51 protein-coding genes and 1 pseudogene (1 of these 52 running past the window's edge) are annotated in these 57,671 nt (G+C 47.0%); 33 read left to right on the top strand and 19 right to left on the bottom strand.

Annotated elements, in window-relative coordinates; genetic code table 11:
* The first annotated feature begins 206 nt into the window (after positions 1–206).
* The 7 genes and pseudogenes from LJ740_RS19055 (at position 207) to arfB (ending at position 4,027) form a co-directional block, all read left to right on the top strand.
* Positions 207–467 (top strand): DUF5062 family protein, encoded by a 261-nt coding sequence (locus LJ740_RS19055; RefSeq protein ID WP_229530720.1) that lies wholly within the window; start codon positions 207–209, stop codon positions 465–467.
* Positions 468–471: 4 nt separating this feature from the next.
* The gene (locus LJ740_RS19060) at positions 472–963 is read left to right on the top strand and encodes a LabA-like NYN domain-containing protein (RefSeq protein ID WP_229530721.1); all 492 of its coding nucleotides are present in this window, start codon (positions 472–474) and stop codon (positions 961–963) included.
* 405 nt (positions 964–1,368) lie between these two features.
* Positions 1,369–1,578 (top strand): annotated as a pseudogene (locus LJ740_RS19065) (pirin family protein); the annotation flags it as partial.
* Between the two features lie 261 nt (positions 1,579–1,839).
* The gene (locus LJ740_RS19070; RefSeq protein ID WP_229530722.1) at positions 1,840–2,349 is read left to right on the top strand and encodes a pirin family protein; all 510 of its coding nucleotides are present in this window, start codon (positions 1,840–1,842) and stop codon (positions 2,347–2,349) included.
* A 155-nt stretch (positions 2,350–2,504) separates the two neighbouring features.
* Entirely contained in the window at positions 2,505–2,678 is a 174-nt protein-coding gene (locus tag LJ740_RS23185; protein WP_324255638.1) for a pirin-like C-terminal cupin domain-containing protein, read from the top strand.
* A 147-nt stretch (positions 2,679–2,825) separates the two neighbouring features.
* Complete coding sequence (locus LJ740_RS19080; RefSeq protein ID WP_229530723.1) at positions 2,826–3,587, top strand: hypothetical protein; 762 nt, start codon at positions 2,826–2,828, stop codon at positions 3,585–3,587.
* 2 nt (positions 3,588–3,589) lie between these two features.
* Entirely contained in the window at positions 3,590–4,027 is a 438-nt protein-coding gene (gene arfB, locus LJ740_RS19085) for an alternative ribosome rescue aminoacyl-tRNA hydrolase ArfB (protein ID WP_229530724.1), read from the top strand.
* Between the two features lie 149 nt (positions 4,028–4,176).
* Here the strand turns inward: arfB and LJ740_RS19090 are convergent, their stop codons facing one another.
* Entirely contained in the window at positions 4,177–4,515 is a 339-nt protein-coding gene (locus tag LJ740_RS19090; protein ID WP_229530725.1) for a hypothetical protein, read from the bottom strand.
* Between the two features lie 88 nt (positions 4,516–4,603).
* On the opposite strand from LJ740_RS19090, the gene LJ740_RS19095 reads away from it, so the two are divergent.
* From LJ740_RS19095 to LJ740_RS19110, 4 genes are all read left to right on the top strand, one after another.
* Positions 4,604–4,795: a DUF1289 domain-containing protein gene (locus LJ740_RS19095; RefSeq protein WP_229530726.1), complete on the top strand. Its 192-nt coding sequence runs from the start codon at positions 4,604–4,606 to the stop codon at positions 4,793–4,795.
* Between the two features lie 97 nt (positions 4,796–4,892).
* A complete protein-coding gene (locus LJ740_RS19100; protein WP_229530799.1) occupies positions 4,893–5,858 on the top strand; it encodes a tRNA-dihydrouridine synthase in 966 nt (321 codons plus the stop codon).
* Between the two features lie 208 nt (positions 5,859–6,066).
* The gene (locus LJ740_RS19105) at positions 6,067–7,506 is read left to right on the top strand and encodes an amidohydrolase (protein WP_229530727.1); all 1,440 of its coding nucleotides are present in this window, start codon (positions 6,067–6,069) and stop codon (positions 7,504–7,506) included.
* Positions 7,507–7,612: 106 nt separating this feature from the next.
* On the top strand, positions 7,613–8,794 hold the full coding sequence (locus LJ740_RS19110) for an amidohydrolase family protein (protein ID WP_229530728.1): 1,182 nt from the start codon (positions 7,613–7,615) through the stop codon (positions 8,792–8,794).
* A 62-nt stretch (positions 8,795–8,856) separates the two neighbouring features.
* On the opposite strand, the gene LJ740_RS19115 is transcribed toward LJ740_RS19110, so the two are convergent.
* Positions 8,857–9,108 (bottom strand): hypothetical protein, encoded by a 252-nt coding sequence (locus LJ740_RS19115; protein ID WP_229530729.1) that lies wholly within the window; start codon positions 9,106–9,108, stop codon positions 8,857–8,859.
* Between the two features lie 108 nt (positions 9,109–9,216).
* The gene (locus LJ740_RS19120; protein ID WP_229530730.1) at positions 9,217–9,774 is read right to left on the bottom strand and encodes an arylesterase; all 558 of its coding nucleotides are present in this window, start codon (positions 9,772–9,774) and stop codon (positions 9,217–9,219) included.
* Between the two features lie 82 nt (positions 9,775–9,856).
* Here LJ740_RS19120 and LJ740_RS19125 point away from each other — a divergent pair, with 82 nt between their 5' ends.
* The 9 genes from LJ740_RS19125 to LJ740_RS19165 all read left to right on the top strand — a co-directional run bounded on the left by LJ740_RS19125 (position 9,857) and on the right by LJ740_RS19165 (position 25,654).
* The gene (locus LJ740_RS19125; protein ID WP_229530800.1) at positions 9,857–10,570 is read left to right on the top strand and encodes an ABC transporter ATP-binding protein; all 714 of its coding nucleotides are present in this window, start codon (positions 9,857–9,859) and stop codon (positions 10,568–10,570) included.
* 13 nt (positions 10,571–10,583) lie between these two features.
* Positions 10,584–13,100 (top strand): ABC transporter permease, encoded by a 2,517-nt coding sequence (locus LJ740_RS19130; RefSeq protein WP_229530731.1) that lies wholly within the window; start codon positions 10,584–10,586, stop codon positions 13,098–13,100.
* 206 nt (positions 13,101–13,306) lie between these two features.
* On the top strand, positions 13,307–16,645 hold the full coding sequence (locus LJ740_RS19135; RefSeq protein WP_229530732.1) for a transglutaminase family protein: 3,339 nt from the start codon (positions 13,307–13,309) through the stop codon (positions 16,643–16,645).
* A 29-nt stretch (positions 16,646–16,674) separates the two neighbouring features.
* On the top strand, positions 16,675–19,230 hold the full coding sequence (locus LJ740_RS19140) for a circularly permuted type 2 ATP-grasp protein (protein WP_229530733.1): 2,556 nt from the start codon (positions 16,675–16,677) through the stop codon (positions 19,228–19,230).
* The gene (locus LJ740_RS19145) at positions 19,227–20,102 is read left to right on the top strand and encodes a transglutaminase family protein (RefSeq protein WP_229530734.1); all 876 of its coding nucleotides are present in this window, start codon (positions 19,227–19,229) and stop codon (positions 20,100–20,102) included. The genes LJ740_RS19140 and LJ740_RS19145 overlap by 4 nt, the downstream gene beginning before the upstream one ends.
* Positions 20,103–20,189: 87 nt before the next feature.
* A complete protein-coding gene (locus LJ740_RS19150; RefSeq protein ID WP_229530735.1) occupies positions 20,190–21,635 on the top strand; it encodes a circularly permuted type 2 ATP-grasp protein in 1,446 nt (481 codons plus the stop codon).
* 3 nt (positions 21,636–21,638) lie between these two features.
* Positions 21,639–22,598, top strand: a complete 960-nt coding sequence (locus LJ740_RS19155) for an alpha-E domain-containing protein (protein WP_229530736.1) — start codon at positions 21,639–21,641, stop codon at positions 22,596–22,598.
* Positions 22,599–23,006: 408 nt separating this feature from the next.
* Complete coding sequence (locus tag LJ740_RS19160; protein ID WP_229530737.1) at positions 23,007–23,474, top strand: (2Fe-2S)-binding protein; 468 nt, start codon at positions 23,007–23,009, stop codon at positions 23,472–23,474.
* Positions 23,474–25,654: a xanthine dehydrogenase family protein molybdopterin-binding subunit gene (locus LJ740_RS19165; RefSeq protein ID WP_229530738.1), complete on the top strand. Its 2,181-nt coding sequence runs from the start codon at positions 23,474–23,476 to the stop codon at positions 25,652–25,654. Before LJ740_RS19160 ends, LJ740_RS19165 begins: the two co-directional genes overlap by 1 nt.
* A 54-nt stretch (positions 25,655–25,708) precedes the next feature.
* Here LJ740_RS19165 and LJ740_RS19170 read toward each other — a convergent pair whose 3' ends face one another.
* The 3 genes from LJ740_RS19170 to LJ740_RS19180 form a co-directional block, all read right to left on the bottom strand.
* Entirely contained in the window at positions 25,709–26,806 is a 1,098-nt protein-coding gene (locus LJ740_RS19170; protein ID WP_229530739.1) for a GGDEF domain-containing protein, read from the bottom strand.
* Positions 26,807–26,976: 170 nt separating this feature from the next.
* The gene (locus LJ740_RS19175; RefSeq protein WP_229530740.1) at positions 26,977–27,273 is read right to left on the bottom strand and encodes an antibiotic biosynthesis monooxygenase family protein; all 297 of its coding nucleotides are present in this window, start codon (positions 27,271–27,273) and stop codon (positions 26,977–26,979) included.
* A 168-nt stretch (positions 27,274–27,441) separates the two neighbouring features.
* Complete coding sequence (locus LJ740_RS19180; RefSeq protein WP_229530741.1) at positions 27,442–27,585, bottom strand: hypothetical protein; 144 nt, start codon at positions 27,583–27,585, stop codon at positions 27,442–27,444.
* A 438-nt stretch (positions 27,586–28,023) separates the two neighbouring features.
* On the opposite strand from LJ740_RS19180, the gene LJ740_RS19185 reads away from it, so the two are divergent.
* Both LJ740_RS19185 and LJ740_RS19190 read left to right on the top strand, forming a co-directional pair.
* A complete protein-coding gene (locus LJ740_RS19185; protein ID WP_229530742.1) occupies positions 28,024–28,965 on the top strand; it encodes a hypothetical protein in 942 nt (313 codons plus the stop codon).
* Between the two features lie 134 nt (positions 28,966–29,099).
* Entirely contained in the window at positions 29,100–29,672 is a 573-nt protein-coding gene (locus tag LJ740_RS19190) for a hypothetical protein (protein WP_229530743.1), read from the top strand.
* A gap of 122 nt (positions 29,673–29,794) precedes the next feature.
* Here the strand turns inward: LJ740_RS19190 and LJ740_RS19195 are convergent, their stop codons facing one another.
* From LJ740_RS19195 to LJ740_RS19215, 5 genes are all read right to left on the bottom strand, one after another.
* A complete protein-coding gene (locus tag LJ740_RS19195) occupies positions 29,795–30,679 on the bottom strand; it encodes a universal stress protein (RefSeq protein ID WP_229530744.1) in 885 nt (294 codons plus the stop codon).
* 60 nt (positions 30,680–30,739) lie between these two features.
* A complete protein-coding gene (locus LJ740_RS19200) occupies positions 30,740–31,189 on the bottom strand; it encodes an ATP-dependent zinc protease family protein (protein ID WP_229530745.1) in 450 nt (149 codons plus the stop codon).
* Entirely contained in the window at positions 31,186–32,223 is a 1,038-nt protein-coding gene (locus LJ740_RS19205) for a succinylglutamate desuccinylase/aspartoacylase family protein (protein WP_229530746.1), read from the bottom strand. The genes LJ740_RS19200 and LJ740_RS19205 overlap by 4 nt, the downstream gene beginning before the upstream one ends.
* A 1-nt stretch (position 32,224) precedes the next feature.
* Positions 32,225–33,130, bottom strand: coding sequence for a 30S ribosomal protein S6--L-glutamate ligase (gene rimK / locus LJ740_RS19210; RefSeq protein WP_229530747.1), 906 nt, complete (start codon positions 33,128–33,130; stop codon positions 32,225–32,227).
* An 84-nt stretch (positions 33,131–33,214) separates the two neighbouring features.
* Positions 33,215–33,997 (bottom strand): RMD1 family protein, encoded by a 783-nt coding sequence (locus tag LJ740_RS19215; RefSeq protein WP_229530748.1) that lies wholly within the window; start codon positions 33,995–33,997, stop codon positions 33,215–33,217.
* Positions 33,998–34,393: 396 nt separating this feature from the next.
* Here LJ740_RS19215 and LJ740_RS19220 point away from each other — a divergent pair, with 396 nt between their 5' ends.
* The 5 genes from LJ740_RS19220 to LJ740_RS19240 are packed head-to-tail and all read left to right on the top strand — an operon-like array spanning position 34,394 to position 42,478.
* Positions 34,394–35,731: a magnesium transporter gene (locus tag LJ740_RS19220; RefSeq protein ID WP_229530749.1), complete on the top strand. Its 1,338-nt coding sequence runs from the start codon at positions 34,394–34,396 to the stop codon at positions 35,729–35,731.
* Between the two features lie 29 nt (positions 35,732–35,760).
* Positions 35,761–37,503, top strand: a complete 1,743-nt coding sequence (locus tag LJ740_RS19225; protein ID WP_229530750.1) for an autotransporter assembly complex protein TamA — start codon at positions 35,761–35,763, stop codon at positions 37,501–37,503.
* Positions 37,500–41,297, top strand: a complete 3,798-nt coding sequence (locus LJ740_RS19230) for a translocation/assembly module TamB domain-containing protein (RefSeq protein WP_229530751.1) — start codon at positions 37,500–37,502, stop codon at positions 41,295–41,297. Before LJ740_RS19225 ends, LJ740_RS19230 begins: the two co-directional genes overlap by 4 nt.
* Positions 41,298–41,341: 44 nt before the next feature.
* Positions 41,342–41,812 (top strand): hypothetical protein, encoded by a 471-nt coding sequence (locus LJ740_RS19235; RefSeq protein WP_229530752.1) that lies wholly within the window; start codon positions 41,342–41,344, stop codon positions 41,810–41,812.
* 30 nt (positions 41,813–41,842) lie between these two features.
* Positions 41,843–42,478 (top strand): MlaC/ttg2D family ABC transporter substrate-binding protein, encoded by a 636-nt coding sequence (locus LJ740_RS19240; protein WP_229530753.1) that lies wholly within the window; start codon positions 41,843–41,845, stop codon positions 42,476–42,478.
* Positions 42,479–42,579: 101 nt separating this feature from the next.
* Here LJ740_RS19240 and LJ740_RS19245 read toward each other — a convergent pair whose 3' ends face one another.
* Entirely contained in the window at positions 42,580–43,359 is a 780-nt protein-coding gene (locus LJ740_RS19245) for a glucosaminidase domain-containing protein (protein ID WP_229530754.1), read from the bottom strand.
* A 415-nt stretch (positions 43,360–43,774) separates the two neighbouring features.
* Here LJ740_RS19245 and LJ740_RS19250 point away from each other — a divergent pair, with 415 nt between their 5' ends.
* The 6 genes from LJ740_RS19250 (at position 43,775) to htpX (ending at position 51,619) form a co-directional block, all read left to right on the top strand.
* On the top strand, positions 43,775–47,221 hold the full coding sequence (locus LJ740_RS19250; RefSeq protein WP_229530755.1) for a PAS domain-containing hybrid sensor histidine kinase/response regulator: 3,447 nt from the start codon (positions 43,775–43,777) through the stop codon (positions 47,219–47,221).
* A 118-nt stretch (positions 47,222–47,339) separates the two neighbouring features.
* On the top strand, positions 47,340–48,269 hold the full coding sequence (locus tag LJ740_RS19255) for a GGDEF domain-containing response regulator (RefSeq protein ID WP_229530756.1): 930 nt from the start codon (positions 47,340–47,342) through the stop codon (positions 48,267–48,269).
* Complete coding sequence (locus LJ740_RS19260) at positions 48,266–48,658, top strand: response regulator (RefSeq protein WP_229530757.1); 393 nt, start codon at positions 48,266–48,268, stop codon at positions 48,656–48,658. Before LJ740_RS19255 ends, LJ740_RS19260 begins: the two co-directional genes overlap by 4 nt.
* A gap of 157 nt (positions 48,659–48,815) precedes the next feature.
* Complete coding sequence (locus LJ740_RS19265; protein ID WP_229530758.1) at positions 48,816–49,583, top strand: TerC family protein; 768 nt, start codon at positions 48,816–48,818, stop codon at positions 49,581–49,583.
* An 83-nt stretch (positions 49,584–49,666) separates the two neighbouring features.
* Positions 49,667–50,746 carry a DUF21 domain-containing protein gene (locus tag LJ740_RS19270; protein ID WP_267498369.1) on the top strand — a complete coding sequence of 360 codons (1,080 nt, stop codon included), beginning with the start codon at positions 49,667–49,669 and terminating at the stop codon, positions 50,744–50,746.
* A 6-nt stretch (positions 50,747–50,752) separates the two neighbouring features.
* Positions 50,753–51,619 (top strand): protease HtpX, encoded by an 867-nt coding sequence (gene htpX, locus LJ740_RS19275; protein ID WP_229530759.1) that lies wholly within the window; start codon positions 50,753–50,755, stop codon positions 51,617–51,619.
* 62 nt (positions 51,620–51,681) lie between these two features.
* On the opposite strand, the gene LJ740_RS19280 is transcribed toward htpX, so the two are convergent.
* The 7 genes from LJ740_RS19280 to rpoH all read right to left on the bottom strand — a co-directional run.
* Positions 51,682–52,308 (bottom strand): mechanosensitive ion channel domain-containing protein, encoded by a 627-nt coding sequence (locus LJ740_RS19280; RefSeq protein ID WP_229530760.1) that lies wholly within the window; start codon positions 52,306–52,308, stop codon positions 51,682–51,684.
* A 161-nt stretch (positions 52,309–52,469) separates the two neighbouring features.
* The gene (locus LJ740_RS19285) at positions 52,470–52,661 is read right to left on the bottom strand and encodes a hypothetical protein (protein WP_229530761.1); all 192 of its coding nucleotides are present in this window, start codon (positions 52,659–52,661) and stop codon (positions 52,470–52,472) included.
* A gap of 29 nt (positions 52,662–52,690) precedes the next feature.
* Entirely contained in the window at positions 52,691–53,236 is a 546-nt protein-coding gene (locus tag LJ740_RS19290; RefSeq protein ID WP_229530762.1) for an RNA polymerase sigma factor, read from the bottom strand.
* Positions 53,237–53,294: 58 nt separating this feature from the next.
* Positions 53,295–54,884, bottom strand: coding sequence for an ATP-binding response regulator (locus tag LJ740_RS19295; RefSeq protein WP_229530763.1), 1,590 nt, complete (start codon positions 54,882–54,884; stop codon positions 53,295–53,297).
* 71 nt (positions 54,885–54,955) lie between these two features.
* Positions 54,956–55,969, bottom strand: coding sequence for a sensor histidine kinase (locus LJ740_RS19300; RefSeq protein WP_229530764.1), 1,014 nt, complete (start codon positions 55,967–55,969; stop codon positions 54,956–54,958).
* Positions 55,966–56,619 carry a response regulator gene (locus tag LJ740_RS19305; RefSeq protein WP_229530765.1) on the bottom strand — a complete coding sequence of 218 codons (654 nt, stop codon included), beginning with the start codon at positions 56,617–56,619 and terminating at the stop codon, positions 55,966–55,968. The genes LJ740_RS19300 and LJ740_RS19305 overlap by 4 nt, the downstream gene beginning before the upstream one ends.
* 163 nt (positions 56,620–56,782) lie before the next feature.
* Positions 56,783–57,671: the 3' portion of an RNA polymerase sigma factor RpoH gene (rpoH, locus tag LJ740_RS19310; RefSeq protein WP_229530766.1), read on the bottom strand. The gene runs 2 nt beyond the window's last position; the window shows 889 of its 891 coding nt (coding positions 3–891); its start codon straddles the right edge of the window (only 1 of its three bases is visible, at position 57,671); the stop codon is at positions 56,783–56,785.

Below are 57,671 nucleotides of genomic sequence, written 5' to 3' on the forward strand. Positions count from 1 at the left end.
TGCAGCCAGAAACAAGTTGATTCTGCTGGAGCCAAAGTTACAGACCACGTTATTCGAATCCTCAGTCACCCGCGTTCAGTGATCTGCAGTTATTGGTGTATCTGACTAGCTATCAAGGTCTGCTTTTGGTAGGTGTATGGCGAGTCATTTTACTGGCAATATGTGATGGATTATTTTAGTGTGAATAAAAAAGCGCGCTGAGCATTATGAAAAAAGTCAAAAACGAAAAAGAATTACTAAAAAAAGCCGTGGCCGTTGGTGAAACCTATGCCAAAAAAAGAGGCTATAATACCTTCACCAACACCACATCAGCAGATGCCAAAATTGAAGCGATATATCGACTGCTGGTTAATGATAAGTTGATCATTCCGCTGTCGGAAGACAAAGAAAATGGGGTCAACATGAAGCACCGGTTAGTAATGTGGATTGCTAACCAGTTACCTAAAGATCACCCCTTATTAGGTTGATTAAATGTCAGAAAAAATTGGCATATTTGTCGATGTGCAAAACATCTATTACACCACCAGACAAACCTTTCATCAGCATTTTGATTACAACGAGTTATGGCGGCTGATCACGACAGATAAGCAAGTGGTCATCGCCAATGCCTATGCGATAGCCAGCCATCAGGACAAACAAAAACAATTTCACAATATCCTTCGCGGTATCGGTTTTATGGTTAAACTGAAACCCTTTATCACCCGGGCTGACGGTTCGGCAAAAGGCGACTGGGATGTGGGTATGACCATTGATGTGATGGAACATGCGCGTTCCTGCGACAGAGTTTTTTTGCTTACCGGCGATGGTGATTTTGAATTACTGGTTCGCAAACTGCAGGATGACTATCAGGTGCCGGTCACGGTCATTTCCGTTGCAAAACTCACCGCAAATAATCTGATTCAGGCAGCAGACAGCCACATTGAAATTGATCAAACATTGCTCATTCAGAAGAAGAAATACTGATCGCTGGCAAATCAGCTAAATACTGCTAGGTTTTATAACAAACCAAACGACTATCAGAGTAGCCATGGCATTTGTCATTAATTCTGCCCGTAAAGACCTTGGTGGCTTTTCGGTTTCTCGTATTATCCCTATATAGTATACCCACGCTACCCCAAGATGCCGTTTCAGAGCTCTCACAGCACTTTCAGTACAAGGCGTATGTGTAAAGGAATGAGGTCACCTTTCAAACACATACAACGCAGTAATGGAAGTGCTGTGAAGCTCCCGAAGGGCGTGGCTAAAAAGCGTTTATTCTGCGCTAAAATGCCTTGACGTGAGAACAACCATGCCTGTGTCATTTTTGCTTGTTTAAACGCTTTTTCTCTCACGCTGAAATCGAGCATCTTGGGGTAGTTTGGGTATCTTCAGCGTTCGGTGGGGCCATTTGTGTTTGTGGATCACATGGGGCCCGCAGAATTCCCAGCAGGACAAGGCATTAATGTGCGGCCACATCCTCATATCGGGCTGGCGACCATCAGTTATCTGATGGAGGGCAGTATGTTGCACCGGGATAGTCTGGGTAGCATTCAGGAGATTCATCCCGGTGATGTTAACTGGATGACGGCGGGGAAGGGCTGAATACCCAAGCACCCCCAAGATACTGTTTCAGAGCTATCACAGCACTTTCAGTACAAGGCGTATGTGTGAAGGAATGTAGGTCACCTTTCAAACACATACAACGCAGTAATGGAAGTGCTGTGAAGCTCCCGAAGGGCGTGGCTAAAAAGCGTTTATTCTGCGCTAAAATGCCTTGACGTGAGAACAGCCATGCCCGCGTCATTTTTGCTTGTCTAAACGCTTTTTCTCTCACGCTGAAATCGAGCATCTTGGTGGTGTTTGGGTATTCTAATCTCCGAGCGTGAAACCATCGAAACGCGGGGTAAAGATCACGTACTTAATGGATTACAGTGCTGGGTAGCCTTACCGGAAGATAAAACAGAAATGGAGCCAAGCTTTTTACATATCAATCGCTCTGCATTGCCCTATATTCACCGTGAAAATATATTGATGCGTTTAATTGCAGGCGAAGCCTATAACTATACTTCGCCGGTAAAAACCTATTCTCCGATGTTTTATCTGGATGCCATAACCGAAGTCGGCGCCGTTGTAGAACGCCCTTGTGCTGAGTCAGAGACCGCCTGTTACGTCATTTCAGGTACAGTCAAAATTGGCGATGAAGCATTTGAAGCCGGTCAGTTTGTCATGTTAGAAAATGAAGAGTCCATTGAAACCCCAGGGCCTGTTGACCTTTGGTGTATCGATTTTGTTCTAAATAAACGCGTTTTAATCGAGAAACAGCTCTACAGGCATAGTGGGCCTACGTCAAAGAGCTGTGACAACGAGTGAGACGCGTTTATGACGAACCCGTAGGGCTGCGCCTGTTTATCATTTATGCTTTGTTGGATGTTTTCGATTTAGCCCGCTAGACCATTCAAACATCCGCCGTGCCTAAATGATAAACAGACTGCAGCAAACACATACAACAAAGGCCAACAGGCCCTATTAACAGTCGTTATTTTCTGTTGGGGGGCAAAAAGCTGCCAAAACAACCTATTTTACGTTGGAATTTTTTGGCTTATTCAGAAGATAAGATTAAACAGGCTGAACAACGTTGGAAGGAAGGCAAGTTTCCCACAATTCCAGGTGATGATGTGGAGCATATTCCTTTGCCCTGAGCGAGGTTAGGGCAAATTTACCCTGGTTTTGTTGCTTCTTAAACTGGCGTTTAATGTCAGGCTTGCTATTATCTGAGCAAAGGAAAATCGCTGATTATCAGGTGGCTAAGTTACTTACCGAATTCTGCGGAGAAGCTAAACTCATTCATGCATAATTGTCTTAAAATCTTCACTAAGCTCTGCATTGTCATCTGGTTCACTTCGGGCTCATTGATGGTGTCTGCAGAAGAGGTTTTGCGCATATCTGTTGCCGAATTGCCGGATGTAGACAAACATCCAAAAGAAGAGTTGCATATTAATCTACTACAGGCTCTCGATGAACAATTGCCTGACATTCGCTTCGAAATTATCAAAATGCCATTTGCCCGCTCAATTGTGGAATTGGCCCGGGATCATGTCGATGCGCAATTGCCGATTCTCTATGATCCTCAGGATGCACTGGGCGCAACTGATTATATGATGCAAATGGGGGTTAAGCTCAGTGATCTAGCGTACACCGATGAGAACATTTACAGAGCCAGATTTGTGATTGTTTCTCGTGAAGAAATCGAGATAACCCCTTCAAACTACGCGCAACACAGCATAGAAACTGACATTTCGCACGTGGCTTTTTTCAGCAATCGGTTTGTGGGAAGCCACAGCATGAAGGAAAGTATTGCCAAGGTACAAAGAGGAGAGTTGTCCGGCTACTTGTTTGAAGAGCACAAAGTGAAACAGGTTATCAGAGAGCTTGATTTCGTGGATCACCGCTTAAACACCTGGGCCTTTTATGACATTCGCTTTATGGTGCGCAACAGTCCGCAAGGGGCAAAAGTTAAATCTCTTCTGGGTAAGGGAATTGCACAACTTAAGCAAAGTGGCGAATTCCAGGCTATCATGCACGACCTGATAAGCGAGCACGGTTACTGATTTTGATTACAGATACGACCAACAGTATAAAAATATCCAACACCGTTTATCTGGTGTTAGATGAGATAGAAATTAGCGCGATTCGCGCGCAGGGTAGCGGTGGTCAAAACGTTAACAAAGTATCCAGTGCTATCCATCTGAGGTTTGATATTTTAGCCTCATCCTTACCACAACGTATCAAAGATAATTTACTGCAACGCAGCGACAGCCGCCTCACATCTGATGGTGTACTGGTGATTAAAGCGCAGCAATTCAGAACCCAGGAAAAAAACAAAGCGGATGCCATCGAACGCCTGGTGGAACTGATCCAAAAGGCAAATCATATTCCCAAAACCAGGAAAGCCACTAAACCCACGAAAGCCTCACAAAAAAGGCGGGTGGATGCCAAAAAACAAGTGGGTAAAAACAAAATCCTGAGAAAAAAGGTCACGGACTACTGATAAATACCCGCTGCATTAAATATTTTCTCTCTCAGCGCAGCTTCAGGAACACTGGTTCCAGGCGTGTGAATAACAAATACTGATGGTCTGGAGCCGGTGCAGTTGATACAGCAAGCTAAGCCAGCGAGCTACAAGTCGCAATAACCGGACTATTCGCGATACTTCAGTTTGAGACGTTCAATATCTTGCAATATTAATCTGAACTCCTGGCCAACTGGTGTCAGAAACCACGCAGGCCCCGCACTAACACTGCTTTTGTTGAGTGGTTGCACAATGGCAAATTTTATCATTTTATCCAGGCATTCATGTAATGTCGCCGCTGGCAAATGAGACAGGGCACTATCGAGTTTTTCCCGGGTGTTTTTACCTTCGTGTAACAGTGTCATAATAGGCAAAATGGCGGTGGAACCAATACACTCCTTTACCAGTTCGATAAAGGCTTGATCATCCAATTGATTGCTGGTTACTGTGCTACTCAGGTTTTCCATGTGGGCTTGGTGTCTGTAATTAGTGTCATAAAAATATAGTTCATATGTTGAAAGAAACCAGCCACAGCAGAGATTAACAGACCATACTATGAGTAAACCAAAGGACATAGAAAGCCCATGTAACAGACAATGTTGTCTGGATTTGCAGGACATCTGTGTCGGCTGTAAACGCTCTATTCAGGAGATAATGGAATGGTCTGCAGCAACACCACAAAGAAAGCGTGAAATACTGTCTAACTGTTGCCAGCGACGACAGGAAAAGGGTAGCGACCTGGGATGAAACTGGTATCATGCTGCACTTTTAATATTCCTCCCTGGTGCCAAACTCATTGTCTCTGAATTCTGAACCTCATGTTGGTAAAATCTATCTCGCTCCGATGGAAGGCGTTGTGGATCATTTAATGCGCGACATGTTAACCCGAATCGGTGGCTATGATATTTGTGTCACTGAATTTGTCAGGGTCGTAGATGCTTTGTTACCCGCCAAAGTCTTTACCCGACTTTGTCCGGAACTGCACAATGGTGGTTTAACACCCGCCGGCACACCTGTGCGGGTACAGTTATTAGGACAAAATCCCGAAGCCCTGGCGGCCAATGCCTGCCGTGCCGTAGAGCTGGGATCCCACGGTGTCGATTTGAATTTCGGCTGTCCCGCTAAAACCGTCAATAAACACCGCGGCGGAGCGGTTTTACTGAAAGATACTGAGTCCTTATATCAGATATTAAAGGCGGTGCGCCAGGCCGTGCCGGCGCATCAGATCGTCAGCGCAAAAATGCGTCTGGGCTTTGATGATAAGTCTTTAGCTGTCGACAATGCGCTGGCCCTGCAGGAAGGCGGAGCGGATATGTTAGTGATCCATGCCCGCACCAAACGGGAAGGTTACAATCCGCCGGCCTATTGGGACTGGATTGCCCGTATCAAAGAAAAGATTGATATTCCGATTGTGGCGAATGGCGAGATCTGGACCGTGGCAGATGCGAAACGTTGTGCACAGCAATCAGGTTGTCAGGATCTCATGCTGGGTCGCGGCGCTTTGGCCCATCCGGGTCTGGCTCTGAGTATCAGGCAAGGCCAACCTGAAATGCATTGGCAGGCCATGCTGCAATTACTCATCCAATACAGTGGCTATGAACTGTATGGTGCTAAGGGTAAATATTATCCCAACCGCGTCAAACAATGGTTGCGCTATCTGCAGATACAGTTTCCTGAAGCCCGCGTATTATTTGAAGCGGTGCGCCGCCTGCAAACGGCAAAAGACATCGTGGCTCTACTCAAAGCGCAATCTGATTTTACCGCTAATCATGCCATCCCAGACAGATCCGATTTGCCCATAAATTTGTGATCTGATTTGTCAAAATTCGTTTATCCGTTATATCTTTAGGTTCTGCTAATGAGTTAAATGCGCTCGTAAGAGAAAGTCATTAGTCGTAAAAATTATAAATGGAGTATCTCAGTAAACCGCTGTTACAAGGCCGTTGCGGGTTAATGGTAACGCTGCTGTGACGGTGTACTCACTGAGGTTTAATCTGAAAATAAACGTAGAGCAACCGATGAAAATACCCAACAATAACCGGCTCGTTAAGGGCGGGCTGAGACATCTCTCTGTGCTTGCACTGTCTGTGGGTTTAGCAAGTAACGCTATTGCTGATGACCATGAAGAGAAAACCGAGCAACAAGACCCTTACGTAGAAGTTAACCCCAATCCATTTCCCAGCACCTATCAACCGGCAGACAGTGGCACTGTGCTAATCACCAATGTCACCTTGCTGGATGGTATAGGCGGGCGTTTAGATAATGCCTCTGTACTGATTGAAAACGGTGACATCAAACAAGTGGGCAGCAACATCAGCGCGGTTGAGGCGACCGTGATTGATGGCACCGGAAAATGGTTAACGCCCGGGATTATCGATAACCACAGCCACCTGGGGGTTTATCCTACACCAGATGTAGATAGTCATGCCGATGGTAACGAAATGACAACGCCGGTTACCGCTGAAGTCTGGTCAGAACATTCAGTATGGCCGCAGGACCCAGGATTTTCTGCCGCTCTGGCGGGGGGAGTCACCACCTTGCAGATACTGCCAGGTTCCGCAAATTTGGTTGGGGGGCGGGCAGTAACCCTCAAAAATGTACCCGACCGCACCGTGCAGGATATGAAGTTCCCCGATGCCCCTTATGGCATGAAGATGGCCTGTGGTGAAAACCCAAAACGGGTTTATGGCGGCAAAGGTGGCCCCATGACTCGCATGGGTAATGTGGCCGGATATCGCAAGGAGTGGATAGCCGCGACAGAATACAAACAAAAATGGGACAAATACAAAAAAGAATATGCCGAAGGCAAGAATCCTGCCGCACCCACTCGCGACTTAAAACTGGAAACCCTGATGGGCGTGCTGGAAGGGGAAATTCTGGTGCATATGCATTGTTATCGCGCCGATGAGATGGCGGTGATGATGGATGTAATGAAAGAGTTCGATTATCAAATTACCAGCTTCCACCACGCAGTCGAAGGTTACAAAATTGCTGATAAACTGGCTGAGAACAATGTTTGTGCCTCCATGTGGGCCGACTGGTGGGGCTTTAAAATGGAAGCCTATGACGGCATTCTGGAAAATATTCCTTTGGTAGCTAATGCCGGTGGCTGTGCCATTGTGCACTCTGATTCCGATTTGGGGATTCAGCGACTCAATCAGGAAGCCGCAAAAGCGCTGGCCAATGGTAAAAAAGCGGGCATCGAATTTACTAAAGCGCAGGCCTGGGAATGGTTATCCGCCAATCCGGCTCGTTCGTTGGGCGTATTTGATCAGACTGGTTCTGTTGAACCCGGTAAAGATGCTGATTTAGTGTTGTGGAGTGGCGACCCGTTTTCCACCTACACGCAAGCTGAGCAGGTATTTATTGACGGGGTAAAGGTTTACGAAAAAGGCAATGATGCTCTGTGGCCGGTTACAGACTTCGAGTTAGATCAACCAGGCGAGGGAGAACTATAATGAAACATTTCAACAAAACCGCGCTGGCCATTGCCGCTTCGGCGGTCATTTTTTCTGCTCAGTCAATTGCCGAAAATATTGCTATCGTGGGGGCACGGCGTTCACCATGACCGGACAGGGCAAAGTGGAAAATGCCACCATTCTTATAGAAGATGAGGTAATTAAATCCGTAAAATCTGGCGGCTCAGTGCCTTCGGGTTATAAAACCATTGATGCCGCAGGCAAATGGGTAACACCGGGTATTATTGGTGCCTATACGTCACTGGGTCTGGTGGACGTGGAATACTCCGCTGGCATCGCAGATTATTCCGCAAAACTGGAGGATTCAGGGTATCTGGGTACCCAGATAGAGACTAAATATGCGGTTAATCCCGACTCCAGCCTGATAAATATTGCCCGAATAGAAGGTATCACCAGCGCTGCCAGTGTCATGGCCGATACCGATACCTTTTTTCAGGGGCAGGGGGCATTTATCAGCCTTGGCGATAAGGTTAATCCTATTGTTAAAGGCAATGCGGTTATGCTACTGGATATGACCGGTGGGAAAATAGACGGTAGTTCCGGCTCACGAGCGGTGGCCTGGCCAAAACTCCTGTCGGTGTTGCAGGAAGCAGCCAGTTTAAAAGGCAAAACGCTGCGCAAGAAGGACGACTGGGATGGCGATCTGACTAAAACTGAAGTCAATGCGTTGGTGCCGGTCATGAAAGGTGATATGCCGTTGCTGATTACAGTTAACCGCACAATGGATATTCGTCATATTATCCACATCAAGCAAAAATTTGAGGACCTGAAAATTGTGCTGGTGCACGCAACGGAAGCGTGGCGAGTCGCAGACGAGTTAGCAGCCCATGACATTGCAGTTATTCTCAGACCTGAATCCAACCTGCCTTACGATTTTGATGAATTGGGCGCTACCCTGAGTAATGCCGCGAGGCTGGATGCGGCTGGAGTCAAAGTGGCCATTGGCATGGACACCCATAACGCGCGATTGGTGATGCAACATGCCGGTAATGCTGTGGCCAATGGCTTACCCTGGGAAAAAGGCCTGGCGTCTATTACTTCTGTTGCGGCAGAAGTGTTGGGCGTTGCTGACAGCCACGGTAGCCTGGAAAAAGGCAAGAGTGCTGATGTGGTGGTGTGGTCTGGCGATCCACTGGAAGTGATGAGTTATGCGGAAACGGTTGTGATTGATGGTGAGCAAATCCCCATGACTTCAAGACAGTCCAAACTGCGTGACCGCTATCTGCAAATGCAATCCGACAAGGCTTATCGCTATATAAAACCTTAAACACATGGCAATTAAAAAAGGCGCTTCAATGATTGAAGCGCCTTTTTTGTGATTCTTAGCGGTCAGACACTGACGTCTACATTACCGCCAACTCGCTGGTTGGGGTTTGCTTGTCGGGCTTCGTTTTGAGCCTGCTCAGCAGAGCGTGAACTGGCCTCCTGAGCTTCATTACTTTCCTGGGATTGCTCCTGACGCTCTGCACGCAATGTTTCCTGCGCTTCGCGGCGTTGCTCGACTTCTGCCTGGTTTTGTAGTTCAGTTTGCTGAATACTGGCCTGAAAGGTTGCAGGCGAACCACCTGAAATTGCACCCATAATAATACCTCGTTTCGTTTTACCTACTCTTACGAGTTTAGCTTAAAAAAAGAACAATTTCCCGTAAAAAATGTAACTTGCTGGCCGATACAGTAAGTTGGCTCTGTATTATTGAAACAGCAAAGGCCCCAGGCGTTGTGCCATCCAGTCGGCCAGCTGGGGCTGTGCATCCTTGTTGGGGTGTAGTCCGTCCCGTTGCATCAATTCCGGCTTTAGGGCAATGTCTTCCAGAAAAAAGCTGATTAGTGGCAGTTCAAATTCATCTGACAGTTCGCTGTAGCTTTCAGTGAACATGCGGGTATAGCGAGGGCCATAATTGGTCGGAATACGCATTTCCTGCAAAATAACCTTAATGTCCTGCTCCTGAGCGGTAGTAATTATTTTCGCTAAATTTTGTTTCATTTTGTTAATGGGGTAGCCGCGTAGCCCATCGTTGGCCCCTAACTCAAGGTAAAGGTGACTGGGTTGGTGTTGTGTCAACAGCCGGTTGAGCCGTTGCAAACCACCGTCTGAGGTCTCGCCGCTGATAGCAGCATTAACGATTTCGATGTTTTTATCTGTCCAGCTTTTTTGTAACAATGCAACCCAGCCGTCCTCTTGTTTTAGGTTATAGGCTGCGCTTAAGCTATCCCCTAATACCAATAACTTGACCTCGCGGGCTTGCAAGTGATCTGAAAAGACCCATAACGGTATAAGCAAAAGAAGAAATTTGAGACGAAATAGCACGATGAATACAGCTCCTGAATATATGATTTCTACCGACAGTATCACCAAAAAAGTGACAACTTCTGAAGGACCTTTGCAGATCCTTCAACCAATTAGCTTTGATGTCAAGGCAGGAGAAACGATCGCAATCGTGGGGGCATCGGGTTCCGGTAAGTCCACATTGCTGGGTTTATTAGCCGGGCTGGACGAAGTCAGCTCAGGTAAAATTCATCTGGATGGTGCAGCACTGCACACCATGGATGAAGAACAGCGGGCCCGATTGCGGGGTGAAAAAGTGGGCTTTATCTTTCAGTCGTTTATGTTAGTGCAAAGTCTGACTGCGCTGGAAAATGTCATGTTGCCGGCAGAAATCGCCGGGCTGTACAATCCTGAGGCCCTGGCCAACGAATTGTTGGAAAAGGTCGGTCTTAGCCATCGTGCAAGCCATTTCCCCAATCAGTTGTCTGGTGGTGAGCAACAGCGTGTGGCCATTGCCCGTGCTTTTATTACCCAGCCGAAAATTTTATTCGCCGATGAACCCACCGGTAATCTGGATGCGGCAAATGGCGAGAAGGTGGAAAAACTTTTGTTCGAACTTAATGAGTCAGCGCACACGACGTTGGTATTAGTCACTCACGATACAGAGCTGGCGGATAAATGTGAAAGACAACTGTTGATGCATGCCGGAGAACTAACCGAAAAACAATCGGATTCGCCTCAGGCAAAAGGTGATGAACCGCAGTTAAAAGCAATCTGAAGGGAGCCGACTGATGTGGTTTAATTTAGCCTGGCGATTGTTTCGCCACGAAATGCGACGTGGTGAGCTCACCATAATTTTGGCAGCCATTGTGCTGTCGGTGGCGGCGGTGCTATCACTGTCGCTATTCAGCGAACGCCTGCAGTCTGCTCTTACAGAACGTACCTCACAGTTTATGGCATCGGATCGATTGATAGGTGGTCGTAATCCGTTGCCTGAAGAATGGCTGTTAAAGGCACAAGAAGCGGGTTTCAATACGGCACAAAGTACTTATATGCGCTCAATGGTGTTTGCCAACGATACCATGATGTTGGCGGACATCAGGGCGGTAAATGAGAATTACCCGCTTAAGGGCGATATAAAGGTTACTGATACGCCATTTGGCATCGGTGTGGCAATCGACGCTATACCGATGCCGGGGGAAACCTGGGTGGAATCTCAAATGTTTCAGACTCTTGGGTTGTCTGTCGGAGATACCATTGAAGTGGGGGACAAGCCCTTTGTGATTACAAGAGTTTTGTCCGAAGTGCCCGATGCCGGTTTTTCAATATTTAACTCCAATCCCAAGGTGTTGATCCGCAAAGATGATTTACCCGGAACAGGTATTGTTGGCCCGGGAAGCAGAGCCGGGCATTATTTATTCCTGACAGGGGAACACGCAGACCTTGAAGAGTATACCGACTGGTTGCGCCCTCAGATGGACAGCGATGTTCACTTTATCATGTCTGTAGAGGATGACGACTCCTGGGTGGGGAATTCTGTACGCAGAGCGGAACAGTATTTCCTGCTGGCCAGTTTGCTGGCAATTGTGTTGGCATCGGTGGCTATTGCCGTGGCGGCGCAGCGTTATTCGCAACGTCATTATGATCCGGTTGCAATTATGAAAACCCTGGGGGCCAGTCGTAAGATGGTGCAAAGGGTGTTTTTGTTGCAGATTATCTTTATCACCATTTTGGGGATAGCAATTGGTGGCGCACTGGGTTATGGCATTCAGGCTGCTGTGGCGTCGGCAATACAGGAACGGGTTGCTGTTTCACTGCAATCCTGGTACTGGGGACCGGTACTCATTGCCGTTTTTACCGGCGTGATCTGTGCAATTTTGTTTTCCCTGTATCCACTGTTAAAACTGTTTTCGGTTCCACCGCTTCGGGTGCTGCGCAAAGACCTCGGAGCCAAGATGAGCTCGCGAATCATTCAGTTTCTGGCGGCCGGTGGTGCTATTTTCCTGTTGATGTGGACCTACAGCAAAAATCTTAAAATCTCAGCTATATTATTTAGTTCCGGGATTGTTTTGGTACTGGCCTTACTGGCAGTTACCTATGGTCTTATCTGGCTGGGACGCCGCTTAGGAAAAGGGCGGATGGGGGCATGGCAACTTGCCTGGGCCAGAATTCAGCGCCGTTCTATGGACAACAGTGTGCAACTGATCAGTTTTGCGGTGACCATAATGTTGTTACTGGTGGTGCTGGTGATGCGCAACGACATGATCCAGCAATGGCGCGATCAACTGCCTCAAGGCACTCCCAATTATTTCATGGCGAATATTACTGAAACTCAGAAACCTCAAATGGAGCAGCACTTTGCTGAAAGTGGGGTACAGGTCGAAGAGTTTTACCCTGTGGTTCGTGCCCGTTTTGTTGCGGTTAACGGGGAGCGCGTGAATACCGAAATCACCAAAGAAGATGAAGAGAACGAAGTTCAGTCCAACCGCCGTGATGCCTTTGGCCGAGAAGCCAATTTAACCTGGAGTTACCGTCTGCAACGAGAAAACAAGATTGTTGCCGGGCAGTGGTTTTCAGATTACCAGGAAGGCGAACCCTACGGCATGTCGGTAGAGTCCAAAACTGCAGAGCGATTAGCACTTAAACTGGGCGACGTTGTAACCTTCAATATTGGTAGTGAGGTGGTAGACGTCACCATCACCAGTCTGAGGGAGGTCAACTGGCAAACTATGCAGCCAAATTTCTTCTTTGTACTGCAACCCGAGGTTATGCAAGGCTTTTTGCCCACCTATATCACCAGTTTTAATCTGGACACTGAACGAAAAGATGAGATTGCCCGGTTGATGGCACCGTTTTCTACGGTAACCCTGTTCGATGTTGATGCCCGAATTAACCAACTGCGGGAGATTGTGGATCAGGTGTCGATGGCGGTGGAATTTATTCTGGTGTTGGTACTGATCGCCGGAGCGCTGGTATTAATTGCACAGGTTCAGGCCAGTATGGATGAACGTCAGCAGGAACTGGCCATACTTAGAACTCTGGGAGCCAAAGGTTGGTTGATCAGAGCCAGTGTGGTGTTCGAGTTTGTGATTATTGGTGTTGTGGCTGGGATAATGGCGGCATTAGCCAATGAACTCACGCTGTATTTATTACAGTCACAGGTATTCCAGATGCCAGGCAGTTTACACTTCGAGTACTGGGTTATTGCACCGGTGGTGGGAGCTGCAGTGGTTGGTATCCTGGGTGCCATCAGTTGCTGGCGTCTGTTGTCACTGAATACCAGCCAGCTGTTGCGTAATATGGTTTAAGTGGCACAAGTAAATTGCATTGATTAAGCGGGGCGAGCCCCGCTTTTTTGTATCTGAATGTCACATTAACCTCATGTGCTTAGCTACATAGTCCTTGAATTTCAGTACGTTGCAAAAAAATTATAGGCACAATGTGTGACTTTACTGGTAGTTAATTTGTCAGGGTATACACTAGAACTACTGCAACCCATTTTACCCAGGCATCCATGACTATAACTGTAGCTATCAGGCACCATACCCGCTATAACTTTGACAGGTTGGTGAATATTGCACCTCATACCTTCAGATTAAAACCGGCGCCGCATTGTCGCACGCCAATCCAGGCTTATTCGCTGAAAGTTAATCCTGAAGAACATTTTATCAACTGGCAACAGGACCCGTTTGGTAACTATCAGGCCAGAGTGGTGTTTCCTGAGCGCAGCAAGTATCTGGATGTGACAGTAGAAGTCATCGCCAAAATGACGGTGATCAATCCGTTTGATTTCTTTATCGAAGAATACGCAGAAAAAGCCCCTTTTGATTACACAGCAGAGTTGCAACAGGAACTTTCTCCCTACCTTAAGGTGACGGAGAACGGGCCGCTGTTCAAGAAATGGATAGATACTCTGGACCTGAGCAAAAAAGCCACCGTGGATTTTCTGGTGGGTTTAAATCAGGAAGTGTATCAGCATCTGGACTATCTGGTGCGCATGGAGCCTGGGGTTCAGACCTGTGAGGAAACCTTAGAAAAAGGGTCTGGATCTTGTCGGGATTTCGCCTGGTTACTGGTGCAGTTGCTCAGACATCTGGGACTGGCCGCGCGTTTTGTGTCAGGTTATCTGGTGCAACTGGCACCCGACCAGAAGAGCCTGGATGGCCCCAGTGGACCCGAACAAGACTTCACCGATTTGCATGCCTGGGCTGAAGTCTTCGTGCCGGGAGCGGGTTGGATAGGTCTGGATGCTACCTCAGGGTTGTTTGCCGGAGAAGGTCATATTCCATTATCGGCGAGTCCTGAGCCAGCCAGTGCTGCCCCTATTACCGGCGCGACTGATAAGTGTGAAGTAGAATTTGAGTTCAGTAACAGCGTCACCCGTATCCACGAAGCTCCGCGGGTGACTAAGCCCTATTCAGAATCTCAATGGCAGGCAATTCAGGCGCTGGGTGAGCAGGTGGATGAAGAGCTGCAAACCCAGGATATTCGCCTGACCATGGGGGGGGAACCCACCTTTGTATCCATTGACGATATGGAAGGGCCGGAGTGGAATACCACTGCCGACAGTCCGGTGAAGCGCAAACTGGCCTGTGAGTTGTTTAAAAAGATGCAGCATATCTTTTCACCAGGGGCATTGCGTCATTTTGGTCAGGGGAAATGGTATCCCGGCGAGCCGCTGCCGCGCTGGCAATACGCCAGTTACTGGCGTGAAGATGGTCATCCGGTGTGGAAAAATGATCGTCTGGCAGGTGATCCTGTTAGCGATACAAAGTTGTCGGCGGATGCCGCTAAACAGTTTGCCGAAGCGCTGAGTCAGGAGCTGGGCATTGCCACCAAAAACTTATTGCCAGCATATGAAGATGCGTTGTATCTCATCTGGCAGGAAGGGCAATTACCCGACAATATTGATTTAAACAAAATCAAGCTTAAGGAATATTCGGAGCGCGCCAAATTGCGGGCGGTATTAAACGGTGATCCTGATTCCCCCAGTGGCTATGTCTTACCTATGGGCTGGGATTATGCCAATAATCGCTGGCATAGCTGCCAGTGGACTTTTCGCACTCAGCGTCTGACGCTGGTGCCCGGTGATTCTCCGCTTGGATTGCGCTTGCCATTGAACTCTATTCCCTGGCAACCGGTTAATCAGGGCGATGAGTACCAACCCCATAGTTATTTTCAACCCTATGACGAATTGCCGGCAGATCTAATCGGCCATTTTAATCTGCGGGACAAAGCCGCTACGGAGCGTTTTGCAAAAACGGCACTGTGTGTGGAGGTCAGAGACGGACGTTTATATGTCTTTATGCCGCCAATGGTGTATTTAGAACACTATCTTTTGTTAGTACAACACATCGAAGTGGTGGCCGCGTCGTTAAAAATCCCGGTTATCTTTGAAGGCTATTCACCGCCGGCGGATTTGCGACTGAAAAAGTTTGCAGTTACGCCGGACCCGGGTGTCATTGAAGTCAATATCCACCCGGCAAACTCGTGGCATGAACTGGTTTCCAACACCGAGACCTTGTATCAACTGGCGCGGGAAAGCCGTCTGGGTACAGAAAAGTTTATGCTGGATGGTCGTCATACCGGTACCGGTGGCGGCAATCATGTCACCATGGGGGCCAGTTCGCCGCTGGATAGTCCGTTTTTGCGCAAGCCAGGTGTGCTGCGCAGTTTACTGACTTTCTGGCAACACCACCCTGGATTGTCCTACTTGTTTTCCGGTTTGTTTATCGGACCCACCAGTCAGGCCCCAAGGGTCGATGAAGGGCGGGATGAATATCTGTACGAACTGGAAATTGCATTTTCTCAGTTACCGGACGGCGAAACGCAACAACCCTGGTTGGTGGACAGATTGCTTAGACATCTGTTGGTGGATATTTCCGGCAACACTCATCGCTCGGAGTTCTGTATTGATAAGATGTATTCGCCTGATTCGGCAACCGGACGTCTCGGAATATTAGAGTTCCGCGGTTTTGAAATGCCGCCGCATTATCAGATGAGTCTGGTTCAAAACCTGTTACTTCGAACTCTATTGGTGAACTTCTGGCAAAATCCTTATCACCACAAACTGGTGCGTTGGGGCACCGAGCTGCACGACCGATTCCTGTTGCCCTATTTTGTCGCCCGTGACATGCAGGAAGTCTGTGCCACCTTGCAACAAAACGGTTATCAGTTTGAAACAGAATGGCTGAACGCCTTCCACGAGTTTCGCTTTCCGGTGATTGGCAAGGTCAACATCAATGATATTGCACTGGAGCTGCGTACCGCCATAGAACCCTGGCATGTGCTGGGTGAGGAAATGGGCAGTGGTGGTACGTCCCGCTTTGTGGATTCGTCGCTGGAACGCTTGCAGGTACATGTCAAAGGCTTAACGTCTGACCGCTATATTATTTCCTGCAACGGTCGCCGATTACCCTTGCATCGTTGTCCCACTCATGGTGAGTATGTGGCTGGCGTGCGCTATCGGGCATGGCAGCCGCCTTCCGCTTTGCATCCCACCATTGGCGTACATTCGCCGTTGGTTTTTGATATTTACGATACCTGGAACAATTGTTCTGTAGGTGGCTGTACCTATCATGTTGTGCACCCTGGCGGGCGCAATTTTGAAGCCTTCCCGGTGAACAGTTTTGAAGCCGAGGGGCGACGTATTGCGCGTTTTGATGATGAAGGTCATACACAAACGCAGGCGCAGATCAGCCAAAACTGGCGCGGAACTACGCACTCGAAAGGTCAGTTTACGGCAAATCATAAAAATCGACCTGCGCAGGCACCGGTTGCAGAGAGCCCCAATGATGAATATCCATTTACCCTGGATTTACGTAGACCAATAGGGCAAAACTCTGGTAAATAAAGGCGGGAACAGAATAAAGAGAAAGCGATATGACCAGTAAATCCCGCCCGGAGGAATCTTTGTTATCCCGGCACATGGAAGATTATCATGCCGATACCAAAGGTTATGATGAATTTTGGGATGCCGAGACGAATCAGCCAAGAGCACACTGGCAAAATCTGGTTCAGCAATTAGAGAAGTTGCCGGAGTCAGATTTCCGGGCCAGGCAGCAATTGATCCACCGACAGTTGCAGGAAATTGGTGTTACTTACAGCTTTGGCAAAGAGGATAAATCTCGTCGTGCCTGGGAGCTGGATGCCATTCCTTATGTTTTGGATCAACACTCCTGGCAGCAACTCAACGCGGGAATGCAGCAACGGGCGAAAGTACTCAATGCGGTGTTTAAAGATCTCTACGGCCGTCGTGAACTGTTGACATCGGGCATTATCCCGGCAGAAGTGGTGCTTAATTCTGAACAGTACATTCGTCCTGCACACGGGCTTTACAATCATATCGAAACCCCCCTGATGTTTTATTCTGCGGATATTACCCGTAACCCTGATGGGCAACTGGTGGTGATCCGCGATAAAACCCAGATGCCTACCGGCGTAGGTTACTGTTTAGAAAATCGTGTGGCTATGTCGCGGGTCATGAGTAGCGAATTCAGTAGTGCCGAGATTGCGCGACTGTCCGGCTTCTTTAAGGCCTGGCATGGTACTTTTACTGCAATGGTACCGCACAATCGCACTCCCAATATTGTTATGCTGTCAGCCGGTGCTTCAGATGAAACCTACTTTGAACACGCTTATCTGGCGGCCTATCTGGGTTACAACCTGGTGTTGGGGGCGGACTTAACGGTCCGCGAAGGCAAGGTCTGGCTGAAAACCCTGGATGGGCTGGAACAGGTGGATGTGATTCTGCGTTGGGTGGATGACCAGGCCTGTGACTCACTGGAATTAAAAGAAGATGCGGTTTGTGGCGTGCCCGGCTTACTGCACGCTGTCAGGCAAGGTAATGTCATCGTAATTAATCCGATTGGTGCCGGTATTTTGGAAAGCCCGGGCCTAATGTCTTATCTGCCAGCGGTTTGCGAACACCTGTTTGATGAACCCCTGTTGTTACCTCAGATTGATACCTTTTGGTGTGGTGATAAAAATCGTCGCCACTTTGTTTTAGATAACCTGCAAAACATGGTGATAAAACGAGCGGATTATCATGCCAAAAATCAATATCCCGCCAGTATGGATGACACTAAGCTGGAACAATTGCGCCACAAAATAACGCAGCAACCGGCAAAATATGTCGGGCAGCAATTTTTGGAGTTTTCCAGAGCGCCGGCCTGGAACAATGCTAAGTTTCAGGCCAAGCCCATCAAAATTCGCAGTTTTGCTCTGACTGAACAGGGCAGCTATCGGGTGTTGCCCGGCGCATTGACCCGGCTGGTGTATTATCAGCAACAGGAAAACCCCTTTACCGGCCTGCTAAAAGACACCTGGGTACTGGGAGAAAACGAAGAAAACTACAGTAGTTTGTGGCAGTTGGTGGGAGAGCAGGCGGCTTACCGGGGTCATGAACAGATCACCAGCCGCACCGCTGAAAGCTTATTTTGGGTAGGCCGCAACATCGAACGCTCTGAAAGTCAGGTTCGTTTGGTCAGAGCGATATTGTCGCGTTTAACCGAGTATTCCCCTAACCGCGAAGAAGATGCGCTGGCCCATATTGAGAAGTTAATAACCGGATTGTTACCACATCACCCGCAAATTGCAGATGCTCTGGAAGATATGGCGGAGAAAGGCCGCAGCGCTTACTGGTGGATGATGCGACAATTTGTGTTTGGTACTGACCTTAACGGCGGATTGACTGCCACGTTCGGCTTCTTTCTCAACAGCGCCTTTAATGTCAGAGATTACTGGTCTGGTGATACCTGGCGCATCATTGATGAGATTAATCAGGCGGCGCGACGCATAAAATACAGTAAACCTACCCGCAGTGTCAGCGATATGCAGGAATTACTCAACGAATTGCTGGATTCGGTGAGTGCCTTTTTAGGTCATGCGGCAGAGAGTTTATCTCGCGATGGCGGTTGGCTGATGCTGGAAGCGGGGCGGCGTCTGGAGCGGGCACATCAGATTATCAATTTATCGGAAATTCTGTTGAGCAACGCCGTCGATAACGAAATGGAGTCTCTGGTGCTGGACAGTTTGCTGTACTCGCAGGAAAGTTTAGCTACCCATCGCCGGCGTTATCGGGTAGAGCAAAGAATGGAAACCGTCGTGGAGTTGTTATTGCTCAATGCCGATTACCCCAGGTCCCTGTGCTATCAGTTAAAACGGTTAAAACAACTGGTGGCAGAAATGCCCAATGAGCAGAATGATTCTCGTCTGGAAAGGCATGAGAAAATGATCCTGTCAGCACTGACCAGAATACAACTCTGTGAACTCAGCGACCTGGTGATAGCGAACAAAAAGGGGGAGCGCAATAATCTGCAGGCACTGCTGGATGATGTTAGTTCGGATCTCAATGATTTGGCTGAGGCCATCAGTCAGATTTATTTCTCGCATACTGAAGGTGCAGCACAATTATTACAAGGGCAGGTGCAATCGTGAAGTTTCGCATCAAACACATTACCCGCTACGAATACGCTGAACCGGTGAGTTTGTGCCAGAATTTGGCTCGCCTGACACCATTAACCAACGAACATCAGACCCGGCAATCCTGTAGTTTTACGATATCACCCGCCCCCAGTTATCTGGGGGAGCACAAAGATTACTACGGAAACCTGGTGACCCGTTTTGATATTCCGGAGCAACACAAAGTACTGGAAGTCAGTGTTACCAGTGAAGTTTTGGTGTTGGAAAAGCCGCAGAGTTTGTTGTTTAGCTTTGATGTAGCCTGGGAGCAGGTAAGGGATGAAATTGCCCGGGGACTCACGGCAGATATGTTGTTTGCCAAAGAGTTTACCTATGCTTCCAAGTTTATTGAGTTACTGCCTTCGCTGAAAGAATATGCCTTATTGAGCTTTAAGCCCAATCGCCCCTTATTAGATGCCACCCGACACTTGATGCACCGTATATTCACTGAATTTCAGTATGATCCGGCGTTTACAACCCTGAGTACACCGCTGCAAACGGTGATAGAGCACAAACGCGGGGTTTGCCAGGACTTCGCTCATCTGGCCATTGGTTGCTTGCGCAGCATCGGTTTAGCGGCGCGTTATGTCAGCGGCTACATTGAAACTTTGCCGCCCGAAGGTCAGGAAAAGCTGGAAGGCGCCGATGCCTCTCACGCCTGGTTTGCGGTGTATTTACCGGGAAGTGGCTGGATGGAGTTTGATCCCACCAATGACATTGTACCGGGAAGTCAACATATTCGCCTGGCGATGGGACGGGATTATTTCGACGTTACACCGCTCAAAGGCGTGCTATTTGGCGGTGGTAGCAATGTCCTGACGGTATCCGTAGATGTGGCAAGGGTTTAGCCGGGATGATTATTTGGGCAAAGCGAGAGATTACTGCAATACTTAAATTGTACCTGACAGAAAAACATTAATGTAATAGGTGGTTTGATGGCGATTAATTGGGATAAGTACGACACCCAGAACTTCTATGATGAACTCATGAAGTCTGCGGGGAAGCCACGAAAGTGTGCGAAACAGGTGACTAAGTATTTCGAGTCATTAACGGACGAAGAGTTGGCGCTGGTGGTAAATTCAACGGATCTGGCCATCAAAGAAATGGGTATCACCTTTACGGTCTATCACGAAGGTGGCTCTATTGATCGCGCCTGGCCATTTGATGTGATCCCGCGGGTAATGCCTAAAAAAGAATGGCAAAACATCGAATACGGCCTCAAGCAGCGGGTTAAAGCACTGAATATGTTTATTGATGACATATATCACGAGCAAAAAATCATCAAAGACAAGGTGTTTCCGGCGGAACTACTGGCGAAATCTGTGAATTTTCGCAAGCAGTGTGTAGGTATCCGGCCACCGCTGAATATCTGGGCGCATATTTGTGGATCTGATTTAGTGCGAGACAGTGACGGCACCATGTACGTGCTGGAAGATAACTTGCGGGTGCCTTCAGGGGTATCCTATCTGCTGGAAAACCGCGAAGTCATGAAGCGCGTCTTTCCGGATATGTTTGAGCAAATGTCTATCCTACCGGTGGACGATTACCCTTCACAGCTGTTTGACATGTTGGCGGCCATCTCACCGCGTCCATTGGATTACCCTGAAGTAGTGGTACTTACGCCGGGCATTTATAACTCGGCCTATTTTGAACATGCCTACCTGGCGCAACAAATGGGCTGCGAACTGGTGGAAGGTCGCGATCTGGTGGTTAATGATGACGATTGCGTTTATATGCGCACCGTTGAAGGATTGCAGCGGGTGGATGTCATTTATCGTCGCATTGACGACTTGTTTTTAGATCCCGAAGCTTTTAATCCTGACTCCATGCTGGGCGTGCCGGGAATTATGCGCGCCTGGAAAAAGGGCAATGTGGCATTAGCCAATGCGCCCGGAGCCGGTGTGGCCGATGATAAAGTGGTGTATGCCTGGGTGCCGGAAATCATCAAGTATTATCTGGGTGAAGAAGCGGCCATCCCCAACGTGCCAACCTATCGTTGTATGAATGAGTCTGAGCAAAAATACGTGCTGGAAAACCTCGACAAACTGGTGGTGAAACCGGCCAATGAATCCGGTGGATATGGCATGTTAATTGGACCTATGTCTACCAAAAAAGACCAGGATAAATTTGCGGCGTTGATTAAGGCCGATCCACGCAATTACATTGCACAGCCCACGCTGAATTTATCCACGGTGCCTTCATTAGTGGGTACCAATGCGGAACCGCGACATGTGGATATGCGACCCTTTATTCTCTCCAGTGATGACGTCAAAGTGACCATGGGTGGCCTGACCCGCGTAGCAATGCGCAAAGGTTCATTGATAGTGAATTCCTCGCAAGGCGGTGGAAGTAAAGATACCTGGATTGTGGAGGAGGAGTAAGCCATGTTAGCAAGAGTTGTAGAGACCATTTACTGGATGGCGCGCTATGTGGAGCGTGCTGAGAATATGGCGCGTCTGATTAACGTCAACAACAACCTGTTACTGGACTTGCCCAAAGGGGTTAGTTTAGGTTGGGAGCCGCTGATCGATATCGTTGGTGAGCGCGATGCCTATTGTGCTGTGCACAGTAACTTTAATGAGCGCACCGTGATGAAGTTTTTACTGGAGCGCAATGAAAGCAGTCAGGTTAGCTTAAATTATTGTCTGTGGGCGGCCAGAGAAAATGCCCGCACCGTCAGAGATATATTGCCCAGAGAAGCCTGGGAGCGCCTGAATTCACTGTACCATTTTGGCAAAGAAAATGTCGCTGAAGGGGTCAACAAAAAACGCCGTTTCGCTTATCTCGAGGAAGTGATTTTCCGTATACAGTCTTTTTATGGCTTGATAGAAGGCTCTCTGAATCACGATGAAAGCTATTTGTTTTTCCGGATGGGCTGCGATTTGGAACGGGCAGAAATGACCAGTCGTATCGTGGATGTTCGCTCCGCGAACCTGGTGAATGAAGAAGAAAGTGAACCCTTTCAGAATATTCAGTGGATGAGTGTACTAAAGTCGATGGATGCCTATCAGATGTACCGGCAAAACATGAACGTGAAAGTAAAGCGGGCACAGGTGCTGAGTTTCCTGATGCAAAGCGAGACGTTCCCACGCTCTATTCTGTTTTGCATCAATGACATTGGTGAGCGACTGGCGGATTTACCCCGCAATGATATGCCGCTCAGGCAATTGATGAAGGTAAAACGACGTGTCGCAGAACAGGAAGTGCAGAATTTAAGGCAGCAAGCTTTACATGACGTTATCGATGACATTCAACTGGAACTGAGCAAAGTGCACAATGCTGTTAATGAACACTACTTTTTGTCCGGCATGATCGCTGCACAGCAATCTCAGTCTCAATCCTAAATAACACGATTAATCCGGGTTAAGCCCTGTGGTATAGCTGGCCCGGTGTGTTTTTTCGAAGATTTGGCCGTAAAAGTGTGCAAAGCGCATTGTTGTTTAAAGTAAACACTAATTACAGTGTGTAGACACTTTGCTTAAACATTGTCGTGCAGAGGCAACCGTCTCTGAGAAGCCAGTTAATTTGCCGGGGTAAAGCGGGTATTGATGGTGGACGCCGTTTGCTGACAATAACCGGTCTTTGCTGCGCATGCCTTATTAAATCTGCCTGATGCACAATCCTACAAAACGGTGGAATTTACAGCGTTTTAAGGGGGGCAATACTTGCTAAAAAACTCACCTTTGCAATACTTTTTAAAACTCCTTGCTACTTCATTGTTAAAACACTGAGCCTTGTGCTCCGGAGCTATCATGATTTCATTTGAATTAAATGGTGACAAGGTCACCTATGAGGGTGATCCCAATATGCCACTGTTGTGGTATGTCCGAGATGAATTAAACCTGACCGGCAGTAAGTTTGGTTGTGGTGTAGGTATGTGCGGCGCTTGTACGATGCATCTCAATGGACAGCCAGTGCGGTCTTGCTCAACGCCAATGGCTGCGGCGAACGGTGCCAGGGTGACCACAATCGAGGGATTAAACTCCGAAGCGGCTGTAGCTATTCAGCAGGCATGGCAAAAACTGGACGTAGTGCAGTGTGGCTATTGCCAATCAGGGCAGGTCATGTCAGCGACCGCGCTGTTGGAAAACAATAAACAGCCCAATGACCAAGATATTGATATGGCGATGCAAGGCAATATTTGTCGCTGTGCAACTTATCACCGTATCCGGGCTGCTATCCACGAAGCTTCAGATACCCTGGCGAAGGAGGTTTCATAATGAAAATGGCACAAGCACAAAATGACAACAGTGTTGTTGCGACACCGGAATTATCCAGACGCCAATTTCTTAAAGTCTCTGCTATTTCAGGGGTTGGATTTAGTATTGGGTTGTCTTTTAGTCACGCGGCGAGCGCAGAAGCTCAGCAACCATCTGCAATGGGGCATTTTATCAAGATTGCGAAAGACAACAGTATTACCGTTGTAATTAAGCATCTCGATAAAGGCCAGGGCGTTACAACGGGATTAACGGCAATTGTCGCCGAGGAAATGAACGCGGACTGGGCACAAATGCGTTGGGAGTTCGCTCCGGCCGACGCTCAGCGTTATAACAATTTGTTTTGGGGACCCTATCAGGGCACAGGCGGTTCAACCTCTATTGCAAATTCATGGATGCAACTACGACAGGCGGGCGCTGCTGCGAAGGCAATGTTAATCGCTGCTGCAGCAAAACAATGGGCTGTAGCAGAGTCTGAAGTGGTAGCTGAAAATGGTCAGCTAACGGCGGCTGGCAGGAAGGCCACCTACGGTGATATGGCTGAAGCCGCTGCGTTAATTGCGCCACCGGAAAAACCAACACTTAAGACACCGGAAGAATTTACGCTGGTAGGCAAGTCGGTGCCCCGCATTGACAGCAAAGAGAAAAGTACGGGCAAGGCCAACTATACTATTGATGTGCGTTTGCCGGGTATGTTGGTAGCCGCTATTGCACGTCCTGACAAATTTGGTGCAACGCTTAAAAGTGTTAACAGTGACAAAGCCAGGGCTGTAGCGGGGGTTGAGTCAGTGATCACCACACCTCGGGGTGTCGCTGTTATCGCGAAAAACCACTGGGCAGCAAGACAGGGCAAGCAGGCTTTGACGATTGAATGGGATGACAGTCAGGCGGAGACCCGCAGTTCTACTCAATTGTGGTCTGATTTTAAAGCATTGGCCGAAACTGACGGTGCGGTTGCCAGGAATGACGGAGATTTTGCAAAGGCGATTGCTGAGGCAGCGCAAACAGTAGAGCTGGAATTTGAATTTCCCTATCTGTCTCACGCCACCATGGAACCCATGAACTGTGTGGTGGATTTGCAAAAAGACGCCTGTCACATTTACACCGGTTCGCAGATCCCAGGTATTGATCAATATGTGGCATCGCAGGTAACAGGGCTACCGGTTGAAAAAGTCTTTGTACACACCCAGTTTGCCGGAGGTAGTTTCGGTCGTCGTGCGGTTCCTGATTCTGATTTTGTCATGGACGCGGTAGTTATTGCCAAGGCCATCAATGGCGCTGCACCAATCTGCATGCAGTGGTCACGCGAAGATGACATCAAAGCTGGCCGTTATCGCCCTATGGCTTTCCACAAGTTTCGCGCTGCCATCGACCAACAAAACGGGATAAGTGGTTGGCATCATCGGATTGTGTCGCAATCCATATTACGGGGTACCCCGTTTGAGGGGCTTATTACCGGGCCCTTAGATTTTGCAATCGCCGAGGGTGGGGCAAATTTACCCTACCAGATCCCCAATTTTAAATTTGACGGGCACGAAGCCAAAGCGGGCGTGCCGGTGTTGTGGTGGCGTTCAGTAGGGCACAGTCACAATGCCTATGCCACTGAAGTGTTCTTCGATGAAGTGGCACATGCAGCAGGACAGGATCCGGCGGCATTGCGTCAGCAATTGCTCAAGGAGCATCCAAGGCATTTGGCGGTGTTAAATAAGGTTCTGGCGGAGTCCAACTGGGGCAGCGCACTTCCCGCGGGAACGGGGTTAGGGGTTGCTGTTCACGAATCTTTTGCCAGCTTTGTTGCTCAGGTGGCGCAGGTAAAAGTGAATGACGATAAGTCGTATCAGGTCGAAAAGGTGTGGTGTGCAGTGGATTGTGGAGTTGCAGTAACGCCGGATGTGATCGTTGCACAGATGGAAGGCGGCATAGGCTACGGGCTCAGCGCTATTCTGGGTGAGGCAATTACCCTGGATGGTGGAAAAGTAGTGCAAAACAATTTTTATGACTATACGCCGCTGCGCATTAATCAAATGCCGGATATCAAGGTGTTTATTATGCCATCTGATGTTGCCCCCACGGGAGTGGGTGAACCTGGAACGCCGCCTATTGGACCGGCAGTAGCCAATGCAATTCGCAGTGTGACAGGTAAAGCGGTGACCAAACTGCCAATAGGAAACAGACTGGTCTGAGAATCAATCCAGGCTATCGGTGGCAGCGTGTGTGATGCTCAGTCATGCTCACTGTCACCGGTTGTTTTTTACCTTGTACATTCTGATGTCAGCTACCTTTAATAATGCTTCTTTATCTAAGCCATCTTGAGGGCAATTTGCCCAGCCAATACTGGCGTTGATTTCCAGGTGAACAGTGTCCAGTTGAAATGGTTCGGTGATCGCGCTTTCCAGTTTTTTGATCATGTTGTCTATGTCAGTTTGTTCGGCGATACCCGGCGCAATGATGGCGAATTCATCACCTCCAATACGTGCCACCGTATCTGTTACCCGCATTGAGGTTTTCAGGCGTTGCGCCAGGTCGGTTAACAATAGGTCACCCACATCGTGACCATACATATCATTAACCGGTTTAAAGTTATCTAAATCCACATAAAAAATGCTGAAACTACGTTCGTAGCGTTTAAATCTCTGAAGTTCCACCTGCAATGCATTGTCAAATTGCCGGCGATTTCCCAAGTGAGTCAACGGGTCTTGCATTGCAATGACTTCCAGCGATTTTTTGGTTTTTACATGTTCCTCAATTTCGTGTTTGAGTTTGGCATTCAGGGAAATGGTTTCGCGATTTGCCTGGGAGAGCACGTTGCCCAGATGTACCACTAAAATAATGCTGGTTGGTACTAAAACCAAAAAGGTCAGGTGTAAACTGCTTGGGTAGAGTACAAAAAAGAGTAGTTGTGGCGATACCAGGCTGATCAAAAATACATTTGAAAACATGGGCAGCATGGCATAACGAAACACTGTAATGATGGCGATCATCATTAACATGAAAATAAAAATGGGAGCGCCACTGCTCATGCCTTCCTCGGGTAACAAAAACAATGAGCAGCCAAACATGGCGGCAATTAAAACACCGATAATAATTCGGGCAAAGATGAAGCGAAGCAGTTGCTGATTGTTGATTTTAGGAGAACGATATTGACGCGTCAGCAGGTGTAACACGATACCCAATAGAAATTGCACCGCTAACCAAATCAAGATGCCAGAGGGTGTTGCCTGTTGAAAATAGGCGGCTAAAGCAAACAATACAGCGCCCAGCATTAAAGGACGCGTATTGGTACTGGCCTTGCGGAAAAAATCCTGAGTAAGCTGCCACTCAACATCTTTGGGCAAATTGTGATGTTTGCTACTTCTAAACAAAAAGTCGGTGCGCTTCAAAAAGGGAGGCCAGATTTACATAGATGTAACAAAGTGTAATCAATTGTGGTGAAAATGTGCAGTGTGAGTAATAAAAAAGCGCCGATAATCAAGTCGTTTGGCTGATAATTGAACAATTACACGAGTTAAGCGTCACCAAATTGATATCGGCGTTTGATTTCAACCACCTCAACAATGTAGCTTGTGTACCATTTTTCCCGGCCCAGCTTTTGAGCTACCGCGTGTTGACTGTCTTTGTGCCAGTCTTTGATGTCCTGCTCTGACAACCAATAGGAGATTGCTATTTCCTGTTGACCTTCAGTGACGGCGATAAAGTCCTGACAATTATAATGCGCAAACGCAAGGTCACGCATCAGCGCCACGGTTTCTGAATATTGTGCGTCTTGCGCGCCAGTTTTGGCTTTAAAAATTACGGCGTACATAGATATTAGTTCAGTCTACTTTGAGCAAAGATCAACAGGCTCTAAGCTTAGCATTCGAAAGGTGGTAATGATTATGAGGGCGCAACATGAAAACGTCCAGATGAAACGCGCATGTGTTGCTCATCCGCGCTATTGCCGTTGCATATCAGAAAAGAACAGTAGATAGCGCTACAGCGAATTTAACAGCTCGTCATCGTCATTGTCGCTCAGGCTTTCGCTGTGGCTGTGTTTCAACGCGGCGGTGTATTGTGCCAGTAAGGCTTCAAACCAGTCGTCATTGACACTCTGACGTTGGCAAAGTTGCTCCAGCACCGGGGCGTTGTCAGTACTGATGACTTTTTAAAGCAGAGTTTTTAACAGATCCATATCCATGTTCTCATTGGAAATATGATACTCAGTGCCATCTACATTAAAACTTGCCAGTGACGCCATTGTTGTGTCCTATGTACCGATAGTTAATGGGGCTGTTATCGCAACAAAATGTGCAGATAATATGGATTCTATTTTTTACCATCGAGAATCATTTTTGCTTCATATTCCTTCACAGAACGTTATGCCTGAATAAATTGTTCGGTATTAACATTGCTTTTTGCTTTGCCTCTCGCGGTAAACTCTTTGTCATCTATAGCATGTAGGGTGAATTTAGCCGGAATGTAAAATTGGGGGAGTAATGCCATATTAACTGGGTCAGTTCGTGCGATTATACTCCGGCTGAATGACAAGATTCATTGTTAACAGGTTCAAGATAATATGATTACAAGCCATGCCATACGCTTGATATGGGTGCTGGTTACAGGGATTGGTACGTCTTTTTCGGTATTCTCTGATGATGCGGCGCCGCAAGGCCTGAACGCTCGTTTAGACTTTTCGACTCGTGCCGATTTCCGTTCTGACAAGGTTCCCAGATACCAATACCGCGTGCGTTTTTATCCGCAACTGAGTTTCAATGAAAACTGGTCGGTAAATGCTTTTGCGGTAACTGGCGATGAGTTTTCGTCCAGTTACAATACCTTCGGTGCCGATGAAAATCACCGCTTTTACCTGAGACGCTTTTATCTGCGACATCAGTCCCAATACGGCAAAACTGAATTGGGCTCTATTCCAACTTATAAAGGCCGTGTTTCTTCAACCGGTTTGTCAAAAGACGGATGGATTGCCGGAATTCGGCATGTCAGGGATGTCTCTGCTCACAATAAAGTCGAAATAGTGGTTGGCGAATTAGCCCACACCCAAAGCCCGGATGCCTTTCACGCGATAAACCGCATTGATTATCTGGAGTTTGAGCTAAGCGCCAGAATAACCGACAAGCTGAGTTATGAATTGGGGCTTGAACGTATGCTAAATGAAAACTTCCTCCGGGCAGAGTTGCGCTATCAGGTTGCAGGTGAGCATATTGTGGCTATGGAGCTGGTAGATCGCACAGACAATAACCATCTTAAAGCCGTAATGATCCTGGAAGGTCCAATGCCAATCCCTAATTATCAAATGGATTATTTTCTGTATTACAGCTATGTCGATGCAAGTTTTGGGGCCAGAGCTGAACTGACTGAAGACTTCGTCGACTTCGGCCATGCCCTGACATTCGAACTGGAAGGCGAATTGATAGCACAATGGGGCTGGGATTGGTTCAGCAAGTTGGAACTAAACGAAGGACAAAAACGCCTGCAACTGGGCCTGAAATTTAAAATTTAAGGAAGTGGGGTGTTTTAGTAGGTTGGCATATCGGATTAAACCGAGCTTTATAATTTGAAAAACGTTAATGTATAGTTTAAGCCATTCCATAGATATGGTCAGATGGGAACAACGATATATTGCAAGGAGGTATCATGATAACAGCAAAAGAGTTTTACCTAACATGGTGCGATACTATTCAGCACCGAAATGACGAAGTCGAACAAAATTGGAGTAATACAAAACTCACAAGTTTGGTAATTAAAAATGAAAATTCTATCGTAGTTGATATTTCCGAGCGGTTAGGATTACTTTGCTTTAACGGCGATTTTCATAATATTGATTCAGTTTTTTATCGTGAAGAAGACTTAATACAAGAGTACAGCCCTGGATGCTATCTCACAGATATTCGTATTGCCTTTGAGCATGAAAATGACTTTTATAGTGGTCTTTTTCAAGAAGTATCACATCTATTGCTAATAAATTGTGACCTAAAAGTCGTCGTGTCTTACCCTCCCAGTGAAAAAGCAGAATTCAGTATGTTGGAAAAATTACATTCGATAATTTCTTCAAGCAGGATCAGTCAACATTTAGCTGATACAGATGGTTTTCTTTTCATTATGGGACACGAAGAGGCCAACATATGGAAAGGCTGGGTGTATAAATCTGATAACTGGGAACTGGTTGCTGAAGCAAACACAATATTTTCATCAAAAGAGCAAAATTGAAATTTTTAAGACATCATTGACTCTTGCCACTTCGTTAGTTTAGTAAGCCATGCGTTTTTCATGTCTGGACCAGGCTAAACCTCACCGGTGTTAAGCTGTGAGGTTATGTTGCAGGCGATAAGTTAGTTGTGCCTGGGACTCTTGATGAGCAACATATCGCAGGGGGGATTATTTAACAGTGCCATAGTGGTGCTGCCAACCAGGTGCGATAGCAACATGTTTCGGGTTACATTGCCTATCACCAAAATGTCACTGTCTTGTTTGTTAACCCAGTCTGTCAGGGCTTTTTCCGGTAATCCATTTAGTAGTACTGCGTGTTTCGGAGTCGCCCCAATGCGCTCCATAAAATCATCCAGTCCCTGTCGATGTAATGTGGATATTTTGTGTTTGTACTGAATAAAGGATGCCGGCACATGACAGGCATGGGCAATAACCCACTCAGATTTGAGTAACTTGGCCAGGTTGCGGGTTTTCTTCGAGATAATAAAATCCAAATCGTCGGGACGGGAGTTTTCGTGTAATGGGTCTACCGCGCCAATGAGCCTGGTTTGGCTGTTCCACGCTTTGGGCTGCATGACTAAAACATGGCACTGCAAATTCGCGAGGTCCTGGAAAATCGGGTGACGCTCAGTTATCTGCTCATCCTGGATAAGTAACAGGTTGTCTTTCTTTCCTTGTGTGCAGGCTTCGATCGTCTCCATGTAATTCGGTTTGTCCAACACGATAAAGTTAAATGCCAGGTTTTCCTGTTTCATTCGTTCCCGAATGCGCTGCTGTTTTTCCTCCTGCTCTTTAATCCAGGTCTGTTCCGCCTGTTCCGATTTATCAAACATAAACCAGTAATGGCGTTCCCGGGCCCGTAACCGATTATCAAAGACAATGCTGATGGTGGCATGATGCAGTTTCGCCAGTTTGACAACTTTGTCTTCAACGGCAGGATGAATTGTATGCTTACCATCCACCAACCAAATGATGTTGGCGGTTAAAGAGGAGGGTGTCTGTTCCATAGCCTTACTCGCAATTGAAAATAGTGACGGATATTGATGTTAGGTAAGCTGCGATTGCGTTCATTTCGCGGCTAAATAATCATCGGAAGGATCGATGACAAAATGTTGCTCCAGGGCTTCCCGCCCCAACAACATCAGGTGCTTCATAATAGAGCGATCGGTAAGTGTTAACTCGATATCCCAGGTTAAATTACCCAATTGTGCCGGTGTTTTTATCACGCAACGGCGCTCTTTTTCACCATTGGAGGATTTTATCCAGCGCACGTCATGTAACGGTGCGGCGCATTTAATGGTCTTTTCAACGTCGTGAAAATCAGGATGAAACCAAAATTTAACTTTTTTGGCAGTTTCATCGATTTCGATGTGGTCAACGTGCAATGCTGACGTCTTTGCGCCTGTGTCTATTCGGGTCGCAATGGCAGTTAGGCCAAGTTCTGGCAAGTCGATTTTTTCTGCGACACCAATCACAACTTTGTCGGTAAGAGGTTGGGGGAGTTCGCTATTGCTCATAGGTCCTGACTCACTATGTTGTTATCAGATTGTGGTAATAAATCATCCTGCAACTGCTCGATATGTTCAGCTACCTGACTGGGCGTTTCAAAGTCTGCAATATGATACATGGCGTCACCTTCTTGTACGAGCGGGATATTTTGCTTGCCGATGATAACACCACTATTGGGTGCTTTTAAAATATCGACAGCAGATCCTATCGGACTGCAGATTTCGGCAAGTACATCACCTTTGTTGACATGATCACCCAGGCGTTTTCGGTCTGTTACTGTACCACTACTGGTGGCTCTGACCCAAAAACTGTGGTTGGAAACAAATGGTTCTACCGTTTTCGACGGCTTGCGTTTGCGTATCATACCCAGATGAGACAATACGTTAAGCACGCCTTTTAATCCGGCCCGTATAGACAACTCGTCAAAACGCAACGCCTGTCCGGCTTCGTAAAGCAGAACCTTACAACCTTTTGACGCCGCGGCCTCACGCAATGAACCTTCGCGAATGTCAGCATTCAATACAACCGGTACACCAAAGGTGCGGGCCAATTGCATGGTTTCATCATCATTCAGATTTGCCCTGACCTGAGGAAAATTACTGCGATGAATCGCCCCGGTATGTAAGTCAATACCATACTGGCATTTGCTGACAATCTCCGATAAAAACAAATGCGCCAGTCGCCCTGTCAGTGACCCTTTGGCGGAACCGGGAAAACTCCGGTTCAGGTCACGTCTGTCAGGCATGTAACGGCTTTGATTGAGCATGCCGTAAACATTTACGATTGGTACGGCAATGATAGTCCCTTTAGACAAGCGGAAAGACTTCATTGTGAGCAGGCGCCGGATGATTTCTATGCCGTTGAGTTCATCGCCATGCACTGCCGCGCTGATAAACACCGCGGGGCCGGGTTTGCGGGCATTAATCACTTCCACCGGAATGGAAATTTCTGTGTCCGTGTAAAGCCTGGCAGCTGGTAATTCCAGTTTTACTCTGGAGCCGGGTTTAATCAGGGTCTTACCGATTTCTAAAGGTTCTGTCATGCTAGCCTTTACCTCTTGTTTTATTGTTGTGTGGTTTGGCGTTTTTTTCAATAAACTCAATAACCAGTCCTGCGACATCTTTCCCGGTAGAGGTCTCAATACCTTCCAGACCCGGTGACGAGTTTACCTCCATTACAACAGGGCCGTGAGAAGAGCGCAACAAATCGACACCGCAGACATTTAATCCCATGATCCGGGCAGCCTGAACTGCGGTAGCGCGCTCTTCTTTACTTAATCTGGTTAACTCTGCCGTGCCACCGCGATGCAGATTGGAACGAAACTCGCCTTCTTTGCCCTGGCGTTTCATGGCTGCAACCACTTTACCTCCGACTACAAAACAGCGAACGTCAGCACCGCCTGCTTCCTTGATAAATTCCTGTACCAGGATATCAACTTTAATACCCATAAAAGCTTCAATGATACTCTCTGCGGCTTTTTCCGAGTCAGCGAGTACTACACCGATGCCCTGAGTTCCTTCAAGGATTTTGATGACCACCGGCGCACCACCGACATTTTTAATCAAATCTTTGATGTTATCCGGCGAGTGTGCGAAACCGGTTCGCGGTAAGCCTACACCTTTTCGGGATAAAAGTTGTAATGAACGTAATTTGTCTCTGGAACGACTGATGGCAATTGATTCATTGACACAAAAGCTGCCCATCATTTCAAACTGTCTGACCACCGAGGTACCGTAAAAGGTGATGGATGCCCCAATACGCGGAATAATGGCGTCATATTGAGGCAGGTTTTTCCCTTTGTAGCGCACTTTAGGGCGGCTGGATGTGATATCCATGTAACAGTGTAACGTGTCAATGATATCCACAGTATGGCCGCGCGCCAGTGCGGCCTCTTTCAATCGTTGTGTAGAGTACAGTCGCTCATTGCGCGATAAAATTGCTATTTTCAAGTGGTTGTCCTTGATTATTCTTTTAACAGAGCGTGTTGTTCTTTGCTGCAAAATTGTACCGCAAAATTCAACACGCTCTCGTTCTTAATGACCAAAATATAAAATAATATCTACTGCGATCAGGTAGATAATGATCCATTCCAGAAAAGCGGAGTGTTTGTGATTCTGCTCTGATGCCAGCATTTCCAACAGTTCATTGATGGTACTGAGTTTCAGGTTCAGCAGCTCCACTCTGGGTTGCAGATCCAGATAGCGTGAAATTTGCAGATAGTTGGCTTCCTGTTCAGGGTATTCCCAAAAGAACTCCGGCGTATCCAACAGGTTAAAGCGTAATACGATATCGTTGCGGGTCTGGAAAAGACTTCCTCTGGCTTTTGCAAGAGCCTTGCGGGACAGCGGAATCTTGCCGGTTTTAGCCAGTGTTTCAGACAGGTGAGAATGTTCACGGATGGTTTTTTCCGCTAACACTTCAAATTGTTCCAGCTTTTCAGATTGTGCCAGCCCATGACTGACGGCAAGCAGGGTCAGCAAGTCGTCGTCGGGTAGGCGGATCTCATCGTCTCTTACCATTAAACTGGCGTTCTGCTCCACTTTGAAATGGAAGTTTTCCCAGGCGTGATCGTCTGTGCCGTTCTGGGTACAACTCAGGACTTTGACCAGCAACTGAGTTTTATCTTCTTCTTTCATTTTCCAGGCACAGATCACCCCGTAGTCAAATACAAAGGCAGTGCTGCCGTGATACGCGATGTACAAGGCATCACGGTACTGGTGGATAACAAAACTCTTGTGCAATTTTGCTTTCAGAGCCTGTAAATCAATATTGTGGCCGAGCAGTTTAGTGCTGACCTGGTGTTGTTCTGTATTCATTGCAAACTCTCAACGCTACTAATAGTTAAGTTCTTGATTACTATCTTAATTATTTCTACGCTTTCAGTTTGTTCGCTGCTAGTCGACAGGATTAATCTCAGATAGCCTATAGTTTTAATGTAATGGCAAACAGGGAATTACATTAAATCTAACCCTGTAGACTGAAATACAGGTCACTAAGTCACATCTGGCAGGAGAAATTTGTGACTTTTACTGTAAAATTCTCGTCCTTACATAAAACACTGAGGTACGGGAATTTCCAGCCCGAAGGGGCTTAGTGAGTTTTTCAGGCAGTGCAATTGGCAGAATGTGAACACGCAGTTCTGAATCTCTGGTTGTGGTGCCCTGTACGATTGTTATCATATTGATTAATAATGACATTATAGAGGACTAAGCATGACAGATCCGCTACCTAATTTAATCCAGGAAGTGGTGGCTGCACCCCTGACCGGTGAAACTGACTCTGTAGCCCATATCATGCTTGAGGAAGATGCATCGGATATCGCATTACTACTGGAATCAATACCGGTAGAACAGCGTCTGGCTGTCTGGAATGAAGTTCCGAGACACAAAAAAATAGATGTGCTGGTTGCCATGCGTGGCGATCCGCGGGAAGTACTGATCGATGCCACTGAGAATGACGAGTGGCAGCAGTTGTTTACCGATATGGATGCTGAAATCCTGTTGGAACTGGCCGATTCCCTGCCTGACAGGTTAGTAGAAAGTGCGCTGGCGGTGATGAATAAACAGCAGCGCAAGTATTTTCAGGACGCCAGCTTATTCGCCGACAACCAGATAGGCCATTGGTTAAGCCACGAAGTTTTAGTGTTGCCTATCAGTGCCAAAGTGCGTGACGCATTGCGCCTGATTCGACGCAATGTTCCCGATCTTACCGATTGCATATTTTTAGTGAATCGCGCCGGTCATTTTACCGAGGCCGTAAGGTTGACCAGTGTTTTTGGTGCGCCTGAACACCTGCCATTGGTGGAAATTTCCGAAGAATATATTGATGTCGTAAAAGTGGATGATGACAGTGTAAACGCCTCCCGGCTAGTGCAGCGGGCTGGCTATATGGCACTGCCGGCGGTTGACAGTAACAATGTGCTGCAGGGCCGGGTAGACATGATCACCGCCAGTGAACTGGTTAATGAAAACTATGAGCGGCAGGTGATGTCATCGGCGGGTATGGACGAGGACGAAGATTTGTTTGCGCCGGTGCGAAAAAGCGCAAAAAGCCGTGCTGTATGGTTGGGTATTAATCTGATAACGGCGTTTTTGGCCTCCTGGTTTATCGGTCTGTTTGAGGCGACTTTACAACAGGTTGTCGCGCTGGCGGTGCTGATGCCGGTCGTGGCCAGCATGGGCGGCATTGCCGGTAGTCAAACACTAACTCTGATTGTACGAGGACTGGCACTTGGACAGGTAACCCGTGGCAACCGAAACGCTTTGCTACAAAAAGAATTGCGGGTCGGTGGCTTAAATGGCGTAATCTGGGCCGTTGTTATTGGAATTGTGGCCTTTTTCTGGTTTTCTGATCCCTTGTTGGGTTTGGTTATTGCGTTGGCTATTTTGTTCAATATCATCGCTGCCGCGCTGGCGGGTGTGTCGTTACCCATTATTCTTGATAAACTTAAAATTGATCCGGCGCTTTCCGGCTCCGTAATATTGACCACGGTAACTGACATTGTCGGTTTTGTGGCCTTCCTGGGATTGGGCACATTATTTTTATTGTAGCGACTGAGTATTAGGACGTTTTCAGCGATATGTCATTGAATTTTTCGGGCAAGCCGGTGTTGTTTGCCTTTTTGGTTTTGGTTTGTTGTCAGATCCGTTATAGCAACGCGATTGAAGTAACGTCTGAGCAAAAGCTACCTGATAATGTACTCAGCAACATTAATGCTCACCTGAGTGTCTTTCCGGCACCGGAAAAATGCGTGCTGAGTAATCGCTATCGAAAAAAGGTCTATGCAGCCATCACCAGCGCATTGCAAAGCAAGAGTTATTACCTGGCGCAAATTCAGGATTTACAGCCTGCCAGTGAACAGGATTGTGGGCGCTGGCGACTGACCCTGGAGTTAGGCCCGGCGTTAAAAGTGCGGCACATTGAGCTCAATTCACAACAAGTGCAACAGCAAACAGCCATTTTGACGGACATTTTAGCCCGCTTCCCGTTTAAATCCGGTGACAGATTCGATCATAAACGCTATGAGCAATGGAAGTCAGAAGTAACCAGTACGGCGTTACTGAAAGGCTTTTTTGATTTTGCTTTTGAAAAGCATGAGGTCATTGTTGACAGTAATTTTATCGAGGCTGATATCCGTTTGCAGCTGCACATGGGAACCCGATACCGGTTTGGCGACTTAGTGACAATCGCTAATCAGAACGACGCGGCACTCATCGCCGGGTTAAATCCCATTATCAAAGGTGAAGAATATGATGCGCTGAAGCTGAACCTGTTCAGTCAGCAACTGAAACGATCCGGGTATTTTGAAAGTGTATTCGTGCGGCCATTGGTGCCTCAGTCGGAGGATTTCCAGGTGCCATTGGAAGTGGTTTATGAGTTCAAACCGCTGCACGAGTTTAATGTCGGTGGAGGTATATCCTCTGATACCGGACCACGGGTGAGGTTTGGCTGGCAACGTTCAAGGTTGAACTCAGCCGGGCATAGCATCGAAACAGAACTCTTTGCCTCAATGGTGGAGCAATCCTTAGAAGCGAACTATCGCATTCCTCTGCAGGATCCGGCGAAAAACTTTGTCAGTTTGCAGCTTGGACTCAAACATACCGATGACAACGATACGCAGAGTAACACCTTATCGGTGGCTGCAAAGCGCCATTGGCTGGAGCCGGATTCAGGCTGGCAACGCGTGGCGCAACTGCGCTACGACAGGGAAACCTTCCGTCAGGCAGACGCGGATGAAATTACCACGGCCTTGTTGTTGCCGGGCTATACCTGGAGTCGTTTTCGCAATAAAGGGGAGTTGGACCCCTATTGGGGCGACAGACAGATCCTGTCTGTAGAAGGGGCCAGCAAGGCACTTGCCAGTGACCTTGACCTGGTGCGGGTTGTAGCGCAAACCCGTTGGCTCAGAACTTATCAGCAACATCGTTTTTTTTGGCGAATGGAATTGGGTGCCTTATCCACCAATAATTTTGACGAAGTGCCTTCGTCATTGCGTTTCTTTGCCGGTGGTGACCAAAGTGTGCGTGGTTTTGGTTATCAGTCATTAGCACCGCTCGATGCTGAAGGGCAGTTGTTAGGGGGAAGATACCTGTACACTTCAACACTAGAGTACACGTTTGATGTGTTACCCGAATGGCGACTGGCACTGTTTGCAGACGCCGGTAATGCCGGTATGTCCTGGTTTGATAATGTCGCTACCGGGGTGGGCGCGGGCGTTCATTGGGTAACACCCGTGGGGCCGTTAAGGGTTTACATTGCTCGTGGTAACAATGAGCAAGAGTCCACCTGGCGATTGCACTTTTCTTTAGGGCCAGCACTATGATTAACTGGCAATCTATCCTCAGACACAGCTACCTAAGTGTGCGAATTGTACTGCTGCTCAGTTTGATGCTCGTGGCATTAACTGGCTTTTTAACTTACACCACAGCCGGGGCTAATTTCCTCATCCGGACAGTGCTGCAACAGGTACCGCAGGTGACGGTGTCGGAAATTAATGGCAGTATTTTTGGCGAGCTGACACTTAATGGTGTTGAGTTCGAACAATCCGGCAACAGGCTGGCGCTGGCGCAACTGAGGTTAGATTTGCAACCCGCCTGTCTGTTGCGGTTCGAGGTGTGTATCGACAAGTTAGCGCTGCAACAGCTTGAGGTGGCGATTGCGACCGGGTCCGCCAGTGCACAACCCCCGATTCAGGAAGACCCATCATCTTCACAAGCACTACTGCAGTTACCACTGCCCGTTTCAGTAAAGCAATTCAGCTTAAAAGAGCTGTCGCTTAGTTTAGATGGTCAGCCCAGAGTACAGGTACACTCTGTTGCAGCCGGATTTCGCTTTTACCGGGAATTAGTGGTTCGCCAAATGACCTCAGAGGATCTGAAGTTGTATTTGCCGGAATCTGAACCTGAAACCGTGTTGACACTACAGGCGCAATTGGAGCAATTGGCTGAGCTGCAATATACCCCGCTGACATTGCCTGGGTTATCTGTTCCTGTAAGGGCGACAGTGAACGACTTATCCTTCAAGGATGTACAGCTGTTTCGTGGTGATGTCAGTCAATATCAGCTGACTTCTGTTGCGGCACAACTGAGCATCACACCGCAACAACTGTTGCTAAAGGCGCTGCGCCTGAACACGGCCGGTTATTCCCTGACCGGTACAGTGCAAACCAGTAATAACTGGCAGGTGGATGGCGATTTAAAGTTAACCGGCGCAGCCGGAAAGCTGGCATTAACGATAAGCGGCGCACCGCAGCAATTAAACCTGAAGCTCAATGGCCAGGGAGAGCTGTCAGACATCGCAATCAATGGTGAAGTAGAGCTGCAAACCTCATTAACATCGGCGCAATTGCCGCTGCAATTACAGGCCCACTTCGCCAACCTGAAATTACCGGAAAATACACTGCTTCACGATACCAGTCTGGTGCTGCAAGGTGATTTGCAGCAGTTTTATGTGCGGGCTAACAGTACTCTGGAGCAGGCTTTACTGGAACCTGTGTCCCTGGACTTAGATTTGTCAGGCAACCTCAGTGACATCGCGATCAATCAAATTGCATTGCTGGCCTCAGAAGGACGTGTGCAGGCCACCGGACACGTTCACCTGGCGAATAATCCAAAAATCAATTTGGCCATGGAGGCTAACGACATAGCGTTGAGTGCTTTTTTCCCGATACCGGATACAGCGTTATCTGCACAGAGTCAGCTACAGATAAACGTAACCGGAAACCAATTTGATGTAGATGGCCAGCAATTACAATTAGCTGTGCCATGGCAAGGAGATATAGCAAGGCTGACGGGTGAATATCGCTATGCTTCCGACGGCCACACGGAACTCAACAATCTGGCGTTTCAGTTGGGCGAAAACCACATTGACGGGCAGGCGATATTGAGTGCCGATAAACAACTTCAGCTCAGCGGAAAGCTTAATCTAATCCATCTGCAAAGTTTTCATTCCGATATAGCGGGAAGTGTCGTTGCTGAGGTTCAGATGCAAGGACCATTACAACGACCACAATTGTCGCTTTCAGGAAAGGGAGAACAGCTTCGCTACCTGCAGTATCGCCTGCAAAGTTTTACATCAGAAATGGCGCTTGCCTGGGCTCCGACAAGCCCTTTCCAGTTAACACTTGATGCAAAACAACTGAAACTCAGTGACGAACTGGTACTGGATTTACAGCTGAATTCCACCGGTGATGCTGCCCGGCACGAGATTGAGTTTGCGCTGGACTCTGACTGGCTGCAGGTGGCAGCGAACCTGGAGGGAAGGCTATCTGAAACTCAATGGCAGGGGGCGTTTCTCAACAGTCGGGTATCGCGCAATACCATCACTTTTGCTCTGGAAAACAAGACGGAGTTATTACTTGACTGGCAAAATCAGCAATATCGTCTGGGTGCCGGTTGCTGGCTACACAAACAGGATGCCGCTGTTTGTATCAGGCAATTAAACTGGTTTGAGAATACGGCAAAGCTTGATATTGACGGAAAGGCATTGCCACTTATTCACTGGTTGCAAGGCAATCACCGATTGTTGCGCAAGCTAAAAAGTGACAGTTTGCTGAATTTTAATTTTCAGGCGCAGTTGTCAAATAATCAGTTAACGGCACTGGATTATGAAGCACATTTTACTCCTGAACAGTGGCAATTGTTCGATGAGGAACAGCTGTTTTTCATTCAGACCCTGAATCTCAAGGCGGCATTAAAAGACCAACGTATCATTGCTGAATCTACATTACTCAGTGATGGCTTAGGCACTTTTAGATTTAACGGGCAAATGCCGTTTGCTGCTGACTTTTCTCAAATCGGTGTAGATGAAGCCAGTCTGACAACCCGCATTGAGCAATTTAAATTAGCCCCGTTTGGATACCTGGTACCTCAGGTGGAACAACTGGAAGGTATCATCAATGCAGATATTTCCGCCAAACTGAATAACCAATATCTCGCCTTTACCGGAGACGCCAGATTACTGGAAGGACGGGTACTGAGCCGGGAGTTAGGTATCAATGTTCACGATCTGTCACAAACCCTGATATTTGACGGTCAGACGGTAACCTCATCCGGCGACTTTAAAATGGGCAGCGGCGCTGGTTCACTTCAGGCCGATGTCACCTGGCAGGAGGACTGGAATGTTCACATGCAACTCAAAGGTGAGGCGCTGGAGTACGATGATAATTTAATGGTTAATCTGAAGGTATCTCCTGATATCGAGTTATCGCTGTCTGAATCGATGCTAAAACTGTCTGGCAAAATTAATGTACCGCAAGCAAGTGTAAAAATTAAAACCTTACCAGAGGGCGCGCAACGGCCATCTGCCGATATTGTGTTCGCAGATAGTCCAGACAAAAACGCCACCACAGGGCCAAAGCTGGTGCTGGATTTGGCATTGTTTGTTGATCCTAAAAAGCAAAAAAGTGTCAATCTGGAAGCGTTTGGACTGACTACGTCCCTGACCGGCAACCTGCAACTCAATGGCGGGGAAACGTTAACCGCCAACGGCGAAGTGTCGCTGTTAAATGGCACGTACAAAGCGTATGGCCAAAACCTCATCATTCGACAGGGAGATTTGTTGTTTAATGGTCCGTTGGAATACCCCAGTTTATCGCTGGAAGCGATCCGTGATCCACAAGTTACCTCAGACAATGTCATTGCCGGGTTAAGAGTGGAAGGTGCCGCCAGACAGCCCACAGTGACCGTATTTTCCAATCCTGATATGTCTCAGGCGCAAGCGCTATCCTACTTGTTATCAGGTAAAGCGCTAGGGGCTAAAAGCAATGCGTCGCAGGAATCGGTGTTTGCCAATGTATTGCTTAGTTACGGATTAAACAAATCTGAGGGCGCCGTTTCTAAAATCGGTAAAAGCTTTGGTGTCGAGGATCTCAGCCTGGCGATGGAAGGGCAAGGTGATAGCTCAAAAGTTGCAGTGAGTGGCACGATTGCGCCCAATGTTAAAATTGCCTACGGCGTTGGCGTGTTTGATGCGATTTCCGAGGTTTCCTTGCGTTATCAGTTGTTACCACAATTGTATCTGGAAGCGGTAAGTGGCTTGTCTAATGCTTTCGATATTTTTTACGAGTTTAATTATGATCCTAAACCTGAGGGTGAGGTAAAACAAAATGATGATTGAATGTCTGTGTACAACATCAATGCCTTGTCGAGGGGAGCATAGCCTTGGCTGATCTGTCCGGAGATAAATCATTAATTCACATGAAAGGGCAAATTCATGGTGCTGTTTATCAGGTCGTGGTGTTGTTGATTGCCTTAATACTGGCTCTCACTGGTATCTGGCTGAGTCACCTTCAGTGGCTTGGATATGAGTGGTTCTCCCGCGCCGGCAGCCTGATAGTGGTGTTGGGGGTTGCCTCCGGATTTGGCGGTATTTTTCAGGAGCAACTGTTGCGCAGCCGTCTGCTGGTGCAGGAGCGCATTGCCCTGGCGAAAACCCGGCGCAAGTTAAGATTGATGCAGGCACCCCCCGAATTCGCTGACGAAGAAATTAATCGCGTTATTAAACAGTACGATGACCTTGAAGAAAGTTTGCAAACCTCCATTAAGGTTCAGGCGGGCACCCTGGAGTTTTTTCTGCTGGTGGTGGGTACGCTGATCTGGGGTTTTGGTGATATCGCTATTGCGTTGCTATAACTGACAACGCGTTGTTTTTTGGAGTTAAATATGAAATTAAATTTAAAATGGACATTTTTCCTGACCCTGATGGTGACCGGATTGTTCAGTCACGGTCACGCCGCAGCACAACAATCATCACAACAATCTCCGCCAAATCCAACGGCGTTTATTGAAAAGGTAGCGAATGATACCTTTGAGCAAATTAAACAGCTTAGGAAAAAAGGCGAGATTGCTCCAAAAGACCTGGAAAACATTATCGAGCAGTATCTGTTGCCTCATGTTGATCATATTTACACCGGGTTACTGGTGCTGGGTAGTAGTGCGAATTCTTCTGAGAAAAGTGATATTCAGGCCTATCTGGATATATTTAAATTGTACCTGAGTAGCACCTATGCCGCTTCCCTGAATTATTATAATGATCAACAGGTGTTATTCGAGCCGCTCAGAGATTTCCAAAATAAGGACAAAGTCAGCATTAATGCTCATGTTAAGGAAAAGGGAAAGCCAGACGTACAGATGCAATTTAAGTTGCGACTGGACAAATCAGGTCAGTGGAAAGCGTATGATCTGGTGGTTGAGGGAATTAGCCTGGTGCAAAGCAAACGCTCTGAATTTGCTCCTCTTTTAAGACAAAAAGGCTTGCCGGGATTAACCCAAACTCTGAAACAAAAGGTAGAGAGCTAAGGCAGCTCTGAGTTGAGCTATTCACGCTCTGGTTAACGGTTCGTCAGGCCGCTATTTGTAGCGGCCTGATTGGGTTTTAAAAGCTTGATACCCCCGAACATTCACTCTTTTTCGGGCTCTGCGGATTGCACGATAAACTGAGCGTCATAGCGGCTTAGTTTGTTAAACTGGATCATATCGTTAAGTTCTTCCATGTAATGTTCACCCCTTTCAGAGTAGCGCTCCAATCCGGGAAGCAGGGCCGGACCACGCAAAGGGTCGTCGTTCTCTCTGATGGACTCGCGTATTTTTCTCAGCTTGAAATAAGCATCATGGCGATTGAGGTTTAGCAGATATCGGTTAACTGACTCTCTGGCATCGTCGAAAGCGGCTACTTCATGTTTACTGCCCGCTGTCCTGTTGTTGGGCACCAATCCACAACCTTCTGAAAAGCACCACTGACCGAAATAATTATTGCCTTCTGTGGCAAATCGCGAGGTACCCCAGGCACTTTCATTTGCAGCCTGCGCCAGGGCCAGCGACGGGGGAACATAATCTACCCGCCGCAGCAGTGTTTGCCAGTGGTCATCATTGTCGATGTCAAAATCTTGCACATAGTATTTTTCGGCAAGTTCCTGAATGTCACTGATATCGCTTCTGGAATAGTCCTGATTGAGTCGGACGCTGATTAAATGTTCCCGAATTGCCAGAATCTCTCTGTTTTCCTCATTGATAATGGGCAGAAAGTAATCAAAAAAGGCTTTCTTGCGTTCAGGGCCAGCAGCAAATTCTTTGAATTGGGGAGCCGGTGGTACGGCGGGTTCTTTGGATAACCACCATGCGATAACGATAGCTATTATTACCAGTATAGTGATGAGAAAGGACTTTTTTGTTATTACCATATTGGACCTTTTTAGACTTACCCTGATTTTGTTACGCCGATTGTGCCGGTTGCGATCACAAGTTTTTAAATGCCCGCGGTAGTTTTGTTTAAAAGTGAGCTCAACCGCGTTGTTCTGGCACAATCAACCATGCCCTAAGTATGGAATAAGAACGGGGAATTGTCAGATTTGTGTGACCAGAGTGTGTCGAATATTAACCGGGTTAATGACTTTTCTGGGGCATTGTGCGTCAACAGAAGTGGCGAGTTGGTATCCAGGAATCATCTTTTTATTTGATGTTTGTGCTATTAATAATAGCTGGGTTGCCGGGCTTTGTTGTGAAAGGCCCGTGCCAATAAGAAACCCTGACCAGCAATACCCAAATACAGTGACAGAAAAACTGCACAGCGTAGCTAAAAATTAAAAAGACGTGACTATGAATACAGCATTACACAATATTTTTCGCACCGATTTTATGCCACACGGACATTGTTACCTATGGAAACCAGAAATCCTTTGGTTGAATGTCGTGTCCGATGTGCTCATTGCTTTGGCTTATTTTTCTATACCGGGGGCACTGTATTATTTTGTGATAAAACGCAATGACCTTGAATTTCGCGGTGTGTTTGTGCTGTTTTCGATGTTTATTGCACTTTGTGGAGTCACACACCTGATAAGCATTGTGGTGATCTGGAACGGGGCTTATGGCATTCACGGATTATCTAAATTAGTGACGGCCATTGTATCCTGTCTCACTGCGGTGACCGTGTATAAGAGCTTACCAGTTGCGTTGCGTATTCCCACTCAGTCTCAGATGCATGAAGCTTATCAGCAGGCACATGAAGAAAAACTAAAAAACGTAGAGCTGCGCTTTCAGCAACAACAGGACGAAGCGTTGATGGACGCGGCAAATGCGGCTAATTTTGGGGTTATGGTGGTCACACCCGAAGGGATGATTTCTTTAGCAAATGAATCTGCATCACGGATTTTGGGAGCTTCTATTACGCAGATTGAAGGGGGGCAACTGAAGCGATTTGTCACTACTGATATTAACTTTGACAGCCTCAAAGAAGCGCTTTTTAGTGGTGCAAAGTCACGTGTTGTGGTGGAGGCCGATACCCGGCCTATAAAAGACGTTCCGTCATTACCGGTAGAAGTGGCTTTTACCTTGAATAATAAGACGGATGAAAAAACACTTTTTGTGTCAATTCAGGATACTTCGTTACGCAAGGAGGCAGAGCAAATACTGCGTGACAATCAGGAATTTATGGCAAGGGTGATTGACGCTTCATTAACCGGCAAATACATCATTAATGCCTCTGATTTTTCGTTTGAATTCGTCAACAGTAGTTTCAGTGAAATGACTGGCTATGATGCGAATGTCCTTAGTGCATCAGATACACCGCGATTGCTGCAGTGGTGCGTGCCAGAAGATCGTCAGCGGCTGACTGAGCATCTTAAACAGATCTGTGCATCGGAACCGGACATTGCGACGACTAAAGAGTGTGAATTTAGTCTGATGCTTGATGATGGCAAGCAAATCAATGTGTTATCAAAAAATACAGTGTTTGAGCGTGATCACAATGGGACAGTAAGTAAGATAATTGGCAGCGTGTTGGATATAACCGACATGAAACAATATCAAATGAAGTTGATGGAGCTGAAAGAACAGGCCGAGCGAGCTAACGAGGCCAAAAGTGAGTTTCTGGCCAACATGAGTCATGAAATCAGAACCCCCATGAATGCCATCATGGGGCTGTCTCAACTACTGGCAGAGCGCCCTTTACCCGTCAAAGATCTGGAATATGTACGCAAAATTAAAAGCTCAACCTATTCGCTGCTCAATATTCTCAATGACATTTTAGATTATTCCAAAATGGAAGCCGGTAAATTGCAGATAGTGCAGGAACCATTTCGGTTAACACAAATTATTGAGGACGTTACCGGATTGTTCACCATCACGGCAGAGCAAAAAGATGTCGAATTGATTGTGGATTTTCCCTATACCCACGACCCCATGTTTATTGGTGACAGTATGCGCTTGTCACAAATTTTAAGTAACCTGTTGGGTAATGCTGTTAAATTCACAGAACAAGGGCATGTTAAGTTAAGCATTGTGATCAAAGAGGTGGCTGAGAAACCGGGTACCGCCAGTGTGCAATTTGAGGTGACAGATACTGGCATTGGTATCAGCGAAACGGCCATCAAAGAACTCTTTCAGTCGTTTACTCAGGCAGACACCTCGATTAACCGAAAATTTGGTGGTACCGGCCTTGGACTGTCTATTTGTGCTGGTCTGCTGAAGTTAATGGACAGTTCTCTTTCGGTTGCCAGTGAGCCAGGCGTGGGCAGTACTTTCAGCTTTACATTACTGCTGGGCGTAGCCGAGCAACCACAATTGCCGGTTTTTTCAGCTCACTATAAAACCCTGGTGGTTGATGATAACAGCGATAATCGCCTGGCGTTAACCCGGGTCCTGGACAGTTGGCAGTTTGACAATGACCAGGCGGCCTCTGCGCAAGATGCTCTGGCACTGTTAAAGGCCTCTATAGCCGAAGGGAAACCCTATAATCTTATTCTGGTGGACTGGAAAATGCCTGATACGGACGGGATCAGTTTTATCCAGACAATCCAGTCTGATTTGCATTATCGCGAAGCGCTGAAAGGTGCGGTTATCTTGCTGATCACCGGATTTGCCCGAGATTTACACCAGTCAATATTGGACACCGTTGCCATTGATGCCGTTGTGGAAAAGCCATTTATTGCATCGCGCTTGTACGATACGATCGTATCACTTTCTGATGACCCGGCTTTGGCGTCTAAAGAACAAAATGAAGCCACTTTTCTGCGTCAACAGTACGTCAACGCAGCAGTTATGTTGGTTGAAGATAATGAGACCAATCAATTGGTGGCCACAGAATTCCTTGAAAAGTTCAGTATCAGGCCGGTTGTGGCGAATGACGGACAGGAGGCGGTGGATCTTTACGCGCAAAATCCCCATTTCGATTTAATCCTGATGGATTTGCAAATGCCTCGACTGGACGGATATTCAGCGACTCAAAAAATCCGGCAATTGCCATATGGTGAGGGTGTGCCCATAGTCGCGATGTCTGCGGCGGTCATGAAGGCAGACCTCAAAAAGGTCGAAAACGCCGGATTAAATGCACATATTCCAAAGCCTATTGAGTTGGGCCGGTTAGAGTCTGTATTGGCACAATTCTTACCGCCCTCAGGAAACATTGACATCAAAAAAAGTAACGAGGCCACGAAAGAGCAACATATCTCATTCTCTGATGAATCCGAGCGTCTGAATATCGACGAGGCCTTAGAGCGTGTCGGCAATGATCCAAAGTTGCTGTTGGATCTAATTCGTTCTACCTGTCGGGTACAGGTGGATGCCCCGGAGACGCTAAAAAGGCTGTTTGAATCCGGCGAGTTAGCAGAGCTCAAACGTTTGATACATACACTGGCCAGCGGTTTAAAAATAGTGGGTGCTGTCAAGGGGGCCGAGCTTGCCTATCAGGCTGAGGAGCAGATGATCCAGGGACAGCTACCTGATGATTTAGAACATTTAATGTCGGAAGTTTCGCTGGATCTGAAAGCACTTAATCAGATTTTGGACAATGCCCCCAGGCGCCGTGATGGTCAAAAATCAGTATTATCGGCTACTTCTGATTCCGTACAACAGGTTTTGGAAACACTTTTGCAGTGCTACAGCCTAAATCAGCATATTAAATCCGCAGACTTAACCGGATATGTAGACGTGTTAAGCACGTACTTTACAGAGGAAGAAATTGAGGCATTGCGAAATAATATTGAAAGCTATCAATTTGCAGATGCCTGCGAAAAATTGCGGAAACTTCAGGATAAACTCATCGAATGATAGCCAGGCAACGCCAATAACTTAGTGATGTCGTGTTATACCTTTGTCTTATTTTCGAATTCATTCATTCTGGTATCGTTGCAAGACAACAAGGGGTAAATCTTGGTGATATCTTCGAATGAATGTTAAAAATGCAAGTTTATTGCTGGTGGACGATGACCCGACGGTGTTAGGGTATATGTGCAATATCCTTGAAGAACATTACAAACTTACTTGTGCTGAAAGTGCCGCTGATGCACTGGTTATTGCTTCATCTGACCACCAACCTGATATCATTTTGTTGGACGTTAATTTGCCGGACATGTCCGGGTATGATGTTTGTAATGCTCTAAAAAATATTGATGTAACACGGGACATCCCGGTCATACTGGTTTCCGGGCGCAATGAAGATGTGGATTTCGCCTACGGATTTGACATGGGGGCCGTAGACTTTGTGCCAAAACCTATCAATTCAACTGTACTGTCCGTCAGAGTTCGCAACCATGTTCGCTTACTCAGAAAAACCCAGGCGTTAAAAGCACTTGCTCACACCGACCCCTTAACCAAAATCGCCAATCGCCGACGGTACAACGAAGCCCTGATTGAAGAGTGGCGTCGTTCAATGCGCTCAAAAAGTGTTATGTCACTAATTGTTATCGATATCGATGATTTTAAGCTCTACAACGATAATCTCGGTCACGGTAAGGGAGACGATGTATTAGTGCAGTTTGGTGAAATCCTGCGCTATTGCTGTAAACGCAATTCAGATTTGCCTGCCAGAGTTGGCGGAGAAGAGTTTGTCGCACTATTGCCGGATACGGATGAACAGGGCGCTACACAAATTATCGAAAAAATCATGAAGGAGTTACAGGATGCAGCAATTCCGCATCCTTATTCCACAGTGTCAGATATGGTTACGGTCAGTTGCGGAATTGTGACGGATTATCCGGTTAAAGGCGAAGTGCCGGAATCCATGTTCAGGCGGGCGGATCAGGCATTGTATCGTGCCAAAAGCGACGGTAAAAACCGATTTTTGTTTTGTGATGACAACAAAGAGGTGGCTCAATGAGTTCGGTATATGCTTCTATCTCAGCGCATATTATTGATGACGATTATCCCATCTGCGACTTATTGGCTCAGATGCTGCGAAATTTTGGATTTAACCGGATAGTAAAAAGCCACTCTATTCGGGAAGCGACCGAACTGCACGGTGACAGTGTTTGTGACGTTTTTTTTATCGACATTGAGCTGAGCGACGGAAATGGCCTGGATTTAATTGCTCAGGTTAACGAGCGCTATCCTCTGGCCAAAGTGATTGTGTTTTCCGGTCACGCAACCCCTCAAAATGTGAAATGGGCCTCCACCATGGAAATCAGCGGCTTTTTAGTAAAGCCCTTTAGTTTGAACAGTTTAGCGCGAGTACTGCACCACAGCAATTTGGTAGCTGCTGTTGCCTGAGTAACCCGAGGTGTACAAACTTGTTGAAAAGTCATTGTAACCCAAAGTGGTAAATCACCCAGCCGTTGCTATCTTTTGATCAACGCCTTTGAAATGCTTTCGCGACGGTATAAGAACCGCGCGACAACAACTGTACTCAGGGCATTAATCGGGGAGAGTGCTTTTGGAATTGCTCTTAGATCCTACCGTGTGGTTGGCATTTTTAACGCTGACTGCTCTGGAGATCATTTTAGGTATCGACAATATTATTTTTATTTCTGTGCTGGTTGCACGCCTGCCACATTCGCAACAAGCCAGAGCGCGCATTATTGGTTTGTCGCTGGCGCTGATTTTGCGCGTGTTACTGCTATTTGCACTTGCCTGGATTATGCGGCTTAACGATCCCATCTTCACCTTGTTGGGCAATGAGATATCTATTCGGGATCTTATTTTGATCGGTGGTGGCTTGTTTTTATTACTCAAGGCTACCATTGAATTACACGCTGAAACGGAAACCCGTGACCAGAAGCTGGGGATTGCAACTGTGAGTTTCGGCTTCATCATCGCTCAAATTGCTATCATTGACATCGTATTTTCTCTGGACTCAGTGATTACAGCGGTCGGCATGGTAAAAGATATAGAAGTGATGATTGCTGCAGTCATTGTGGCCATGTTGGTTATGATGGTAGCGGCAAAAAGCATCAGCGATATCATTCATCAACATCCCACTTTGAAGGTGCTGGCCCTGAGCTTTCTGGTGTTGATTGGCACTGCGCTGGTGGCTGACGGATTGGGCTTTGACATTCCAAAAGGCTATCTGTATTTCGCGGTGGTATTTTCGCTGTTGGTGGAAGTTGTCAATATTCGGGCGAGAAAAGCACTGACCAGAAAAAATCTGGTAACACCATTAACTGATGAGGAAAAATACCCCGGCAGCAATAATTAACCGGTAATGTGACTTATGAACGCCGTGCATCGTCTACACTTTAGTTTAATATCAGGATTTTATAGGCAAAAACTGTGGCGAATCTGGATACACTGATCTGGTGTGGTATTTTTTTCTGCTTGTCGCAATCAGCCATGTTTTCGGGTTTGAATTTGGCTTTTTTCAGTTTGAGCAGATTACAACTGGAAGTGGAAGTAGGGCAAGGCAATCAGGCGGCTGCACGTATTCTGCAATTGCGGGAAGACTCCAATTTTCTGCTCTCCACCATTTTGTGGGGCAACGTGGGTATCAATGTATTACTTACCTTGTTGTCTGATTCGGTTATGGCCGGTGTGGTGGCGTTCGCATTTTCAACCATTTTTATCACGCTGTTTGGCGAGATTATCCCGCAAGCCTATTTTTCCCGAAATGCCCTGAAAATGGCGTCGTTCCTCTCTCCAGTGTTGCGAATTTATCAGTTTTTACTTTATCCGGTTGCCCGACCTTCTGCCAAAGTGCTGGACGCCTGGCTGGGCAAGGAAGGGATTGATTACATGCGAGAACGAGATTTAAAAAATGTCATTCGCAAACACGTGGAATCTGAAGAAGCCGAAGTCGACAGACTGGAAGGAATCGGGGCTGTTAACTTTCTGACCATCGATGATATCAGCGTTAACCAGGAAGGGGAGTTTTTAGATCCCAGGTCCATTATTCGTTTACCCACTAAAGTGGACTTTCCGCAGTTTCCGACTATCACTCGCAGCGCTGACGATGAGATTCTGCGACAGATTAACGCCAGTGGTAAAAAATGGGTGGTTTTAGCCAATGAGCAAGGCGAACCCTTGCTGGTTGCTGACGCTGATGGCCTGTTAAGAGCCGCGGTGTTTGATACATCACAGGAATTTGATATCTATCACTATTGTTATCGCCCGTTGATTGTACGTGATCCAAAAACCAATTTAGGCGATATTCTGTTACATCTAAAATCAGCCGATTCGTTGGACCCGGATCATGACGGGAATATCGAAATAGATGTGGTGCTGGTTTGGACCAATAAACCCCGTATTATTACTGGTGCAGATATTCTGGGTAGATTGTTAAAAGGGACACATGCATCTGAACATGCGCCTTCGAATTCTGATCCGGAAGCAACGAAGGCCACTAACACTGTTGATTATATGTAGGTTGATATGCTCAGAATCTTTTTGTTTTTAGCGGTTAATATGGCTGTGATAGCAGTGATAAGTGTTACTTTTCAACTGCTTGGTTTTGAAGGGTTGCTGGCTCAAAATGGCATTGATCTGAACCTGCAGGCATTATTGGTTTATGCTGGTATTATCGGATTTGGCGGCGCCATTATTTCATTACTTTTGTCCAAATGGATGGCGATTAAAACCATGCGGGTTGAGGTATTTTCCACGCCTGCCAATCAAACCGAACGTTGGTTATTGGCCAGAGTGGCCGAACACTCAGCACAGTGTGGTATCAGGACGCCCGATGTGGGCATCTTCGACAGTGCCTCACCTAACGCCTTCGCAACGGGGTGGAATCGCAACAGTGCGCTGGTAGCGGTCAGCACCGGTCTATTACAGCACATGGACAGTGATGAAGTCGATGCGGTATTGGCTCATGAAGTCAGCCATATTGCGAATGGTGATATGGTCACCATGACGCTATTGCAGGGCGTAGTGAATACCTTTGTGATCTTTATTTCCCGGGTGGTTGGCCACACCGTTGACAAACTGGTATTTAAAGTTGAACGAGGGCACGGTCCGGCATTCTGGATAGTGTCTATTATCGCTGAACTCATCATTGGATTTTTAGCGTCGATGTTGGTGATGTGGTTTTCCCGATATCGGGAATTCAGAGCCGACGCCGGTGCTGCCAGGCTCGTCGGAAACCGCAAGATGATTGCAGCACTGGAAAGATTACGTCAATTCCAGCACCAGAGCAGTATGCCAGATGAAATGGTGGCTTTTGCTATCAGCGCCGGTAAGTTGCACTCATTGTTAGCCAGCCATCCGCCACTGGAAAAACGCATCGAGGCGCTGCGCTAGAGGCGGTATAACCTGGGGCTTGATCTATGCAAAATTGTACCGCAAAGATCAGCAGCCCCTAATCAGGCTGTGCGTTCTTCTTTTTGAACGGGTTCTTCCGGGCAGGGTTCAGGTTCGGTTTTGTCGTTCTTGTCGGTAACCTTGCCAATGACCTTCCAGCGGCTGCGGGGGTTAATAATACAGGGACGGGTCAGGATCAGATTGTTGGGGTAGATAATCACTTCGCGATCATCGGTAACAATCTTGGTGTTAAACAGGTTTACGTCGGCAATATATCCTTCCATGTAATTGTCTGCATCCATGATCCTGACAAAATTACCGCGTCGAAAGGCATTGTGAAAAAGCAAAACGAAATAGGCGGTAATATTACTTAACAGGGACCAACTGGCAAACATTGCCACACCGGTTAAGGTCAGAATTGAGGTGGACAGTATCAGCAGACCACCGAAATCAACGCCCCAAACCACCAACAGAGCCGCTACCGTAACGATACCCACCAATAGCTTAACCGTATGGAAGGCTTTCTTAGTGGCCTCAGCTTTAAATTTGCTCTTATCCACAAAAAATTTAATTCTGGGAAGTGCCAGGCGTGTTACCACCAGGTAACTGACCAGAACCACCAGTGACCACACCAGATTGGAGAAATAAAGAGTACTCCAGTCTAAAAATCGAGCCAATAAATTATCCATTCTTTGAGTTACTCTGCAGGTTGTCCATCTTCAAGGTAAGTTTATCCGGTTTTTTCAGTAATATCACAGGTCGGGGTTAAGGCCAACCTGGTTGTTTAGTGCCGCCAGCATAGATAATACCAAACTGAGCAAAATAAAAGGATAGGGGCAAAGACTAAATGTCACGCTAAAGTGAGTAAATTACAGCCAATACAGGCGAACATAATCGTTAAAGAAATAATCATCAATGGTCCGGAGCCACCGAATTCCGCCACGTAATTGGCAATACTTTCAATGACGAACGGTTCTGGTTCAATCAAGTCGCCATCAGGCATCCCTAACATGGCGCTCGCCAAACTCTCAAAATATTCCATCGTGATCATTGTTCCGTCGGGATAAGGCCTTAACTGGCCTGTGCCAACTGAAACTTGTCCAATGCTCGATAGTAACACATCTTAACAGTACTGATATTCAGGTCCAGACAGTTGGCGATCTCCGGTAACTGCAAATCTTCTATAAAGCGAAAACTAAGTACGTTGCGCTCCTGAACCGAGAGTTTGTCGATCAACTGAGTAAACAAACATTCATCGGCTACATTGAAGACCGGCGTAAATTCAGGCTCATCCAAGGTGTCACCCAGGTCATCCTGATAATCCATACGGCCGCGTTGTTGGTAGTGCGTTGCACAGACATTAGCGGCAATACTGTATAACCAACTTTTAACGCTGGAACGGCCTTCGAATTTAGAAAAGCCCTGAATGGCTTTCAGCATGGTTTCCTGACAGGCTTCTTCAGCATCGTCAATATTGCGCAGGTAGCGCTGACAATAGCGCAAAATTGCGGGACGTAACTCCTGGATTAATAAATAGAAATCGGTTCTGACCAGTTTAAATGGTTGTGCAGTTGTAGAAACTGCCTGACTGTTTTCTATCACACTAAAGGTTTGCATGGTTTAAAGTATCGTGTTTATTTGCTGCAAACCTTAAGGTGTCAATATTAAATGAAACTTAAGGAGAATTGAGTATTTGTTTTATTTCGCAGGTGAGCAGGTCGATATCTATGGGCTTAGTTAACACCCGCTGTACATCTTGCAAAGCCTGATGGGTGATACGACTTTCTGTGTAGCCGGTTAACAGTATGGCGGGAATTGCTTTGTTGAATTTACGTCTAATCTGCTTAACGACCTGAACGCCGTCCTGTTCAAAACTCAGTTTTTTATCGGTAAGAATCAGATCTGGTTGAAAATGACGTTGCTCCATCTCCGCACAGGCCTGCTCCAGGTGACTGCTGCCCAGCGGGTTAAAGTCTGCCATTGTGAGCAATAAGGTCATGCTTTCCAGTAAAATTGGGTCGTCTTCCAGATAGAGGATATTAAATTTGGCAGTGGGTTGCGTTTGTATCAAGGGTACTGACGAAGGCAATTGTGGTTCAAAGTCGGCGCGACTTCTGCTCAACGTTAATTGAAACTCAGTGCCCTGACCTGGCTCAGAGTGGATCGTTACCGGGATCCGAAGGGTTTCACATAGCGCCTTAACGATAGACAAACCCAGTCCGAAACCGTCATTTTCCAAGGAAGACTCCAGTTGATAAAAAGGGTCAAATATCATCTTTTGCTGTTCGGCTAAAATTCCCGGACCGGTATCAAACACAACCAATTGCACGTGCTTGTCCTGGGGTTGTAATCGAATTCCGATGCTTCCATGTTGGGTATATTTAATGGCATTGGACAACAGGTTTCTCAAAATCTGCAATAATAACTTCTTGTCTGAATAGATTTGTATCTCACGCTTTTCAATGGTCAGTGTTAACTGATTACCGGCCGCCAGATCATGAAAGTCGTTTTCAAGCGTGCTGAATAGCTCAGCAACTGCAAAATTCGTCATGTCGGGTTGAATAATACCCTGGGTTAACCGGTCCAGATTCAACAAGGTTTTCATCACCTCATCCATATCTTCAATTAGGTGTGTCATGCGGGATAATAGCGCCAGACTGTTGGGTTGTTGAATTTGCTTTTTTAGCAATCCCGTCAGGTTCTGGATTTGTTGCAGGGGTTGTCTTAAATCGTGACTGGTGGCAGATAGAAAACGATTTTTTACCCGTAACGCCTGTTCAGATTGCAGCCGGATTTCCAGTGCTTCCGCGGTTTTCTCTGTCAACTGTCGGGTTAATGCTTCCTGAATGGAAATACTTTGCCAGGCCAGTAAGAAAGCTTCACTAATTATTGTAAGAGCAGCTTCTTGTGGTTCTGTTGGAAACGCAACCGGAGCATTATTTTTGCTGAAATAGAAGTACAACCAACCAGCTGAAGACGAATGCCTGCTGAGTGGCAGGATAGCCACAAACGTATCCCCGGGATTGGCGGTAAACCCCGGCATCTGAAGTAACTCAGCGCTGTGTTGGTCTATAGCCATCAGGTTGCGGCTTGCTAACTGTGCCGCTAGTGGCTGTATTAAATCCGACTGAGACGTATCAGTAATTTGAATATCTACATGGTCTGTATTGCCAATGTCGCTAAAGGCATCAACAGCTAGCGCTAGTAGCGTTTTACTGTCTCTGGCATAGGTGAAATGGTGTATCCAATGGCTAATATTGAGCATGTTTACCTTAGATTGCAGGACATCGTCAGCGTGTCAACGAGACACAGGTGGATTTAACCTTGCCAAAAATGTTAAGCATCAGGCTGCAGGTCCAGTACTACCGTGACCTTAAGCCCGCCTAACTGTGATCTGGATAATGATAAATGACCCGAATGCAATGTTGCAACCCGGTGCGCTATCGCTAACCCTAATCCGCTGCTCTTTTGCTTTCCATCACTGGATTTCTGAAAGGGAATCAAAACTTTTGCCAGATCTTTGTCGTCAATGCCTTTGCCACTGTCTTCAAAACTGAGCGTCAGGTTGCGGTTGTTGTTTTCAATTAAAAACCGTACCTGGCCTTTATCCGGACAATGATTGAGACTATTTATAATCAGGTTATCCAGCAGGGCGGTGAATTGATCGCGGTGCATGGTTATTTTGGGAAGGTGCACTTCATCCAGGTTGGTGATAACGGTGATGGACTGGCGCTTGATAACTTGCGAGTGTTTTAATAATTGTTTGTGAAACAGCGCCAACAGGTCTTCACTGGCGTTTTCCGCGATATTGCGTCGCCGGGTTAAACGCGAAAAGACTAAAAGCTGTTCTATCAGTCTGGTACTGCGATCAATGGCGAGCATGATATTGTTCAGTGCTTTGTCGCGCTGTTGCGGATCTGTGGTGCGCTGAGCTACCTGGGCTTGCAGACGCATTCCTGCCAATGGGGTACGCAACTCATGCGATGCGTCGGCACTAAAATTTTGCTCCTGCACAAGTCGTTCCGTTTCAAGGGCCAGATGTGCGTCCAGTTGGGTGACTAAATCGGTTAACTGTCGGTGCTCGGTTTTTAGCTCTAGCCGGGTGCTAAGACCTTGATTAATATTGCTAAATTGAGTAGTTAGTGCTGTCAGCTCATGCAATAGTTGGTGATACTTTAAGTACCGGTTTAGCAAAAACAAGCCTGCTAAAATGCCGGAAAGTCCGGTGAATACTATTGTTATTGTAGTGGTTGCCGAAGATGACAAAAAGGTGATACTGAGCAGCACAACGGTAATCAGCAGTATTCCGGCTGCCACTGGCCAAAATTGCAGGAATTTAAGTCGCTTCATTCGATAACATAGCCCACGTTGCGAATGGTGGTTATCAAGGATTTACCCAGCTTTTTACGCAGCCCATGCATGTGCACTTCAATGGTATTACTCTCAATTTCCATATTCCAGCCGTAGAGTTTGTCTTCTATCTGCGATTTAGACAGAATTCGCCCCTGGTTTTCCATCAGTACTCTGAGAATGGCAAATTCACGTGGACCTAATTTGATGTTTTCGCCATCTTTACTGACTTTAAGTCGTGACGGGTCCATGCTGATATTAGCGACTTCAATTACCGGTGTACTACGCCCCATGGCTCTGCGTTGCAATGCTCTTACTCTGGCGCGCAATTCATCCAGGTCAAAGGGCTTTACCAGATAATCGTCGGCACCGGTATCCAGCCCTTTAATCTTGTCTGATAGCTCATCGTAAGCGGTTAAAATCAATACTGGTATTGGATTTTTCTTTGCTCGCAGACCGCGTAATATATCCAGTCCGGAACCATCGGGCAGACCCAAATCCAAAATAAGGAGATCGTAGGGGGTAGTGCTTAATGCGGCTTCAGCTGCGGATTTTGTCTCCAGCCAGTCAACCGCATATTCATCCAGTTGCAGGCCGGCCACCAGACCATCGCCGATGATACCATCATCTTCTACCACTAATATTCTCATGTTGGTTGTGCCTGTCTGCAGCCGGGAGCCTGTTAATCAAAAGCTATTTTGTGACATTAATCTTAAATGAAAATTAAGGCGAGGGGAGCTTTTGTTGCAAAAAGCCTGAAACAAAAAAGCCGCCATGTAAGAGGTGGCGGCTTTTGTGAAATCTTGATGCCGTTTAAGCGGCCAGACTGGAGGATGCCATAAAGCGTTTGATTTTGGCCATCGCGGTAGATTCAATCTGACGAACTCGCTCAGCGCTGATGTTGTATCGTTGCGCCAGGTCTTCCAGTTTTAACTGTGCATCTTCGTGATGCAGCCAGCGTGACTCAATAATGTCCCGACTGCGTTCGTCCAGTTGCTTTAATGCCAGTGACAACTGCGTAGTCTGTTGTTTTTGTTGCACATTATCCACATGCACTTTTTCTGGTGCCTGACTCGTATCCGCTAACAGGGCACTGGTGACGGTTGATGGGTCGTAGTCATCATGATTTTGTTCACCTGTGGTGTTTTCAAAATACACGTCACTGTGTTGCAGGTTGGTTTCCACCATACGCACTTCAGCTTCGTTGACACCCAGTTCCTTTGCAACATTGGCCACTTCATCTTCCGTCAGCCACGCCAGTTTCGATTTGAACTTGCGCAAGCCGAAAAATAATTTTTTGGTCGCCTTGGTGGTAGCAACCTTAACCATGCGCCAGTTTTTCAGCACGTAGTCATGAATTTCGGATTTGATCCAGTACACCGCAAACGAAGCCAGACGTACACCATAAGACATATCAAAGCGTTTCACTGACTTCATCAGGCCAACGTTACCTTCCTGGACAATGTCTTCCATAGGCAAACCGTAGCCACGATAACTGTTGGCGATGTGCACCACGAATCGCAGATGCGACAGAATTAACTGTTTTGCTGCATCTAAATCATCTTCCAGTTTAAAACGTTTTAACAACTCGGTTTCTTGCTCTTCGTTTAACATAGGAATAGAGCGAGCATAATTAACAAATGTCTGGTAACTACTAACCTGACTTAGTTGCTTGGAATCATTCGTTAATGCCATAATATCC

This window comes from Planctobacterium marinum, assembly GCF_020687805.1.
GTDB lineage: Bacteria > Pseudomonadota > Gammaproteobacteria > Enterobacterales > Alteromonadaceae > Planctobacterium > Planctobacterium marinum.

What these genes read in the sequence shown, in the direction of transcription:
- LJ740_RS19110 (WP_229530728.1), top strand. Translation starts at nt 7,613, where the DNA reads ATGACCGGACAGGGCAAAGTGGAAAATGCCACCATTCTTATAGAAGAT.
- LJ740_RS19165 (WP_229530738.1), top strand. Translation starts at nt 23,474, where the DNA reads ATGAAAATGGCACAAGCACAAAATGACAACAGTGTTGTTGCGACACCG.
- LJ740_RS19160 (WP_229530737.1), top strand. Translation starts at nt 23,007, where the DNA reads ATGATTTCATTTGAATTAAATGGTGACAAGGTCACCTATGAGGGTGAT.
- LJ740_RS19255 (WP_229530756.1), top strand. Translation starts at nt 47,340, where the DNA reads ATGAATGTTAAAAATGCAAGTTTATTGCTGGTGGACGATGACCCGACG.
- LJ740_RS19060 (WP_229530721.1), top strand. Translation starts at nt 472, where the DNA reads ATGTCAGAAAAAATTGGCATATTTGTCGATGTGCAAAACATCTATTAC.
- LJ740_RS19305 (WP_229530765.1), bottom strand. Translation starts at nt 56,619, where the DNA reads ATGAGAATATTAGTGGTAGAAGATGATGGTATCATCGGCGATGGTCTG.
- LJ740_RS19295 (WP_229530763.1), bottom strand. Translation starts at nt 54,884, where the DNA reads ATGCTCAATATTAGCCATTGGATACACCATTTCACCTATGCCAGAGAC.
- LJ740_RS19195 (WP_229530744.1), bottom strand. Translation starts at nt 30,679, where the DNA reads ATGGAACAGACACCCTCCTCTTTAACCGCCAACATCATTTGGTTGGTG.
- LJ740_RS19285 (WP_229530761.1), bottom strand. Translation starts at nt 52,661, where the DNA reads ATGGAATATTTTGAGAGTTTGGCGAGCGCCATGTTAGGGATGCCTGAT.
- LJ740_RS19150 (WP_229530735.1), top strand. Translation starts at nt 20,190, where the DNA reads ATGGCGATTAATTGGGATAAGTACGACACCCAGAACTTCTATGATGAA.
- LJ740_RS19230 (WP_229530751.1), top strand. Translation starts at nt 37,500, where the DNA reads ATGATTAACTGGCAATCTATCCTCAGACACAGCTACCTAAGTGTGCGA.
- LJ740_RS19105 (WP_229530727.1), top strand. Translation starts at nt 6,067, where the DNA reads ATGAAAATACCCAACAATAACCGGCTCGTTAAGGGCGGGCTGAGACAT.
- LJ740_RS19055 (WP_229530720.1), top strand. Translation starts at nt 207, where the DNA reads ATGAAAAAAGTCAAAAACGAAAAAGAATTACTAAAAAAAGCCGTGGCC.
- LJ740_RS19215 (WP_229530748.1), bottom strand. Translation starts at nt 33,997, where the DNA reads ATGAATACAGAACAACACCAGGTCAGCACTAAACTGCTCGGCCACAAT.
- LJ740_RS19245 (WP_229530754.1), bottom strand. Translation starts at nt 43,359, where the DNA reads ATGGTAATAACAAAAAAGTCCTTTCTCATCACTATACTGGTAATAATA.
- LJ740_RS19280 (WP_229530760.1), bottom strand. Translation starts at nt 52,308, where the DNA reads ATGGATAATTTATTGGCTCGATTTTTAGACTGGAGTACTCTTTATTTC.
- LJ740_RS19200 (WP_229530745.1), bottom strand. Translation starts at nt 31,189, where the DNA reads ATGAGCAATAGCGAACTCCCCCAACCTCTTACCGACAAAGTTGTGATT.
- LJ740_RS19155 (WP_229530736.1), top strand. Translation starts at nt 21,639, where the DNA reads ATGTTAGCAAGAGTTGTAGAGACCATTTACTGGATGGCGCGCTATGTG.
- LJ740_RS19115 (WP_229530729.1), bottom strand. Translation starts at nt 9,108, where the DNA reads ATGGGTGCAATTTCAGGTGGTTCGCCTGCAACCTTTCAGGCCAGTATT.
- LJ740_RS19095 (WP_229530726.1), top strand. Translation starts at nt 4,604, where the DNA reads ATGAGTAAACCAAAGGACATAGAAAGCCCATGTAACAGACAATGTTGT.
- LJ740_RS19250 (WP_229530755.1), top strand. Translation starts at nt 43,775, where the DNA reads ATGAATACAGCATTACACAATATTTTTCGCACCGATTTTATGCCACAC.
- LJ740_RS19220 (WP_229530749.1), top strand. Translation starts at nt 34,394, where the DNA reads ATGACAGATCCGCTACCTAATTTAATCCAGGAAGTGGTGGCTGCACCC.
- LJ740_RS19190 (WP_229530743.1), top strand. Translation starts at nt 29,100, where the DNA reads ATGATAACAGCAAAAGAGTTTTACCTAACATGGTGCGATACTATTCAG.
- LJ740_RS19260 (WP_229530757.1), top strand. Translation starts at nt 48,266, where the DNA reads ATGAGTTCGGTATATGCTTCTATCTCAGCGCATATTATTGATGACGAT.
- LJ740_RS19130 (WP_229530731.1), top strand. Translation starts at nt 10,584, where the DNA reads ATGTGGTTTAATTTAGCCTGGCGATTGTTTCGCCACGAAATGCGACGT.
- LJ740_RS19125 (WP_229530800.1), top strand. Translation starts at nt 9,857, where the DNA reads ATGATTTCTACCGACAGTATCACCAAAAAAGTGACAACTTCTGAAGGA.
- LJ740_RS19185 (WP_229530742.1), top strand. Translation starts at nt 28,024, where the DNA reads ATGATTACAAGCCATGCCATACGCTTGATATGGGTGCTGGTTACAGGG.
- LJ740_RS19290 (WP_229530762.1), bottom strand. Translation starts at nt 53,236, where the DNA reads ATGCAAACCTTTAGTGTGATAGAAAACAGTCAGGCAGTTTCTACAACT.
- LJ740_RS19225 (WP_229530750.1), top strand. Translation starts at nt 35,761, where the DNA reads ATGTCATTGAATTTTTCGGGCAAGCCGGTGTTGTTTGCCTTTTTGGTT.
- LJ740_RS19140 (WP_229530733.1), top strand. Translation starts at nt 16,675, where the DNA reads ATGACCAGTAAATCCCGCCCGGAGGAATCTTTGTTATCCCGGCACATG.
- LJ740_RS19080 (WP_229530723.1), top strand. Translation starts at nt 2,826, where the DNA reads ATGCATAATTGTCTTAAAATCTTCACTAAGCTCTGCATTGTCATCTGG.
- LJ740_RS19175 (WP_229530740.1), bottom strand. Translation starts at nt 27,273, where the DNA reads ATGTACGCCGTAATTTTTAAAGCCAAAACTGGCGCGCAAGACGCACAA.
- LJ740_RS19300 (WP_229530764.1), bottom strand. Translation starts at nt 55,969, where the DNA reads ATGAAGCGACTTAAATTCCTGCAATTTTGGCCAGTGGCAGCCGGAATA.
- LJ740_RS19135 (WP_229530732.1), top strand. Translation starts at nt 13,307, where the DNA reads ATGACTATAACTGTAGCTATCAGGCACCATACCCGCTATAACTTTGAC.
- htpX (WP_229530759.1), top strand. Translation starts at nt 50,753, where the DNA reads ATGCTCAGAATCTTTTTGTTTTTAGCGGTTAATATGGCTGTGATAGCA.
- LJ740_RS19240 (WP_229530753.1), top strand. Translation starts at nt 41,843, where the DNA reads ATGAAATTAAATTTAAAATGGACATTTTTCCTGACCCTGATGGTGACC.
- LJ740_RS19205 (WP_229530746.1), bottom strand. Translation starts at nt 32,223, where the DNA reads ATGACAGAACCTTTAGAAATCGGTAAGACCCTGATTAAACCCGGCTCC.
- LJ740_RS19090 (WP_229530725.1), bottom strand. Translation starts at nt 4,515, where the DNA reads ATGGAAAACCTGAGTAGCACAGTAACCAGCAATCAATTGGATGATCAA.
- LJ740_RS19100 (WP_229530799.1), top strand. Translation starts at nt 4,893, where the DNA reads ATGGAAGGCGTTGTGGATCATTTAATGCGCGACATGTTAACCCGAATC.